Below are 57,671 nucleotides of genomic sequence, written 5' to 3' on the forward strand. Positions count from 1 at the left end.
AACAACTGATGTTAAGGGAGTTTATGAGAAATATGCTGAACATTATGAAAATAGGTTGTTGTTGAAAAATGAATTATTTATGAATCATCATCACAAATATTATGGTAATAACTTTACTTATCAGGATTTTGCGCCTATGTTTAAGGCAGAATATTTTAATCCCGATAAATGGGCTGATCTGATTCAAAGATCTGGAGCAAAATATGTGGTATTAACATCAAAGCATCATGATGGTTTTTGCCTTTGGCCAAGTAAAGAGAGTCCAAAGTGGAATAGTGTAGACATAGGCCCGCACCGTGATATCATAGCTGAACTCAGTACTTCGGTACGGAATAAGGGATTACGTATGGGATTATACTATTCTTTATTGGAATGGAACAACCCACTTTATAGTCCGGCTACCATGAATAAATGGGTGGATGAGCATATGATTCCGCAAATGAAAGATTTAGTAACCAACTATAAACCAGAGGTGATTTTTGCTGATGGGGAATGGGACTATACAAGTGGTCAATTTAAAAGTGAGCAATTTCTTGCCTGGTTGTATAATGAATCTCCTGTAAAACAAACTGTCGTTGTAAATGATAGATGGGGCAAAGAAACCAGAAGTAAACACGGAGGGTATTATACAACGGAATATGATGTGGTAAATAATGGAAAGGGAATAGGTGAAAAGAGTACACACCCTTGGGAAGAAAGCCGCGGTATCGGGATGTCTTATGGATATAATAAATTTGAAACCGCTGATGATTATTCCAGCTCAAAAAAAATAATTGATTTACTCATCAATAAAGTTGGAAACGGCGGTAATCTACTGTTGAATATTGGTCCTGATGCCAATGGTCTTATTCCGGTAGTAATGCAGGATAGGCTTATAGCTATTGGCAAGTGGTTAAAAATTAATGGAGAGGCTATTTATGGTAGCTCTGCATGGGAAAAACGGCCTCAATTAAGTGATAAGTCTGTGTTTTTTACGATGAATAAAAATCAACTCTACGTAATCTGTACAAAATGGCCTGATAAACCAATAACAATTAGCGGTATAAAGAAGGTAGGGAAGGTAAGTATGATTGGCGTTAATAACAATATAAAAAAATCCTTTAAAGGAAATAGCCTCACTATTATACCACCGGTTTTAAATCCCGGAAAATTGCCGAGTGAACATGCCTGGGTATTTAAAGTGGAAGATTTTGTGTCAATGCAATAACATAGGTTGCCAAAACCTACGGATATCGCCGGTAGACGGAATTAATTATATTTCTAATTATGTGGGATCACCTCAGCATTAAACCATTTTTGATAAAAAAATTTACCTTTGTTTTGATTCGAAAAACTCGAATGTACTAGGCACGAAATGCAAAGCGTAAAATCTCCAAGGATAGACTTTCTCGACATTACATACCTCAAGTTTGGGAACAAAAAGCAACAAGAGGTTTACCAACTTTTAGTCGAAAATAAGATTATGGAAAAGCTATCGACTTATACTCCTATTTTTGTTGGCACTATTCCGCTCAATATAGATATAGAAACCAGCGACATAGATATTATCTGTTATGCAAGAGATAAAAATCAGTTCATTGAATCCTTGGTTAATTATTTCCAAAATATGAAGGGATTCAAAATCATTAGAAATACTGCGTTTAATTCTGTAAAAGCCAACTTCTATATTGAAGATTTTGAATTTGAAATTTTCGGACAAGATTTAGAAAGCATGCAGCAAGATGCTTATCAGCATATGATAATTGAGCATAGCGTATTAATAGAGAAGGGTGAGAAGTTCAGACAAGAGATTATCAAATTAAAAAAAAATGGATTAAAAACAGAACCTGCATTTGCAAAGTTGTTAGGTTTGGATGGTAATCCGTACAAAGAGCTTTTGAAATTGAGATTCGATTAAGCATTAAAATCATTCTTAATTCTAGACCACCCAATCTCTCGTGCTCTGATAGCTGAGTACAATTGGTTGGCAATGGAGATTACTATCTATTACTATTCCTCTTAATTTGGTAAACTGCAAAAATGTCTCTAAAGAATTGACCATTAGTTAAGAATAATAATCTATTAGAATTACCTATTTTTGTGGTTCAACCCCCAAGTTAATTAGTGTTCTCAGTCAATTCATTTTCCAATTGTTTCTGTCCCCAACTGTGCAAATGGTCTAAAAAGGGAATTAATTCCAAACCTGTGTCACTTAATGAATACTCCACTTTGGGTGGCACTTGGTGATAGACCTTTCTGATAATTAATTGATCATCCTCCAGTTCGCGTAATGTTTGAGTTAGCATCTTAGTCGTAATATCTGGCAATGTCCGGCTCAATTCCCCATAACGCAATATCGTCTTTAAACTCAAGTGCCACAAAATGCGTCCTTTATATTTCCCTCCTATTCGCTTAAATGCATATTCAACGCCACATCTTTGGATACACTCAGGAACTTCTGCCTTGTTTTTCATTTCTTTTTGTTTATAATACTCTGATAATCAATAATACATACTTTAAGGTAAGTAACATACTAATAAGTACATACTTGACAAAAGTAATGAAACAGGATAACTTGCCCCAGATGAAATTTAAAAATGCAAGCATGGAACAAGTAAAAGATATATCGAATAACAACGAAAGCACTACAACTATGAAAGCAATTCGACAGTATGAATTCGGTGGCCCGGAGGTATTACTTTATGAAGATGCTCCAATGCCCAAAGTAAGTCAGGGTGAAGTCCGTGTACGCGTTCACGCAGTTGGCCTCAATCCGCCCGATTGGTACTTAAGAGACGGATATAGGGCACTCCCTCCTGAATGGCAGCCGAAAGTAAATTTTCCTATGATCCTGGGGACAGATATTTCGGGCGTAGTGGATGCAGTTGCAGATGATGTTACGGCTTTCCATATCGGCGATGAAGTGTATTCAATGGTCCGCTTTCCCACCGGAATGATGGGAGATAGTAAAGCCTATGCTGAATATGTTTCTGTCCCTGTGTCGGAATTAGCACTTAAGCCTGCAGGCATTGATCATGTACATGCGGCTGGGGCACCAATGTCCTTACTCACTGCATGGCAGTTCCTGATCGAATTGGGACACGATGAACCGAATCCCCTTCAGCCTAACCCACACCTCCAGGTTCCACTGGAAGGCAAAAAAGTCGTTGTAAATGGCGCAGGCGGTGGTGTTGGACACTTTGCAGTACAGCTTGCCAAATGGAAGGGCGCACATGTTACTGCAGTGGCATCAGGGAAGCATGAAGCATTCTTGCGTGATCTTGGTGTAGATGAATTTATTGACTATACTAAGACTGCTGTTGAAGATGTTGTTCGCGATGTTGATCTGGTCATCGATGGAGTTGGAGGCCCAACAAGTGATCGCTTTTTACGCACGATTAAACACGGAGGAGCCTTATTTCCTATTTTCCCCTTGGGCTTTTCAGGTGCTGAGGAAGCTGAAAGACTGGGTATAACCGTTTCTGCAACGCAGGTACGCTCGAGCGGTGCACAACTTGCGGAGTTAGCCCACTTACTGAATGATGGAACGATTCGAGTTATCATCGACAGTACCTTTCCGCTTGTAGATGCTCGTAAATCACATGAGCGCGCAGCTAAAGGAAGCATTCAGGGTAAGATTATTCTTACTGTTGCTTAAGAACAATAAAGCTAATACAAGACTATCTTATCATTAAGATAGCCTTTCTAAAATCACGGTCTATTTAAGCAGCCGCATTAGCAAATAGGTAAAAGTAAAGTTGTCGCAACGGTACTTATGAAACTATATTATTTAATAAATATTTATTGATTATCAATAAATATTTATTAAACTTGTTCAATCAATTAAAGCATTATTATGGACAAGGCAAAATTAAAGCTAACTAGGGTATCATATTTTATCAATGCATTCTGGTATTTAGAAATTTTAGGATTTATCACATTTATAGGAATGTTCCTGATTTCTGCAATGATAAGAAAACAGTTTGTAGTGATGCTTCCGGTTGACTTTTCACAATTGAATGTGCGGCAAATAAAATCGTTGAATGATACTTTTGAGAATGCCAGGCTAGATAGTTATTCTGGTGTAATGGCTTTTCATGTCCAATCAAGTTTACAGAACGTATCGTTTATGGCTTTCATATACATACTACTCTTCAGTGTTATACTTGCGGTTACTTACCAGTTGAAAGGAATTTTTGAAAACTTTAAACACAATCAACATTTTACTAAAATCAATATCAAACGCCTGAGAGTAATTGCAATCATCATTATAGTAGCTCCTATTATTCGATACATTTTGTCTCTGATCGTTAATCAGGTACTTTTCAGTAACTTGAAGCTAGGTCCATTCCTTCAGCTTTCACCTTCGTTGAGTATTGGTTTTCTAATTACAGGTATATTCCTACTTTTGATTATCGAGATTTTTAAAATAGGGGTGGATTTAGAAGAAGAGAACAAGCTAACCGTATGAGCATTATAATAAATCTAGACGTCATGATGGCGAAAAGAAAGATGTCTTTAAACAGGCTTTCTGAATTAACGAATATAACTTTATCCAATTTATCAATTTTTAAGCAAGGTAAGATCAAAGCGGTTCGTTTAAGTACGTTAGAAGCTATTTGTAAAGCTTTAGATTGCCAGCCCGGCGATATTTTTGAATATCAACATGGTAATCATAACGACTAACGTTTTTTAGAAAGGGCAGCTAATCTATCGATAACTTCACCTGCTTTTTTTTAAAACATTATTCCATTGCTGCACCTTAATTATTAATAATCCCTTGTTTTTGGAATCATCTAAGAATAACAGTCTCTGATAATAAAGAATAATGGTACCTGGGAATGTCGGTTGGAGGGTGTAACATATTGGCATTTAGAATATCTTAGTAGCATAAATTAAAATATGTCTCAACCCAACTTCATGAAATCATTTTACTGTGCTCTTGTCTTACTTCTTTTCTCTTTTTATGTTCAAGCACAAGATAACAACGGCTTCACCACTGGATTTTCAGAAACAATATCTTCAAAAATATTAGGAGAAGATCGCAAAATCCTAATACATATTCCTAATAGTAATGGAGGAAGCAAAATAAAAGACCGGGGAAACTATCCTGTGATTTACTTGTTGGATGGTGATGAAAACTTTAACAGTGTTGTAAGTATTACCGAGCATATGGAAGAAACAAGCCTTTGCCCTCCAATGATTGTAGTAGGAATTGTGCATTCAAATAGGTTGAGTGAATTAACAACCGGCTCTGATAAAGAATTTAAGGGGTTTGTAGGTAATGGGGAAAAGTTCATGTCTTTTGTTGAAAAAGAACTTATTCCTCATATTGATTCAACTTATCCAACCACAACCTATAAAACGATTTTAGGTCATTCAGTGGGAGGTTTAACCGTAATTAACACATTACTTAGTAAACCGAATTTGTTCAATTCATATGTCTCTCTGGATGGCGCATTGTGGTGGAATGAATCGAAGGTTGTAGAAGAAGCGAAAACGAGGTTAGCCACTGAGAATTATAAAGGCAAGACGCTGTATATGGCTATGGCTAATCGTTTGGAAAGAGGGGTGGATACATTAAGTGTGCAGAATGATACAACCGGAAATACAAGTCTCATTCGGGCTAACTTAAAATTTATCAAAGAACTTCAAAAAGCTAATCAGAACCAGTTGCGTTACAGTTATAAGTTCTATGAAGATGACAACCATCCATCAATAAGGTTGATTGGAGAATATGATGCACTTCGATACATTTTTGATTTCTATAAACTTAGGATATACGACAGTGAAATGGCTAATCCAAATTTTAATCTGGATTCTCTGCTCGTTGCACATTACAACAACGTGTCTAAGCAAATGGGTTACCTTGTAAAGCCAAACGAAACCCTTGTTAATAGTTTGGGCTATCAAATGATCGCAAGTAAACAATTTAAAAAAGCAGAATCGCTATTTAAACTCAACATTGCCAATAATCCGACTAACGGTAACTGTTTCGACTCCATCGGTGATTTATATGTTGCCATGGGAAACAAAACGCAGGCTATTGCATCATTTAAAAAAGCTTTAACGTTAGCAGAAATTCCAGAGACTAAAGCAAAATTGGAAAAGCTATTGAATGAAAAGAAATAGTATCGTAGCAATATAGAATGCTATGCTATTATAACAGGCTTGTTTGGTTCTTGTGAAACGTATCATAAACAGTTGAATAAATGATTAATGAACGTTATGAATGTGAAATTTTAAGAAAAGAATTCATGGAGTCCTTCAAAATTGGCTCGTCTCCAGGTTCTTGGAAAATTTCTCCAGATGTTAATGAGGTGAAACATTTATTGATGACGTTTAAAAAATTCCATCCGTTTGCTGCAGAATCACCTAAATTGTATACTGCGGTTGTTATAATTTCATGACCATTTTTGCGCCAGCATATTAGTTAATAATGAGCCAAATTCCCAGCCTATTGCTCTTGCTGCCAGTGCAGTTAAACTATCTTGATCCATTCTATGTGGGCGACTGGCGCCAGTCATGTTAGGTTTCATATTCAGGTCAAATAAAAAGTATTTGCCCTGATCATCGGCTCTGCAGTCGATCCTGATCGGCGCTTTGGAGTTTATAATTGAACCTGCTTGTGCACATTCATGACTAACCAATAAAACCGCTGCTGAGTTTTCCTCGCTTTCCTCTAAAACTGCACTGTTGTTAACGATAGCGACTACTCCATTATAGGGCGCAATGCCATTTTCATGATTAAAACGTTTTACGGTAGGAAGGCTCCAGTGCTTGTCTTTGATTACCATCCGTTCATCAATGAAGTATGATCCGGGAGGCATAACAGTTAAAGTCACTTCCTGACCTTGTAGGTAAGGTTCAACATATACCGCAGTTCCATAAAGATCCGCATCAAACATTTCCTGTAAAATTTTATCCAAGGCAAGCTGATTATTGGCCAATGAAACGCCCTGACTTCCACGGCCCCTGATTGGTTTGGCTACCACTGGAAAGGAAAATTCCAATCTGTAGTTGTGTTTATTATCAGCATCGATCACAAAAGAATCCGGCACGGGCAGATTGTTTTTTCTAAGCAGGTTATTAGCAAATAGCTTATCGTCATATTTGTCTGTGTCACCGGGCCGCTGTCCTACTATTTCCACCTTTCCAATATAACTCTGGATGGGATGCCCTTCATAAAGTACGGTATTTAGCCAGAAAGTATTAGCGCCTTTTGCCAGGGCAGTTTCAATTCCATCAACATCATCAGGGAATACCCAATCATAATCTTGATCTACTGAGGGCTGTTCCACTGGTGTAATTATGCTTATATTTTTGTCTTGCAAAGAAAAAGCAATATCTGCACCGCTATCAGAATACCCTCCCGGTTTCATCGGTTTTAGGATTCCATCTTTTACAGGGGCCTGGCTTTTTTGATATAATACTGCAACCTTTGATTCACTCATTTTTGTCTTCTATTAATTGCTGCCTTAAACGTAGGTTGACCTCAATATAATTTATCAGTTCTTCGTTCAGATGATATACAAATAGAATAAATTAGAAATTAATAAAGTAGTTTTAATCGAATTTTAATCCAATGTTGACATTAGCTTTACCTGATCAGCGGGATGAGGAAATTTATTTGAATAGGTTTGCATCAATGATAATAGCCTCTATTTGGCCTACTCCTTAAATATCGATTCTTTACTTAAAGCACTATGCGAAACTGAAAAACAGTACCAACTCACTCCAACACCTGCTTTACGTGATCGTTATGATCATGAAAAACAGAAGATCTCGGAAAAAGTAAATCTTGAAAATATATGCGGTAGCAGGTATTGTGTCAGGTGCAGTATTAGGTATTGCCGCCAGCACAGCAGGTTTGAGCAGCGGCGATTCAAAGCTTCCTGATATTTTGGGACTGTCGGGGGGATTAGAGGTGATACACTTGGTGTTAAAGCATTGGCGGTAGAAAAAAGTAGAATTCCTGCACAATAGAAACCAGTTGCGTGATATATGGGAAGGTCGTGATACTGCACAGTTTTTCCCTCCTGCAATATGATTCTATCTTAATAATCCAAGAAATACAAAGGAGAAATCATCTTCACTCCGTCTGCAGTTGATTGAAAAATGGATGGCATTTGATCAGCTTTCAGATGCAAATTCCAAAGAGCGGCAAGAACGAATAGATTTTATATTTTGGAACAGGCGGTGAATATAATGCAGACGAATTAAATATGCGGGCAAGAATGCTCCAACAATTAGCGTCAACAATTATGTTAATTACACAAGATCTGAAAACCTTACTTTCTGAAACTTATAAATCAGATATATGAAATTCATGCTTTTAAAAAAATCACTATTTTTTTCTATAGTTGCGCTACTAGTTTTCTGCAGCTCTCAATCGCAGATTGCACGATCAATGTCGGAGAGTGATGATATCAAAGAAAAAGATGTTCTCGTTGCAGTGGTAAAGTCCGTAAAAGATAAATTCAATAATATTTATATCTACGATTGGGAATGGAGCAAAAAGGATAATTATTACCGGGCTAAATTTGTTTATAAGGGAGATGAATTTAAAGTTTATCTGACACCAGCAGGCGATGTATATAAAACTGATAAAAAAACTCAATTCGAAGCACTTTCCCAAATCATTCAGAACAGCTTTAAGCATACCGAATATGGTTCCTGGTTTACGCGTGAAATTAGGCAAGTAACTGATAAAGGGATTACGATCTATGAAATCCAGGTGAAAAATGATAAAAAACGTAAATTGCGGTTTGATGCATCAGGTACGCTGCTTGAAAATAAAAAGGATTAAGAACCAATTTAGCTTAACTCTCAGTGATTAATTGGGTTAGCGGAAAATGTAAGTAAGTGCTGTACACTTAAATCTTCAGTAATAAAGAGGTTAGTATTGCTCACTTTCATTTGGAAAGGTATTCGCCTTTACATCTAAAACATATGTTTGGGCGGCACCAAGCATAGTTTGATACATTTCTGCATATTGTCGAAGGAAACGGGGTTTAAAGCCAATATTGAGTCCAAGCATGTCATGAATAACAAGCACCTGTCCATCACAGTATTTTCCAGCCCCAATCCCAATCGTGGGAATCTGAAGCTTTTCCGATACTTTTTTACCCAAGGTAGCAGGAATCTTTTCAAGTAAGAGTGCAAAGCATCCAGCTTGCTGGAGTATCATGGCATCTTCCATTAATTTATTTGCCTCCTGTTCTTCCTTTGCTCTGATCTTATAGCCCCCCAATTTATTGATGGACTGGGGAGTAAGTCCAAGGTGCCCCATCACCGGGATACCTGCACTGATGATCGCTTCAACCGATGCTATAATTTCTTCACCGCCTTCAACCTTAACGCCATGGGCACCGCTTTCCTTCATGATACGTATTGCCGAGCGCAAAGCCTCATTAGCATCTCCCTGGTAAGTGCCAAATGGCAGGTCTACCAACACAAAAGCGCTCTTAACAGCTCTAACAACACATTGCGCATGGTAGATCATATGATCGAGAGTTATCGGAAGAGTAGTTTCAAAACCCGCCATTACGTTCGCTGCAGAATCACCCACAAGTATAATGTCCAGCCCCGCCTGATCCAGCACTGTAGCCATCGAAAAATCGTATGCGGTAAGCATTGCGATCTTTTCACCCTTTTCTTTCATACTTTGGATGCTATGGGTTGTGATTTTCTTAAATTCCTTTTTTTGAGGCATGAGTATCTTCTATTTTTGGGTTATTTTTTAATACATGAGAGATTCTATAGGCCTGAATAATTACAGCGATACTTCCCCCGATCATCATTGGCGTTGCTTGCAATAACGCTCCATAAACGATATATATGGAGTTAGCAATTAAAGAGCAAAAACGTAAATACAAAATTTCTTTCATACCCATTGAAACAAGGTTTAATGAAAGTGCAATATATCCAATGAGGTTTATCATGATTTTACTGTAATCATTGTAGCAGTCATCTTAGCAATCAGCATGTTTTCTGATGAATCATAGACGTAACCCTCACAAACTGATAGCGTTTTACCTGATTGAATTACCTTACCATTGGCAACAAGTTTGGAGGTTTTAGCGGGTTTAAGAAAGTTCACTTTAAACTCCACACTTAATACATCTGCATCATTGGCCATCATTGTAAGTGCTGCAAAGCCGCAAGCAGTATCCACTATACTGGTACTTACACCTGCATGGAAAAACCCATGTTGCTGAGTCAGCGTTTGATTGAAAGGAACGGAAATTTTCACCAATCCTTCTTCTACAACTACCAGCTCAGCACCTAATGTTTGCATTAAGCCCTGCTTGTCAAAACTTTTTTTTATTCTTTCAAACATACTTCTATTGTTAACTGATAGGCCATATTTTTTTAAAAGGTGAGATGTGATGGACTGTTCATCAGATCAAGTTCCATCTGAATATTGCAGCGCTCGTAGGGCGTTGACCTGCCTACTACCTTTTTGAACCCTAATTTATGGTAAAGATTAATTGCCTGTTCAAGCTGGGTATTACTTTCCAGATATAGCATTTTTCCCCCTCTTTCTTTGGCCCTATCTATAATAGCTTTTCCTAAAAGAAAGCCTATGCCTTTACCATGAGCTTTGGGAGATACAGCCATCTTCGCCAATTCAAAATCATAGGCAGTATCTTCCATCTTCATTAATGCACAAACGCCCATGGGTTCATCTTTAAAAAGCGCAACCACGATTTCGCCGCCTTTTTCAATAATAAATTCTCTTGGATTGTCGAGCGACTGATAGTCCTTCTTCTCCATTTGAAAGTAGGTGCTGATCCATTCGGCATTCAAAGTTTTGAAGGCTTCGCTAAACTTGTCTTCATAAGATACAATGCTTATATCCCTGCTTTCTCTCTGTTTTCTTTCTTCCTTCACCCGTCTAAAAAGAGATTTCTGCGTTAGCATAAACTCCCATTCTTCTATACCCAGCCATAGATTATGCCTTGTAGCATTAAGAATACCCTCGACAGCATTTTCAACATCTTCCAACTGGAACTTTAGTTTCTCCTGAATCTCTTTTCCATGTGCAGAAAGAGATAAAACGTTCCTTCGTCTATCATTGGCATCTTTACCTTCTACAACCAGGCCTTTTTTGACCATTTCTGACACTATTTTACTAACCGATGGATGAGAATGTCCAATATGCTGTGCAATTTCGGTAATCGTATAACTACGTTCCTGAAGCGTATAGAAAACCGGAAACCACTTAGGCTGCATATCTATGTCAAACATCTGATAGATACTTGTCGCATCTTCGTTGATCTTCTCTTGCAAAATTCTAAGCCTGCTTCCAATACCTGCTTTCCCTACGGAATTATAAAAACCTTGTACCATATTACAAATTACGTAATTAGTTACGTAAAATAAAAATTTATTTTAAAGACAGTGTTTTCTTGCAAGTGAAGCTAATAACTTTACCCGTAAGGAAGGATCTGATTGACCAGATCTTCGAAAGCAAGCATTCTCATTGTTCCCTCATTTTTTGACAATAAAGTCTTGCCCTTGAAGTAATGCGATTGAACATATTAAATCTATCCTTATTAGCAACGTTATTCTATAATCTATTTTGCTGATTCTCATAAACTCATTCTATTAATCAAAGCCGGTTTTGCTATTTTTGATAATGAGTTTTGATAATAAAATTTAGTACGAAAATAGGCTACTCCACGGTGTAAATTTTACTTTTCAGCATAATACTTCGCCTCATCAATCCAGTTCTGCTCTGGTCTTAAAACTTTATCAGGCGTAATGCCGACGTTATCTATTGCTCTCCCTTCATCAATTCTTCTGCTTCTGGAAGTAGCCCAATAAAGCATGTAGGGCATACAGCTAAAATCTGCCCCTCTCATATTAGAATAATCTAAAACACCCGCAGTATGCTCGCCCATTAAAGTTACTTTACTACTTTGTTTAGCCAATAAGAGAAATTCTTCAGTAGTGCTTCCACAGTTTTTATTAATTAAAATTATTACTTTTTGAGGGTAGGGCGTAACGCTGTCTAAAGTGACATTGCGGTCATCAGAGAAGGAGACTAACTTTCCTTTACGTTGTTCCATCTTTCCAATAACATCACTAATAAATACCTTTTGATCAGGGGGAAGACCATCTGTTGTTGCTATTGCAGCCCAACCTGCTATGTTGTCATCTGTAGATAGTACATCTGCACCGATGTGTCTGATTGTGTTTGTGTAAAGATAGGGCGTGATCGGCCTATAGGAAAAATCCGCGCCACCACCATTATTTCTTAAGTCAAGAATCAAGTAGGGCATTTTACTTAAGTTAGATTGATTTGCTTTAAACAAGGAATCTATGTTCTTGGCATTACGCTGATTAAATGTGCTAATCTTTAGGTATAGTGTTTTTGTGGAAAGTACTTTACTGGCTATAGTGGCTTCATTAACAAGTTCTGTTGACGATTGCTTACTTCCTTCCCTTTTAAAAGTGCCTAAAGCATTTTCCTTAATCTGTAATGACACATTTGTAGGGATATAATATTTATCATACATGATTCCTTTAAGCGTATCCTTCCCGCTCTTAAGCTCTAACACGACTTGTCCAGGCGACCATTTACCTGTCTTCGAGGAAATTACTACCCCGGCATAATCTCGAAAGCCGGTTTTGTTTCTTATCACTGCGATTCGGGATGTGGAATCCTCATTCCAATATATGCCCGTAATTCTTTTTGTGTTTTTAAGGTTGATCAGCTCCTCGTTTGACAGGCTTATGTGTTCTATTGCTTGAATACGCTCTTGTAATTTAGCTTCTTCTTTTTCTTTCGAGATCCTATTTCTGCCTATTTGAATATGCCCGTCTTTGAAAAAAGTTAACCACTCATTAATTAAATAAACACAGTGAGCGGGTGTTGTTATTAACTTCGATTGTTTAAGTGCAACCTTTGTGCGTTTATGATATCTAGCTTCTGTCTTAGCATTCACCTTATCTTTAAAACCGGCATAATTTTTTTCAATTTTATCTTTTACATCATTAAATTCTTGGCTGCAATTACAAGGCTGTCCAAAAGAGTTAAAAGAAATGAAGCATAAAAGTAAAACACTGGTTAGGATGAATTTCATAGGATGACAGAACAAATTAAGTTTACTTGGCTACAAGTATAAAGAAAAATCTAAATCCTTGATTAGCTATTCATTCGCATGGTTATTAGAACTTTGCATCAAAAAGGGCGGAATTCTATATTAAACAGGTGCAAAATGATTTACATATTTTATATTAGCCAAAGTAGTTGTAAGCTCATCCAGCCGGATATAACTTACACTTTTAATATTACAGTTATTTAGTACTACATCTTGTAAAATGATTTTTCGAGTACAACACCTTTTACTCTCCCTCACCTTGCTTTTGCCATTTGAAGCAGTACATGCCCAATCCAAAAAAGAAAGTTCAACTCTTCAGATTTATGAAAATGCAAAGAAAGCGTTTTTATCTTTCGAGCGGAAGCATGGTGCGTTTGTACAAACTAGAAATGTTAACATGCACTATTTAAGTTGGGGAAATCCTGGCAACCCTTGTCTAATTTGGGCCCATGGGAGCTTGAATAACGGCTACGAGCTTTTGGATATAGCTGATAGCCTTGTCAAGGCTGGATATCATGTAATCGCCATTGATTATTATGGACACGGTCAAACCGCGATGCCTGATTATGAGGTATCTATTTACCATATAGCTGATGATATCAAATTTCTAATGGATAAACTTTCCATTGAAAAAGCTTTCATTGGTGGTTTCTCCAGGGGAGGGTATGTTGCCACAGCATTTTATGATTCCTATCCTGAAAATGTATTGGGTTTGATATTGGAGGATGGAGGCTCAGTTGCCACTAATACATACTATCATAAGTTAGACACCCATAAACTAGAACAGATAGCAAAGAAGTTTGATTTAAAACAAGCTGCTCCATGGGATAAAACTTATCCCACACAACTTGAGGCCTTCAACTCCTTGTACGATTCGACCGAAGTAAGTAATCAATTTCCAATTTTTGCCTTATTAAAAGAGAACAAGACTGGAGATTGGGGAATCATTTATTCAGACATGATGAAACTCTTTAATCTTGAAAACAGCGGGCAATTTACTGATTTGGTATTACGTACATCAAAAGTGCCGCTTTTTGCCAGGTCTATGGTAACCATGGAACCCCGGATCATTTTCAGGAATCTTCGCATACCGGTTTTGATTCTTGATGCTGTTAATCAAGGTGATCCGATGCCGTTCGAAAAAGAGAATGAAGCATTGAGAAATGTACATCCGCAATACATAACCTATAAAGTTTATCCTAATACTGAACACAATATTCATTATGCGCATCCTGAGCGGTTTACGAAGGACCTGTTAGAATTTTTGAATAACGCTTTATAGTTCATGTTAAATGTCGTACTTTTTTTAATATTCCTTTAAAGCGTTTTCAGCCCATTAATTAACCCTAATACAACCCTGGGTCTCATACCCCTGAGACTAACCCATACCCGCTTGATTTCTTCTATTTGTATGCTGCTGTTATTCATGGACTAACCATAGCACAGCAAGCCTAAACGAATAGACAAAAATTTAAGAACATGGGAATTATTAATCGTGGGATCCTCGGAGGATTTCAAAATAAGACAGGGGCTGTAGTTGGTGTGCGCTGGCGTGGCCTGGATGTGATGCGTGGTATGCCACGTCGAGTTACAAAGCTATCCAGCCAGGCACAACTGGACCACCAAAAGAAGTTCAAGCTGCTCAGTCAATTATTGACTAAGGTAGCGTCAGTAATTGAGGTTGGCTTTAAAGATCCGTATGCCAGACCTACGGCTTTGAACCGGGCCATGGGTGATAACCTTAAACATGCCCTGATTGGGGTGGCACCTAACTTTCACCTGGACTATTCGAAACTCAGTTTTAGCCGTGGATCCCGGGCTTTGCCAAAGGAGGCCGCGGTACATGGCATGCCACAAGCACAGCTGTCTTTCAACTGGTCTTACGCCGGTGACCAGGATAAAAATGAAAATGCCTTTGACCTGGTTACCGTTTTGGTTTACAATCCGGCTAATGATGTTGTGATCAAGCAAATTCGTACCGTAACCCGTTCAGACCAAGGTTTCATCTTACAGCTTTCTCTTGGGTTTAGTGGCGATACCGTCCATGCTTACCTGATTATCGAGTCAGCTTATTCCTTGGGATCGGTGTCAAATACCTTGTACCTGGGCGCAATCTTGGTGCTGCCCTAATATCACGTGAATAGCTTTTAATCAATCCATCATATCAATCAATTAACTTTTTATACATCCAAATTTAAATGAACATGAAAATATTCAAATTTAACAACAGCGAGCAGGCTGAACAAAGGCTGCCTTATATAGGCCCGCTCATCTTCGGAATTTTAATGGCCTTATGGCTGGTGATTCCTAAAATGATTAGGTTTTATGACCAAACAGCCGGTATCGTGGATCCGGGAATCTGGATCCTCATTCTACTCTCTTTAATCTCCTTTATGTTAATAGCCGCTTTAAGCTGGTGGTTATTGAACAGGTTTTGGGTGTCATTGGGTTTACCAGCCCTGGGCACCATGGTTTTACAATTTAATACACTAACGTTATGGCAACAATTAGGATTTTACTGGCTTTCATTTGCTTTGCTTCTATTGGCAGCAGTGTTATGCCTGATCGGCATTTGTTAAGCGCTCCTTCGGTGCTTGCGGCACACGTTGTTGCACCGCTTCGAGGGGTAGCCCAGTCGCCACTCTTGCCAATCCTGCCGCTTGCATTGGCTGAGCTGGGGGTAAGGGAACTGAGCGGCAATAATGATGGCCCCCGGGTGGAAACTTACCTTGCTGCAGTCGGATTGAAAAAGGGGCAACCCTGGTGTGCTGCTTTTGTAAGTTGGGTGTACCAACAGGCAGGTTATCCGAAACCCCGAACGGGCTGGTCACCGGCCTTATTTCCTGCTTCCCAATTGGTGAAAAAAAGTAAACCGGGGGTGGTCTTTGGCATCTATTACCCGGAGTTGAAAAGGATTGGCCATTGCGGGTTTGTGGTCAGCTTAACGCCCAATTGGCTGCTTACTGTGGAGGGCAATACTAACGGTGGGGGCAGCAGGGATGGTGATGGGGTTTATCGTAAACGCAGGCATGTGAAAGCGGTGCATGCTTATGCTGACTGGAGGACTAAAACCGATGATTAGGGCAGGGCTCTTAGTCTTTTTGTGTCTCTTGATGCATGGATGTGCTTTAATGACTGGTTTGAAAAAGGAGCAGCAGACAGCGAAGTTGTCGTCTGAAACGGAACTTGACCTGAAGGTGTCAAATAACCTACAGGAAAACCGCTTGTTGCTGAACTTGGTGAACCGAAAGGATTCTACGGTGACTAATGCGCAGCTGGAAATTTGGCCGAAAGGCAGGTTCAGCTTTTCGCCGGAACATGGTTTTGTGGGGGAGGCTGAGCGGCTAAAATGGCATGGGCAGGAAACAAGTGCCGCTACCCAGCAACAACAATTCACATTGACTTCGGCGCTGGAAAAAGTAGAGGTTTTGGATGTGGATTTGAAACAACAGCAGAAAGTGCAGGCGCAGGTAAAGACCAGTCGCAGTTCATGGCAAGGATGGCTATTGCTCTTGTTGCTGGTGGTGCCTGGCCTGTATATCGCCCTCCGCCATTGGAGGAAGTATTGAATGTTTAAGGCGCTATACTATCTGTTTTTACTGCTCCATCACGTTTATAATTGGCCATGATGACACCGGAATCGGTAACCAGGCTTTCTACCAGCGTAAATGTTGCTGGAAAGGCACCGTCGTTAAACAGCTTTTTGCCCTTGCCAAGTATAATGGGATGTATGTTGAGCCAGAACTCATCTACCAGGTCATGTTTAAGCAACAGTTGAACAAGCTTACTGCTGCCCCAAATTTTTAGGTCAGCATCCCCTGAGTTTTTGAGTTTTTCGATATCTGCTAAACTTTCCAGGATGACTGAGTTTTTCCAGTCTGTACTTTTTAGCGTCTTTGATAAAACGTATTTTGTGACCTCCTGGAAATCTGGCCAATAGTCTGCATGTGATGGCCAGTAGCCCTCAAACATTTCAAAAGTTTTTCGACCCAATAGTAAATCTGTAGGTTCCAGCTGTTTTTCCATCGTCTCACCCGAATCCTCATAATCATAAGAAGAAGACCAACCACCATATTGGAAACCACCCGATGGATCTTCCTCCGGTCTTCCTGGCGACTGCATCACACCATCTAACGTGATAAATGATAAAACGATTATTTTTCTCAACTTATATCTATTTTATACTCTATAAATATCGCAAAAATGTGGTAGTCTAAAAGACGAAAAGACGAAAACTTGAGGGGCTAAATACAAAATCGTTGATTTGAACATGTAGCAGCAGGTAAAACGCATTGCGGAGGATTATGTCTTTTTATCAAACTATCGATCTCCGTTTTCTGTTTGAACGTTATGAAGAAAGCTGATAAGGATCTTTCCGGCTTTGTCCGGGTACGTGGCGCGCGGGAGCATAATCTGAAGAATGTAAACCTGGATATCCCCCGCGATGCATTAGTGGTTTTTACTGGTATTTCTGGTTCAGGGAAATCTTCTCTAGCCTTCGGGACTTTATATGCTGAAGCGCAGCGACGTTACCTGGAGTCGGTATCGCCTTATGCCCGAAGGTTATTTAACCAAATGGCGATCCCCGAGGTAGATGAGATCCAGGGCCTGCCACCGGCGGTAGCTTTACAACAGCAGCGTGGCGCAGTGAGTACACGCTCGTCTGTGGGCAGCGTTACAACTTTGTCCAACTTACTACGCATGCTGTATTCCCGTGCCGGCGATTACCCGCCGGGGCAACCGATCATCTATGCCGAAGCCTTTTCTCCGAATACGCCCGAGGGTGCTTGTACAGAATGCCATGGCTTAGGACGCGTTTATGAGATCACGGAAAAAACCATGGTTCCGGATGATACCCTTACCATCCGCGAGAAAGCGATAGCCGCCTGGCCCTCGGCCTGGCAGGGACAGAACCTGCGGGATATCCTGATCACGATGGGTTATGATATCGATATTCCCTGGAAAGATCTCCCCAAAAAAGACAGGGACTGGATATTGTTTACCGAGGAGAAGCCGGTTGTTCCTGTCTATTCCGGTTATAGTCATGAAGAGATTCTGCGCTTCATCAAGAATAAACGCCAGCCAGATTATATGGGTACTTTTACTGGCGTGCGCAGCTATGTACGCCACACTTTTGCAAATAGCCAGAGTGCCCTTATGAAAAAACGGGTTGCACAATATATGCTGAGCAGCGAATGTCCGCTTTGCAAGGGCAAGCGTCTTCGCCAGGAATCATTAGCGGTGAAGTTCGCCGGTTTCGATATTGCCGAACTGTCACGTCTGGCCCTGGATAGACTAGCCATGATTTTTGCGCCTTATGCCACTGGGGATGCTAGCGTATTAAAACGACTGCAAAAAAATCATCCGGAAAAAGTGGTGGTGGCAAAACGTATCGCGGAAGATTTTCTTTCCCGCTTGCAAGTGATGCTGGATCTGGGTTTGGGTTACCTGACCGTTGAACGAAGCACGCCGACCTTGTCTCCTGGTGAGCTCCAGCGCCTGAGGTTAGCCACACAGGTACACTCCAACCTGTTTGGCGTAGTCTACGTGTTGGATGAGCCATCAGCAGGCTTGCATCCGGCAGATACAGAGGCCCTGTTAACAGCCTTAGATAAGTTGAAAGCTTCTGGTAATTCTTTATTTGTTGTGGAGCATGAGATTAATGTAATCAGGCATGCTGACTGGATTGTGGATGTGGGGCCTGAAGCCGGCGAGCGGGGAGGTCAGGTTTTGTATAGCGGCCTACCGGAAGGTTTGCGTGAAGTAAAGGAATCTTTGACCAGGCATTACCTTTTTGAGGACGCTGTTAGGGTGACCAGCGAATTGAGAATTCCGAAGGCCTGGCTAAGTCTGGAAGGCGTTACCCGGAACAACCTTTCGAACCTAAAAGTTGCTTTCCCCTTAGGGGTGTTATGCAGCGTGACCGGGGTTTCAGGTTCCGGCAAAAGTAGTCTGGTCAGCCAGGTGCTGGTGGAATTGGTTGCCGAACAATTGGGCCTGCAGTTGGATATGACCGGTGATAAGGAAACAGACCCACTGATGGAGCAAACCGAAATGCTTCCAGTTGGTGGCAGAATAGTCGATGGAATGACAGGAATCAAAAGACTGGTAGTGGTAGATCAAAAACCTATAGGTCGCACACCGAGGTCCAATCTCGCTACTTATACAGGCCTCTTCGATCATGTGCGCAAATTATTTGCCGCCACTCCTGCAGCTAAAACGAGGAAGTTTGATGCTGGACGCTTTTCTTTTAATGTGGTGAAGGGCCGCTGCCCACATTGTGAGGGAGAAGGTATGGTAATGGTGGAGCTGTTATTCCTGCCGAGTGTCTATACACCCTGTCCCACCTGCGGTGGAACTCGTTATAATTCCAAAACGTTGGAGGTGTGTTACAAGGATAAAAATATCGCCGAAGTGCTCCATCTGACTGTGGACGAAGCTGCTGACTTCTTTAAGGAAGAACCGTCAATTAGCCGGGCACTGGAGGTAGTGCGTGAGGTTGGCCTGGGTTATCTGCGTTTGGGACAGCCTGCTACTGAGTTATCTGGCGGCGAGGCTCAGCGCATTAAATTGGCAACGGAATTGCAGCGTGTTCAACACGGACAGACGCTTTATGTGCTTGATGAACCCACTACAGGCCTGCACCCTTCGGATGTGGAACGTTTGCTCCTACAATTGAACCGCCTGGTAGACGCTGGGAATACGGTAATTCTGGTTGAGCACGATATGGAAGTGATCGCCGCCAGTGACTGGGTGATTGACATCGGGCCGGCAGCAGGCGAGGCAGGCGGGCGGATCGTAGCACAAGGCACTCCTGAAGTCATTGTAAAAAATAAAGTTAGCCGTACCGGACCATACCTGGCAAAGTATTTACGTGGAATTGCGGTATAAGTGAAAAGGCTATGATACTGCTACCGGGGCTTGCTTACTTTCATGGATTGGGTATAGCCCTTGAAATTTCTATAGAAACTGCTGGAACTTTTGACCTGGATGCGGAGCTGAAAATCTGGGTATCCAGTGAAACGGTTCCAAGCATCCGCAAGAAATTTAACAAATCAGTGAATATTTTTGAAGTTCAAAAGGTACTGTCCCATCATGTGCTCCGGTAGCATCTGCTCAAAACCGTGGGTAAACTATCAACTAGACTAAAACGGGAGATATAAACACGGGCAAATTTAAAGACGCATCGATTACTTATACTTCCGCAGAACAGATCAACATTGATGATTTAGCGCGCTGGTTAGAGAAGGCGAAGCATATATAGTGGGATTATAAAAACCTGGTGAAGAGAAAAGGCGTTTTAGAACGCCTAAAATAGCGCCTATTTTGTTTCGCTAGCGCTTGTAATTTCGTCAACAACTAAAGCAATTGCGCCATCACCTGTTACATTACATGCAGTACCAAAACTATCCATTGCGATGTAGAGTGCGATCATTAATCCTATCATCTCTTCGTTAAAACCCAGCATAGATTGTAATATTCCCACAGCTGCCATAATTGCGCCACCAGGAACACCAGGTGCTGCAACCATTGCAATTCCCAGCATAAATATAAAACCTGTGAAAAGTGTGAAATCAAAAGGCATTCCATTTAAAATCATTAATGCAATTGCACAAGCCGTAATTTTCATAATACTTCCAGACAGATGGATCGTAGCACATAAAGGAATTACAAATCCAGCAATTCTTTCTGAAACCCCATTTTTTAAAGTCTGCTCCAGCGTAACAGGAATAGTAGCTGCCGAAGACTGAGTACCCAATGCTGTAAAATATGCTGGCATCATGGTTAGCAATAGTTTAAAAGGATTCTTCTTTGTAACAGCTGCTGCAATAAGGTATTGTATTAATAATAATAAAATGTGTAGGGCAAAAATTACTCCAATAATGCTTATAAATACAGAGAGGATGGGAACAACTTTTCCGCTATAAGACATACTTGTGAATATCCCCAATATGAATAATGGTAATAATGGAACAATTACGTTTTCTATGAGTTGCATGATGATCTTCTGGAAGTCATTCACCACTAATTTTAAGGTTGATTTCTCTTGATAGGAAACCCCCAAGCCAATAACAAAAGCTAGAAACAGAGAAGTCATAACATCTAAAGCAGGGGGAATGCTAATACTAAAATAAGGTGTTAGTTCACGACTGGAACCTCCTACCTGAGCGATATCATTTGCATGAGTAGCCAAAAGTTTTGGAAATATTCCTGCTGTGACAAAATAAGTGCTAAAACCGGAAAATAAAGTCGAGCCATAGGCGATAGCAACAGTAAGCAATAATAATTTGCCAGCGCTTTTGCCTAAATCAGAAATAGCAGCCATAATTAATCCTATGATGATCAATGGAATGGCAAAATTTAAAAACTGTCCAAATAAATCATTAAAGGTTGTAAATATCCTGTTTACAGATTCGGGCAAATAGCGTCCGAAAACAATACCTAGAACTATGGCAAGAAAAATTTTAAATAATAGGTTCGAAAATAAACGCTTTAACATAGGTGTTGAATGGTAAAAGACTACAAAAGTCTTGATATAGATTGTTTTTTAATTCGCAAATATACTGGTTTGTGAAGATTTCCTTAAAGGTCTAACCACCTATTATGCCTTATACTGCCCTTTATGCCTTACAATGAAGGATATACTTACACTGTAAATAAATGCAGTAAGGAAAATTACGCCATGTAAGTGGGCGAAAGAGCAGATATTGTTGTGTTCGTGTCTCGCTGACAATAAAATTTAACGAACAAGTAAGCAGTTAAAAAAGAGAATTTAAAACATTTTGGCAATCTTACTGCTTAAAACAGTAATAAAAAGCAAGCTGAATAATTAAAGTATGAAGATTTTTCAAATAACAATTTCACTAAGAGCAAGAAAGAGGGGGTTTCACCTCATCACTGAGGAAGTATTTAGCGCTTTACCAGAAATTAAAAAAATAAAAGTTGGGGTTTGTCAGGTCTTTATCCAACATACTTCGGCTGCGCTCACCATCAATGAAAATGCAGATCCAACTGTGAGAAAGGATTTTGAAATGTTTTTTAACAAAGCTGTGCAAGAAAACGATCCTGATTATGAACATGATTATGAGGGAGCTGATGATATGCCTGCACACCTGAAGTCTTCACTTCTGGGCAGTTCAGTAAGTTTGCCGGTTAGTAATGGAAAGCTCGCATTAGGCATATGGCAGGGGATTTACCTTTGTGAACATCGTGATGAAGGCGGTAAAAGAAATATAGTGATAACTGTCTGGGGTGATGACTTCCACTAAAAACCAGCATATGTGTTCTATTGTAACACCGTTTTCCATCTTGTGTAATTTGATTAAGCAAATGTCCAGCAATTGGTCAACAAGGGTGTAGCCGATTTAGGCTAATGTGTAGTCGATATAGGCTACTGGTTCACAATAAAGTTAAACCATTGTTGTCATCATAGAAAAAGCCTTAAATCGAAAGATTTAAGGCTTCTTTTTTTAAATATAACAGTGAATACTATCGGGTACTTATCACCTTACAAACTAATGCTTGCAATAGCATTTTCTAAAGCATGTTCCCCCAAGCTCGGGATTTTAATACCTTCTGCACGGATAATTTTCACATCTGTCATTCCAATAAGGCCGAACACGTGTTTCAGGTAGGGCCCATTAAAGTCATATGCTTGAGCTGGCCCATCAGAATACACGCCACCCGATGCCATAGCGATATAAACTTTCTTTCCTTTGACCAGGCCTTCAGGACCATTTTCTGTGTAGCGGAAAGTAACGCCAGCCCTCACAATATGATCGATCCAGGCTTTCAATGCAGAGTGGATGCTGAAGTTATAAAACGGAGATCCCACAACCAGGTAATCGGCATCCATCAACTGACTGATCGCCTTGTCAGAATATTTAATCGCTTCTTTGTCGTCCGCTGTAAGCTCTGCAGTAGGCGTTAAAAATGCCTGGAAATGTGGGGCATCCAGGTGAGGATAGTTTTCATCAATTAAATTGATTTCCTGTACAACTGCACCTGGATTTTCTTCAACAAGCCTGTCAACTATAGAGCGGCCAAGTTTAATGGAGTAAGAAGCGTCATCTCTAAAACTTGATATTAAATGAAGTATCTTTTTCATGTCTTTTATTTTTCTTCAAAGTTATTCTATAGCGATATAAAAAGGATACTACTTTCCTAAAGGATAGCGGTATCCTTTAGGAAAGTCCTTAGCTTTGTATGATGAAATTGATTTTTGATGAGAAGATACCTGCAAAGGAGGAATGTTTAGTAAACGTAAACGCGATACGTGATGCACTTTTTGTTTTAAATGGGAAATGGAAGCTCCTGCTCATCTTTACACTGTTGGAGAAATCAAGACGTTTCAATGAGATCCAGCAGGCTGTACAAGGTATTACACCAAAAATATTATCAAAAGAACTAAAAGACCTGGAAGAAAACGGTTTTGTGAAAAGATGCGTTTATCCTACCACGCCTGTTACTGTGATTTATGAAATCACGCCTTACAGCAGCACCCTAAAAAGCGTATTGAATGAGCTACAATTGTGGGGGACCCAACATCGGGATATGATCATCAAAAGTATGAAAAAGAAGAACGCGGTAACCCCGAACGATTAGCGCTAACCTTCACCATAAATAAATCCTAATCTTATTCCCTTTACTCAGCTTTAAGCATATATTAGTAAAAAATAAAACCATGGGATTATTCTCCGCCTTAATGGGCAATGCCGGTGCAGTCAACCAGGATGAGTTAAAGAAAAATTACGGATTACTGTTAACCGATACTGAAGAAATAGAGTTTGGCTTTAAACTCATCAGGGATACATTCATCTTCACCAACAAAAGGCTGATTATTGTTGATGTGCAAGGGTTAACCGGCAGCAAAACCGAGTTCCTTTCTGTTGCATATAAGTCCATATCCAGGTTTAGCGTAGAAACCGCAGGAACTTTTGATTTGGATGCAGAACTGAAAATCTGGGTATCCAGTGAAACTGTGCCTAGCATCCGCAAGAAATTCAATAAATCAGTGAATATCTTCGAAGTACAAAAGGTACTTGCCCATCACGTGCTTCGGTAACGACAGCTTATAGATGATACAACGATAGCTATGGAGGTTCTTGCCATAAAAAATAGCGATAAGGTAGCGTTTGAAAAAACCTACTTAAGCTGGCATGCCAAAATTTACGCCTATTTTATGCTGAAAACTAATTCCACCTACATGGCAGAAGAATTAGTGCAACTCACTTTTATCAAGCTCTGGAATTTCAGACACACCTTAAATACTAGCCTTCCAATTGAAGCGCAGCTTTTTACCATTGCCAGAACTACCATGCTCGACTTTTTGAAAAAGCAAGCAAACCAGCAGCGGTTAGTGGAAGAAGTTAGACCCGAAGTAATCAATCATATTGAACCCGTTTGGGAATTTGACGATAGAAACCAGCTTCACTACCTCATCGATACTCTTCCACCCATAAGAAAACAAGTGTTTTTACTAAACAGGTATGAAGGTTATTCTAACCATGAAATTGCTGTAAAACTAGCCATTTCTGTAAGAACGGTAGAAAAGCATATATCTCTTGCCATTAAACAGTTGAAATCTAAATTATTATTTTTCCTTATTTCTTTCCTCCATTACGTGTATTTCAATTTCTGATCGTATTGTAGGTTAGAGAATGTATGAACGTAACTGAAGATTTAATCCGACAATTTTTTCTGGGTAAATGCAATCAGGCAGAAACGACTGCCGTTTTAAAGTATTTGGAGGAAAATCCAGCTGCTTTAGCGCAGTATATGGGGAAATCTGAATGGGATGAAATCACAGCAAAAACGACTCAGCCGCTCCCTTTGGTGCAACGTGAAAGAATGTTTAATCACATCAATCAGGAAATTACTAAACGTTCAACATTTAATAAACTGCCTTACCAGTGGTCGATAGCGGCAACCATCCTTCTTTTTGTGTTTTTCGGTTTAGGGCTTTATTTTAATGATGGGGAGAAACAGCCGCTTCAGGCTAAACTACATCAAAATGAAAACACCTGGCAACAGATTAAAAACCCTGGCGCCAAACTCATTCACCTGACCCTAAAAGATGGTACCAAGGTTGAATTGTATCCAAATTCTCAAATTAGCTATCCAGCAACAGCTTCCACCAACAAAAGAGAAGTGCAATTAACCGGTAAAGCTTTTTTTGTGGTCGCAAAAGATAAAAAGCGGCCTTTCACAGTCATTTCCGACGAAGTTTCTACCACAGCACTGGGTACACAGTTTATAGTCGAAGCATTAAAAGAAAATGCAACGATTAGAGTTGCACTTTTTGAAGGGCGTGTGAGGATAAATTCACTAAACACGCTGCTTAAAAAAGCAAATGACCTCGTTTATTTAGCGCCTAATCAGGAGTTTATTTATGAAAAACGAACTGGGCTCACCCTATTACAAAACTTCAAGAAATCACCTGAGCAATTAAAAGAACAGATACTGATTAAAGAAAGTCTGGTGAAGCATAAAGATTTCAACATCTACTTTGTACGCGAACCTATTGAAAAAGTGTTTGCGGCAGTCGAACAAGCTTACCAAGTCCAGCTGATCTACCCTAAATCTGCATTACAGGACCATTATTTTAGTGGTTCCTTTAACATAAAGGATGATAGCCTGGGCCGCGTGTTACGCATCCTTTCTGAAACAAATAAACTACATATAATAAAAACAAAATCAGGCTATAAAATCACCAAAAAGCACTGATCCATTTCTAACCAATTAATAAATCCGTTTTATGAAAAAAATCCAACTTTTAATTCCCTTTAAAAGGTTGAGGCATGTTACATGTCTCCTTTTTATGTTATTAGGGTACAATTTCCTGGCCATAGCCCAGGATACTAACGCATCACTTTCCGGAATAGTGGAAAGCGACAAAGGCGGCACCTTACCTGGTGTATCTATTGATGCAAAAAATGATGTGACGGGCGAAAGGAAAATCGCTTTAACGAATGAAAATGGTTTGTTTAAAATTCAAAGTTTAAATAGCCAGCAAACTTATACGATTACTTTTTCCTATATCGGATTTGAATCTCATATCGTGAGAAATTACAAATTTAAAACTGGTGAGCAGGCTTCGCTGCTGGTTAAATTAAAGGAACAATCCAATACCCTGGAGCAGATTGTGGTTACGGGTTATTCTTCGCAACGTAAAAAAGATTTAACGGGTGCAGTTTCCATTATCAATGTAAATGAAGCCAAAACAGTTCCGGTGGCGGGATTAGACCAGGCATTACAAGGTAAAGCTGCTGGTGTTAATGTGGTTGGCGATGGTCAGCCAGGTGGCGGTGTTTCTGTGAGGATCCGTGGTTTTAGTACCATTGGTAACAACGATCCTTTATATGTTATTGATGGCGTACCTACCACTTCTGGCATCAGCATGATTAATTCGGCAGATATTGAATCGATCCAGGTTTTGAAAGATGCGTCTTCTGCTTCTATCTACGGATCGCGTGCAGCAAATGGTGTTGTCATTGTAACGACTAAAAAAGGTACTCGTGGTAAAACCCAAATTGCTTATGATGGAATGGTGGGCGTACAAAATGTAAGCAATACCCCCGATTTATTGAATAGTCAGCAATTTGGCGATGCTTATTTCCAGGCTTTAAAAAATGGTGGCATCACGCCAAATCACGTATTATACGGTAATGGCGCTAATGCAGTTGTTCCCGAATTTTTGAATGCGGCAAAAACCATCCGTTCTGGCGATACCAAATGGTTTGATGAGATTTACCGTGCTGCAATTGTACAATCACATAACGTGATGTTAACAAGCGGATCGGAAACAGCAAGACAGGCTTTCTCTGCTGGTTATTACAAACAAGATGGTATATTAAAACATACTGATTTTACCAGGTATTCTGTTCGTTTAAATTCAGATTATAACATTCTGGACCGCGTTAAAATTGGTGAAAACATTGGCGTTTCTTATGCTGAACGTACAGGTGCCAATTCAAACCTGGCCATTGGTGGGGTAACTGGTGATGCTTATAAAGCGCATCCGATGACTAATGTTTACGACATTAATGGCGCTTTTGCTGGCCCGGTAAGTGGATTAAATGATATCAGAAATCCATTGGCAGCACTTTTTTATAATAAAGACAATACAGGTAAAACCTTAAGAATTCTGGGTAATGTGTTTGCAGAGGTTAGTCTATTAAAAGGGTTAACTGCAAAAACCGACTTTGCCATGGATTACAACACGTTTAACCAAAGGTCTTATAGTTCTAAGTACAATGAAGGCCCTATTACCAGTCAGGCAATCAGTAATTTAAACCAGCAGAACATCGTTTCCAAAACCTGGACCTGGTCTAATACCTTAAATTATAATGCCACCATCGACAAACATGTATTTGATATATTAGCGGGTTCTGAAGCTATCCGTTATTACTCGGAATTCTTTACAGCATACCGTGATATTTTCCCTGTTGATATTTTAGATGGCCAATACCTCGATGCTGGTCAGGGCTTACCTAAAAACTCTGGCTCTGGTATAAAATCGACCCTTTTCTCTTTGTTTGCAAAAGCTAACTATACTTTTAACGATCGTTATTTGTTTTCTGCAACCGTACGTAGAGATGCTTCTTCTAAACTTGCTGATGGGTATAACACACAAGTATTCCCTGCGTTTTCTGCTGGTTGGAGATTATCTGAAGAGGATTTTATCAAAAATAGCCTGCCTTTTGTGAGCAATATGAAACTTCGTTTTGGTTGGGGACAAACAGGTAACCAAGAAATTGCGCCTTATGCAGCTTATTCTTCGTTTGGGTTAGACTTGTATAACACCACCTATGACATGAACGGGAGCAACACCAGTTTGGTTCCGGGTATTGCGCAAAAACGTTATGGAAATGACCAGTTAAAATGGGAGACCACTACGCAAACCAATTTTGGTATTGATTTAGGCTTATGGGATGAACGTGTGACCTTAACTGCTGATTACTTTAATAAGGATACCAAAGATCTATTGGTGCAACCTAAACAACCGGCTGTTTTCGGACAAGCTTCTGCGCCCTACATCAATGGTGGTTCCATGAACAATAAAGGTATTGAGATTGCCGTAAATTACTTAAGCGACAGAAATAAAGCTTTCAGGTATGAAATAGGCGGGAACATTGCTTTCATCAAAAATAAACTGACTTCTTTAACAGGCGATATCTCGTATATTTCTAGTCCGGCAAGTAATAACTTAAGTCGTGGGTTAGAATTACAACGTACCACTGTGGGTCAGCCAATTTCATCTTTTTACGGACACCAGGTTGTTGGGATCTTTAAAACTGCTGAAGAGGTTGCTGCTGCACCTTCGCAAACTGGTAAAGGTGTTGGGCGTATCCGTTATGCTGATTTGAATAACGACAATATCATTAATGCCAATGACCGTACTTTTCTGGGCAGTCCTATTCCAACAATGACTTATGGAATTAACCTGAAAGCAGATTATAAGGCTTTTGACATGAGTGTTTTCTTTCAGGGAGTTACCGGAAACAAGATTTATAACTTCATGAAGTACCACAATGATTTTTTCTTCGATCAGTTTAACAAAAGCACCAATATCTTAAATGCATGGACGCCTGACAATTCAGGTTCAATGGTACCTGCTTTAAGCACTGTAGATGCAAATAATGAGCTGAGACCTAGTACGTATTTCATTGAAAGTGGTGCTTATTTAAGATTGAAAAATGTACAGATAGGTTATACGCTACCTGGCGCAATTGCTGAAAAAATTCACGTAGCCAAACTAAGGGTATTTATACAAGGCCAGAACTTACTGACTTTTACCAACTACACGGGTTTAGATCCTGAGGTGGGTATGCAAAACTACAGTTCTGATAACAGGAACTTAGATATGGGTGTTGACCGTGGTCTCTATCCTAATTCACGCACCTACACATTTGGTTTAGGCTTGACATTTTAATTGATAAAGAATAATACTATGAAATTTAAGATAATTACCTGCATAGCAATGACCCTGGTTCTTTCGAACATGGCTTGCAAAAAAAGTTTTTTAAATTCTCCACCGCTAGGCGAACTTTCTAAAGATCAGCTGGCTGAAAAAGGAGGGGTAGAAACCGTTATCGTTGGGGCATACAGTGTGCTTAACGGACAAATAGATCAGGCTTCCAATGCGTTTAACTCGCCAGCTTCCAATTGGTCTTTTGGTGATGTTACTTCTGATGATGCCTATAAAGGCGGCGGGGGTACTGGAGATCAGAATAACATCCATAAAATGGAAACCTTTACGGTTGATGCAACATCTCTTGATGCACAAAGAAAATGGATGGCTTGTTTTGAAGGAATCAACAGAGCGAATGAAGCGATCAAATTAATTAAAGCAGCAACAGGCTACGATGATGTATTGCGTGCACAGCGTATTGCTGAAATGCGTTTCTTAAGGGGCCATTTCTATTTCGATTTAAAGAAGATTTATAACAATGTTCCTTATATTGATGAAAATACCGCCAAAAACGATGATTATTATGTGGCTAACGATTTAAGTTCTGCAGAACTTTGGGCTAAAATTGAGGATGATTTTAAAGCGGGTACTACGGTACTTCCTTTGACGCAAGCGCAGCCTGCCCGACCTACACAATTCTCGGCATGGGCTTACTTAGCAAAAGCATATATCTTTCAAAAGAAATGGGCCGATGCGATTACAGCGACAAATGAGGTGATTACCAAAGGAAATTATACGTTAATGCCTAATTTCTCTGATACCTTTACACCTGAAAATGATAATGGAAGGGAAATTATTTTTGCCGTTCAGCACTCCATCAATGATGGTTCTCCAAACAGCTATAATGGTTCTATTGGTGACCGATTATTCCCAATAGGTGGTCCATACTGGCCAGGTGCTCAATATGGTTTCTTGCGTCCATCGCAAAACCTGGTGAACAGTTATAAAACAACGGCTACTGGTTTACCTGTAGGAGATAATGTTGATTTAACGGCTACCGATAATGTGGATCCTAGAATTGACCATACGCTTGCCCGTCAGGGAATTCCTTTTTTAGATTTACCTGAAACTTACAATACGGCATGGATTAGAGATTTAGCCACTTATGGTCCATATAGTTTGAAAAAACGTTTGGTTTCTCCTTTATCTTCACACTGGTTGCGTGTAAATCCTTACACAAATGATTTAAATTACTATGTGATCAGGTACGCTGATGTGTTGCTTTGGAGAGCTGAAGCTGCTATTGAAACAGGAGACCTGGAAACTGGTCGCCAGTTTATTAACCAGGTTCGCCGCAGGGCAAGAGATGGTAGAAAAGTTCAGAAATTAACTGGTGGTGATGCGGCTAGTTATGTAATTAGCGAATACACTGCGCCTTTTGCTAACCAAACTGCAGCTGTGAATGCCTTAAAAATGGAAAGAAGATTGGAGTTTGCTTTAGAAGGCCACCGCTTTTTTGATTTAGTAAGATGGGGTGAAGCAGCAACCGTTATTAATAATTACCTGGCTGTTGAAAAAACAAAAAGAAGCTATTTAACGGTAGCCGCTTTTGTTCCAGGTAAAAATGAATACCAGCCTATTCCACAAAATGAAATAGATTTAAGTAAAGGGGCTTTGAAACAAAATCCTAGCTACTAAGCATTAAAAACAGTTAAAAGGGCCGCCGCAAGCGGCCCTTTTTTTATGATAATGACTTTTAAAACCAAAGCTTTCAGCTTAAGAAACTCTATATTAAGTATATTGTTACCTAATCGTAGATTCTATATTGTAAAAGCATATACTGATGCGATTCACAATGGATGTAAAGCTAAACTAAAAACCGATGTTATGAATAAGGAGATCCAAGCTTATAATGATTCGCAATCACTTGCAGACCGGGAAGTTTGCAATAGGTTATCTGTTGAAATCAACAATTACCTTGACGCAGGGGAGAGTAAAATCTGGCATGCTCACCCGGTTTGGTTTATTAATGGAAATCCAATTGTTGGTTACAGTAAACTTAAAGCAGGTGTCCGTTTGATGTTCTGGAGCGGCGCTGATTTTGATGAACCCGATCTAAAGATAAACACTGGCAAATTTAAAGACGCGTCAATAACGTACACTTCTGCTGAGCAGATCAACGTTGATGATGTAACCCGATGGTTGGTGAAGTCTAAGGAAATTCAGTGGGATTACAAAAACCTGGTGAAGAGAAAAGGCGTTTTAATCCGCCTGGATCATGATGAGGAATAATTTTCTGCGATTAGGCTTCACATGCAAGGACGCTTTATTTTCATGATATGGACATTAGTAAATAGGTATATGATTGTCTATAATTTGTAATTAATCTAAATAAGAATATATTTGCAGCAAATCACTCAAAAGCGATACATGCCGCATCTTATACATAATTTACCAGTTGATCTGAACATCAGATCCTTACGTGGACAACTTCTAACTTCCTTATTCTTTTCTTTAGTTTTTATTTTCTGTCAGTCAGCTGTTGTTAGGGGTCAAGAGCGCAGTAGTGCCGGGCTTTCTATCGTTGGAACAGTTACGGATGTAGATGGCCGTTTACTTAGCAACGTAACCCTCACCGTAAACAGTGGTAAAAGTAGCCAGACCGACGATCAGGGTAAATTTAGCATTAATGGCCTATCTGAAGGCGCCCAGCGTGTCACAGCTAGTCTTGTAGGTTATCAAACTGAAACAAGAGAGGTACAGGTTACCACAGACCGCAATACAAAAATCTCTTTTGTGCTCCAAACAGGAAATGATTTATCAGAAGTGATCATTACCGCAGGTAGAAAACCAGAAAGTCTGAAAGACGTTCCTTCATCTGTCAGCATTCTTACCGCACGCGATATCAAGGAACAACTCAACGTTAATCCATCAATAGCGGCCATCCTTGGAAACACCATCCCCGGACTGGGAACGTCTAATAATAAAGCTACAAATTCAGGTCAGACACTTCGCGGAAGACAAGTATTGGTCTTAATAGACGGTATCCCGCAGTCAACACCCTTGATGAACGGCAGCCGTGATATCCGTACACTTGACCCTGCTGTCATAGAACGGGTGGAAGTGATTAAGGGGGCAACCTCTATCTACGGAAACGGCTCTGCAGGCGGCATTATTAACTTTATCACGAAAAAACCTGTTGCAGACCGCGCATTTAGTGGCACAACCAGCATGGGTTTCAACGGAAATCTGGCACACCCATCAAATACGTTAGGTTACCGCATTTCTCAGGGTTTCTCAGGAACGGTGAACAAGTTTTCTTATGTAGTCAACGGTACATATAATTATACCGGCGTTTTAAAGGATGCCAAAGGAAATGTAAACTCGCAACCTGATGGGCTTGGTGAAAACTCACTTTATAACGCTTTTGCAAAACTGGCTTACAAACCAAATGAGCATAGTGAAATTGTGGCTTCGTACAACCTTTTTAGAAGCGTGCAGCAAACCGATTACATCAATGTACCTGGCAAGTACGGCATGTCGCCATCGATAGGTGTAAAAGGAGAGGATCCAGGTGAGGCGGCAGGAACACCGTATAATCATAATGCTTTAATTTCCTACCGTAATAATAACTTACCCTTAGCCAGCTCACTTGATGTTTCGGCATACCTGAACAGCTTCGTTTCCATGAACCGCTATGTAGAGAAAGGAACAGCCTGGTTTGGACCGGGGCAAACTAAAATCCAGTCATACAAAAAAGGGCTACGACTAACATTAAACACGCCATGGAAACTTGGTGATTTTGGGCAGGGAGAACTAACCTACGGGCTCGATTTACTAAACGACCGCACGAACCAGGTACTTACCGACGGTCGCGTTTACATTCCTGATATGGACATGATAAATCTGGCGCCCTACGCACAGTTAAATGTTGACCTGATGACTAACTTCGTTTTGAAAGCAGGCATACGTTATGAGAATGCAAAGGTTAAAGTAAAGGATTTTAATACCATCGCTACTGGTGACAATGGTGCTGGCAGCACTGCTGTAACAGGGGGTGAGATACCCTATAATGCCACCACCTTTAATGCGGGTTTACGCTATAACAAATATGATATTTTCAATCCCTTCCTAAGTTTCTCTCAGGGATTTGCGATCAATGAACTTGGCCGTATCCTTCGCAGAGCAACAAGCAGTACCTTGGAAAGTATTGCAACAGATCCGATCATCACTAATAACTATGAGGCAGGTTTCAGCAGCAGGCTTGGCATTGTCAATTTAACTGCTGCTTACTACATTAGTACCTCTAACCTGGGTGCCAACCTGGTGGATGTGGGCGGTTTCCTGGTAGCACAGCGCGAACCTGAACGTATTCAGGGTTATGAAATTACTGCAGATGTTTATTTCAACAACAAATGGACATTAGGCGCCAGCTACTCTTATGTGGAGGGCAAAGCTGAACAGGAAGATGGTGCTAAAGTGTACATGAACGGCTTGCGCATTGCTCCTCCAAAAGCCACCGCTTACCTCGGCTACCGTCCGTTGACTTCGCTTGATCTAAAGTTGCTTTGGGTAAACACTGGCAGCCGCGACCGCTTTGATGTGCGTGCAAATAATTTATATGCAAATAGCGAAGGCCCCGTTAAGCAGATTAACTTATTCAATTTTTCGGCAGCTTACCGCCTGAATACCCAGTGGTCTGCCGGTTTGGGTGTAGAAAACTTGTTAAACAATGATTATTATCCGGTGGTAAGTCAGTACCGTGCCATCGATGCGGAATATGTGCGTGGCAATGGTACGACCATGAGCCTGAATCTTAGCTACAACTTTTAGGCATGGCCAGAAAGGTATTCTTTTGGGTTCATAAATGGCTGGGGTTAATCACTGGTTTAATTGTATTGATCATCAGTGTAACCGGTTGTATCAATGTATTTTCTGATGAGCTTAAAGAATACTTTTATCAGGACCGCATGTATGTAGCGGTCCCTGAACAGGGTAAATTTCAAAGTTTCACAAAACTTAGAGATCGTGCACAGCAGGCCATTGGTTCGGAACACAAGATTACGCGCAGTGAGCTATATCCCTCTGGTGGACGCACCTGGATTTTCCGTGCTACCCTGACCGACAAAAAAGGTATAGGCTACTGGAATTACAACAAATACTACTACCGGGTCTATATGAATCCCTATACTGGAGAAGTAGTCCATATAGAAGACACCTTAAATGAGTTTTTCCAGCTGATGCTGAGTTTGCATAGAAACTTGCTCTTGGGCGATACCGTAGGGGGGATCATTACTGGAACCTCTGCTTTGTGTTTCTTTGTATTGCTGATCAGTGGCCTGGTGCTCTGGTTTCCACGTAAGTGGAAGAAAAAGGCTTTTAATCGAGGACTTGCCTTAAAGTTGAGCGTAGGCAAGAAACGCCTGATCTATGACCTGCATAATGTTTTTGGCTTTTACATGCTGATTCCGGCTGCGCTTATTGCGGTAACAGGTCTGGTATTTGTTTTCGATTGGGCAGACAATTCTGTTCAGTATGTGGCCAATGGTGGACAGGCAGCCAAAAAACTCGAGATCCCATTATCTACTCCTCATCCTGATTATAACTTGAGCGCCGCTGATCGTGCCATCGCTGATCTTTTGCAACGACACCGCACTGCCGACGTTTTTTCTGTCCGCTTCCGTGATAAAGAAACAGATCCTCTTGACGTGCAGGTAAGGCTCGCCAAAAACCGTACCCACCTGTTTGAATGGTATTATTTTGACCGTAACACCGGTAAATTGCTACTGAATTATGGTGATCAGGATGTTAAAGGCGGACAAAAATTTCGCACGATGAATTATGACCTACATACCGGAGCTTATGCCGGAATGCCTACCAAAATGTTTGCTTTTTTGATTTCACTGATCTGTGCGGGTATGCCTGTTACGGGCTATATCATGTGGTACAACAAGTTCAGGAAGTCTAAATAGATTTTCGTTATATTTGAAATATGATTGATGTCAATGATTTCAAACAATCCATAAATGATGCACGCTTACCTGCCGGATTGCCTTTGCATGTAATGGCCTTGTGGTATGATGCATCTGGTGATTGGAAAACTGCACACGATTTAATTGATCAATTAACAGACCAGCGCTCGGCCCATATCCATGCTTACCTGCACCGTAAGGAAGGTGATAACTGGAATGCAGATTATTGGTATAAAAGGGCAGGCAAGACCAGGCCAAAGGTTTCATTAGCAGAAGAATGGGACATGCTGGTGCAAGAATATTCGCGGTAAATAATAGTAATTATCTGATTTTCGCATTGCCTAAACTTGTATAATAAGTTTATTGTAATAAAACTTGTTACAATTAGGATTTTCTTTATCTTTGTACCCAACATGAACAATACAAGGTTTGCTACGGTCATCCATATCTTAACCATTTTGGCTAAATACCCAACAGAATGGTTGAATTCTGATTGGATAGCAGAGAGCATCAACATTAACCCAGTAATCGTTCGTAAAGAATTAGGTGCCTTGCAGGAACAAGGCTGGATAACCAGCAGGAAAGGTAAAGATGGGGGAACGATGCTGAATGTTAAGAGTGATCAGATTACCCTGGCAGACATATACAGAACCGTAAAGAATTCTGATGTTCTGGGAAAGAAGAACCTTAATCCCAATCCGAAATGCCCCGTAGGAAAGGATATTAATGAAAAACTGGCAACTTTGTCTGTCGAAACAGATCAACTGGTGATCACTTCACTCCAGGGTAAAACCTTAAAAGATTTTGTTGAGCAATTTTAGCTCGTTTTTTTGACTCTAAATGTAACAACTTTTATTACAATTATAATATATGAAAATAGGAATCACAGGAGCTAACGGACAACTTGGTCGTCTGGTAGTAGAAAAATTAAAACAGCGTGTTCATGCAGACAGTTTAGTGGCCTTGGTACGGACACCAGAAAAAGTTACTGACCTGGGAATTGAAGCACGGGCCTTTGATTATGCACAATCAGCATCCTTGGCTGATGCTTTAAAGGACATTGATCACTTGATGCTCATTTCAGGAAATGAAATCGGTCAACGTAAGGTTCAACATGAAAACGTGATTAATGCAGCCAGGGAAGCGGGGGTGAAGTGGATAGTTTACACGAGTTTGCTTCGTGCAGATACTTCTTCATTGAGTCTGGCCGCAGAACACGTGGCAACGGAAGAGATGTTGAAAGCTTCAGGGATCCCTCACACCATTTTAAGAAATGGTTGGTATACAGAAAACTACACGGCATCTATACCGGGTGCTTTAGCTGCAGGTGCTTTTGTGGGCAGCGCAGGAGAAGGAAAGATTTCTTCCGCTTCGCGTGAAGATTATGCGGAAGCTGCTGCGGTTGTGTTGACCAGTGAAAGACAGGATGGTATAGTTTATGAATTGGCAGGTGATGAAACTTATACGCTGAAGGACCTCGCTGCTGAATTATCCAGCCAGACTGGGAAGGACATTCCTTACAAAAACTTACCGGAGGAAGAATACGCAGGTCTGTTAAAATCATTCGGTTTACCTGAAGGCATAGCGCAGGCGATTGCGGGTTGGGACATGGGGATATCTAAGGGCGATGTGTTCGATGATGGCAAAGTTCTATCTAAGTTAATTGGCCGTCCAACCACATCTTTGACTGAAGTGGTGAAAAAAACAGTGGCGTCTTAAAATTATAAAAAAGGCAGGCCTGTCGTAATCATCTTGATTACCAGGCCTGCCTTTTTTAGCTATTATTTAATAATTTTTGATGTAACTAGTTGTATGTGCAGGTCTCATGGCCATGAAATTATCCAATAACTCGCTTACAGATAACTGCCAAATCGTTCAAAATGACAAGTATAACCATTGGGTTGCTTCACCAGGTAATCCTGATGTTCTTCTTCCGCTGGCCAGAATTTGGTGAAAGGCTCTAGTGTGGTGACCACTGGACCGGGCCATCTGCCTGAATCATTAACTAGCTGAATAACTTCTTCGGCCACTTCATTTTCCACATCATCCTGAATAAATATAGTCGACCGATAACTTGATCCTCTGTCATTTCCCTGCCTATCCACTGTGGTGGGATCATGTATGGTGAAAAAGTAATCCAACAGCGCTTTATACGAAGTCTGGTTGGCATCGTAAGTGATTTCTATTCCTTCTGCATGTCCTGGGTGGTTGCGGTAGGTTGGGTTTTCGTTCTCTCCTCCCAAATAACCTACCTCGGTGTCAATGACGCCTGGGCGTACACGGAAGAGGTCTTCCATTCCCCAAAAGCAGCCGCCTGCTATGTATATTTTTTTTAAATTTTCCATATCTAATTTAAAAGATGAAATTTTGCTTGATTGTTTTTAATTCTGTTGGTATTTCATTAACAAACATACGCTTATTTAGCCTTCAGAATTATCAAATAGGAGTCAAAACGGATAAAGGCGATGTTCAAATTACAACAACGTTAACCAACAATTCTCTGTAAATGCTGTTAACAATTTATGAAAGATCTTATTTTCAAGAATTGGGAAAGCCTTTGGCATGTAGGTGTATGCGCAATACTCGCTTACTTTATTTTATTTTTATTTATCCGGATCTCTGGAAAAAGAACACTTGCCAAGCTCACTGCATTTGATTTTGTGGTTACCATTACCCTCGGTTCTACGCTATCCTCCATGATTCTTGGAAAAGTAACATTAACGGAAGGCGCTGTTGCATTAGCCATCATTATATGCTTGCAATACCTGCTTGCTTGGACGGCACGTGAATCTAAAACCATGGAGAAAGTGATCAATTCATCGCCAACCATCGTATTTTTCCGCGGAGAATTTCTTGAGGATGCCATGAAAAAAGAGGTGCTTACACGTGAAGAGATTTATGCCGAAATCAGGAAATTCAGAATGCTGGACGTAGATCAGGTAGAAGCGGTGGTCATGGAATTAAATGGAGAACTTACTGTCATCAAAAAATCTCAAGGCGTAAGCCATACTTCCTTAAAAGACCTGGAAAACGGCTAACTTAAACTGTGTTAATCTTTGCTATTTTTTCCTTGATGAAGTTTAGGTCTGTTATATTTTTTGGTGGCTTCCATCTCCTCAATAGAAAGGTTACCATAATCAGCATTTTCACGAATGAGCAACAAGAATTGTTTCATAATTTTCTTTTTAAGTTAATAAATTCTATTTGATATACTCATAAGACAATCGAGATTCAAAATCGGGACAAACAATGCTTAAAATATAACCCATCAGAAATGTTACATCATATCAAACGCTTGCGTAAATATGGTAATTCAATAATCGTTGACCCTTATTAACTTATTGGCTACTTTAGGGAGATGAAACAATTATGTATTGTCTTGCTAACGCTTTTCTCTTTTCATGCCCTTGGGCAAGATGTAAGTTTAGCCCTTCAGAAAAAGCCTGTAATAAATGCGCAGATCCTGGCCAAAGCTTGGGGTGCTGTGTCTGATGGATTAAACACCAGCTTTGCTTCATCCAATGTCAGGTTTCCAAAAGAGTTGCCTCCACAAGGAAAACAACAGTCAGACTGGGAAACAAAAGCCTGGAAAGGGGAGAAAGTACATGCGCAAGTGCTCATTTGGACAAACAAAAACGTCGAAAACATAAGTTTGCAGGTGGGTGATTTAAAAGACAGCCAGGGCCATATAATCCCTAAAAGTAATATCTCTGCTGGATTTTTGAAATATGTGATGACCGATGAATACTCAGCCGGTTGTGGACATCGGAAACCGCAGGATTTTGATTCCTCCCTGGTGGCAGATGTCATTGATACGAAGACAGCAGCACTCCGCATTGCTAAAAATAACACTCAACCGGTTTGGCTAAGTGTAATGGTGCCGGCTAATACCAGCCCCGGAAACTACCAGGGTACCCTTAACATCAATGCTGATCGGGATTACAGCATGCCATTCACCATCCAGGTAATTAATAAAATGCTTCCGCCAGCCAATGAATGGGCCTATGATTTAGACCTTTGGCAACATCCTGCAGCGATAGCCCGTGTACACAATGTGCCACTATGGAGCCCGGAACATTTCGCATCCATGAAAAAATATTACCAGATGTTGGCCAGCGCTGGCCAGAAAACCATTACCGCAAGCATTGTTAACGAGCCCTGGGGCCATCAGACTTACGATGATTACCCAAGTTTAGTTAAATGGACCAAGAAAAAAGATGGCAACTGGGCTTATGATTACAGCTTATTTGATAAATATATAACATTTGTAATGGAGTGCGGTATTACAGAACGGATCAACTGTTACAGTATGGTTCCCTGGAAAATTGCTTTCACCTATTACGATGAACAATTGCAAAAAGAAGTGGTTTTTAAAGATGCCATTGGAACACCAGCCTATAATGTGTTCTGGAAAACCATGCTGGTTGATTTCACCAAACACCTGAAACAGAAAGGGTGGTTTGACAAAACTTATATCGCCATGGATGAACGTCCGATGAAAGCCATGCAAGCCGTCATCAAACTCTTAAAAGAGACTGATAAAGACTGGAAAATTGCGCTGGCTGGCGATTATCATGAGGAGATAGAAAATGATATCGATACTTATTGCATTGCTTCTAGATTTCAATTCCCGGCAGCTACTTTAGCAAAACGCCAGAAAGCCGGTAAAATAAGCACCTGGTATACCTGCTGCACGGAGCCTTACCCAAATGGCTTTACTTTTTCACCTCCTGCTGAAGGGGTGTGGATAGGCTGGTATACAGCAAGTAAAAACATGGATGGTTATTTAAGGTGGGCTTATAACAGCTGGACAAAAAATCCTATGGAAGATAGTCGTTTTATTACCTGGCCAGCAGGGGATACCTATATGGTTTATCCTGGACCCTTGAGTTCAATCAGGTTTGAGAAACTACTGGAAGGGGCGCAAGACTTTGAAAAAATAAAACAGTTAAAAGCATCTTACCTAAAAAATAAACAGACGGTGCAGTTAAATGAACTTAATAAGGCTTTGGCAGGTTTTGAAATCAAAGTATTGGCTGAAACTACCGCCGATGAAATGCTTCAAAAAGTGAAACCATTGCTGAATAAATAGGGTTTAGACTGGGCAATTATGCCATAGTACCTGTCGTAACTTCGCCGGCACGTACGTAGTTTGCCATTATAACACCGCTGGTTGTAACCACATGTTCTGATAAAGTGAAAGCTGCAGGAAAGGCTCCATTATTATATAACTTCTTTCCTTTGCCTAACATCACGGGATAAATTTTTAGCCATAGTTCGTCTATAAGGTCATGCATAAGTAGTAATTGAACAAGCTCACTACTGCCCCAAACAACAAGGTTGGTGCCTTCTGTTTTCTTGAGCTTTTCGATATCTTCCACATGCTTTAAAAATAAGCTATTCTCCCAATCTGAACTAGTCTTGGTAGTTGAAATGACGTATTTAGTGACTTCATTGATGCCAGGCCATTGATCTGCATGCGATGGCCAATAGGAGGCAAAAATATCAAAGGTTTTTCTACCTAATAGCAGATCTGCAGGTTCCATCTGTTTCTCCATAAATTGATGAGCAACTTCGTCATCATAAGGTGCAGACCAGCCGCCATATTGGAAGCCACCGGATGGATCTTCCTCAGGTGAACCTGGTGCTTGTATGACGCCATCTAACGTCATAAATTCGGACACAATTATCTTTCTCATAGGATTTGAGTTTATGCCCTATAAATTTCGAGAAAATAATTTTGCCATCACGGTGTGAATGCGGCAATCTCCAATTAATTTGTATTAATCAACATACCCAATCGGAGGATCCAGCCATTTTTTAAAAACAGCCACGATGTCATTCTCGATTATTGGTTTAGCCACAAAATCATTCATACCAGCAGCCAGACATTTCTCTCTTTCTCCCGTAATGTTGGCGGCGGTAAGTGCAACGATAGGAACATGATTAGCATTGCTTAATTTCCTAATTGCGGCAGCCGCTTCATATCCATTCATTTCGGGCATTTGCACATCCATAAGAATAAGATCCGGCAATTGTTTTTTACAAAAATCAACGGCTTCAGCACCATTTACAACTTCCACGATTCTTGCCTGAGGTCTGATTCTCTTCACAATGGTGCGTGCGAGTAACATGTTAATTGCATTATCTTCGGCAATGAGAATGAGAGAGGCTACCTGAGATGGCACTTCCGCTACCATGGTGGCTTGTTCAACCTGGACATCTTTCTGATTGAGGCGCGACAATACACGATAAAGATCGTCCATCTTGATCGGTTTTACAATTCGGTAAGCAATTTCCAGCTCACTACATTCTCTAATCATTTTACCATCTTCTGATGAGCTATGCAGCAAAATGACCGATTGTTTAATGCCGGTCTGACTAAAATTATCCCTTATCTTTCTGGTGGTTTCCAGGCCATCCATATATGGCATGCGATAATCCATAATAATGGTATCATACTGATGGCCTTGTGCAAGTAGCTGTAATGCTTCGAGGCCGTTGGATGCTTTTGTAGTCTGTATATTTTTGAGCAACAACATCGCAGTTACGATTTGGCGGTTATTCTCATTGTCGTCAACAACAAGCACATTTTTTATGTCATCGATGTTTGCCCATTCCAATGCTTCGCCCTGTTCAGATTTAAAAGTGACCTCAAAATAAAAGGTACTTCCTATACCAGGTGTGCTACGCAATTCAAGTTTGCTGCCCATCATGCCCAGCAGCTTGTTTGAAATGGTTAAACCCAGGCCTGTACCACCGTATTTCTTGGTGGTCGAGCTATCTTCCTGTGAAAAAGCTTCAAAAATTTTGTGCTGCTTATCGGGCTGTATACCAACACCTGTGTCCCGGACCGAAAAACGTAACGTTGTCTGATCTGCTATACTCTCTATTTTTTCAATCTTGAGTTCAATCTCGCCCTTTTCTGTAAACTTGGTGGCATTGCCCAAAAGGTTAACCAACACTTGTTTAATCCTAACGGAATCGCCATAGATGAAGCGAGGAAGATCAGGTTCGATATTTAAAAGCATTTCCAAGCCTTTCGTATGGATCTGATAAGTAATGATGTTAGTAGCTTCGCTGCTTAGTTCGTAAAGGTCACATTTCTCCACATCCAACTCTAATTTACCAGCCTCTATCTTTGAAAAGTCAAGTATATCATTGATAATGCTGAGCAGTGCATTTGCAGATTGATTTACAATGGTAAGATATTGGTTTTGAGTCTCTGTTAGTGCAGTTTTCATAACCAGATCAGTAAATCCAATAACCCCATTTAATGGCGTTCTTATCTCATGACTCATATTGGCCAGAAACTCTGACTTTGACCTGTTTGCTTGTTCTGCCTGCATCTTAGCCGTTTGAAGCTCTTCACGCTGCTTGATAATGGGGGTAATGTTTTGGGTAAATAGCATGATTCCACCTACGGTACCGTCAAACTGATACCAAGGCCTCATTTCCCAGGTTACATATTGGTCTTCAGTATCATTTGCAAGCCGGTATATATCTTCTTCTTTCCGCTCTACAGCACCATTTAGTATACGACGATGGCGCGCCCTGCGTTCTTCGTCTAAATCACCTAAGACCTCATAATAAGACATGCCAATAATTTCTTGGCCTTTTAAACGATAATCTTCTTTCCAACGATTACTTGCCGTGATAAACTTCATTTCATTATCAAGCATGGCGACAGCCGCAGGCGTATGTTCGACAAAGGAAGACAATCTTGCTTTTTCAACAAACAAGGCTTGTTCGATGATTCTCTGCTCCGTAATATCTTTTGCAATGCCCAGGTATCCATTGATCTCATTATTGATATCATGAATAGGCGTAACAATGAGGGAAACTATTTTCTCTGAACCGTCTTTTTTGAAATATGTCCATTCCCGCTGTTCCATGCCCTTTATTTCAGCCAGGTGCGCAAACACACGAAAGCCCTCAATTGGAAATCCGTATTCTTTACTCAGTTCTTTGGCCCGGTCGCTCACTTCCTCTGGTGAATGAAGGCTTGCCGAACTTTTTCCGATCATCTCCACGGCCGTGTAACCAAGTAACTTTTCTGCACCTGCATTAAACACCGTAATCAATCCCTGTTTATCTGTGGCAATGATACTAATCTCTGAGGCGGCCTGCAGTACATCATTCAGCAATTTGCGTGAACTGCTCACCTGGAGTTCGGTAATTTTTCTTTCATTGACATCCTGGAAGGTTCCGTATATACGCTTACATACGCCATCTACAAAATCGGCATTGCCTAAACTTCTCACCCAGATCTCCTTACCATGCTGGGTTACAAGCAGTAATTCCAGATCCCATGGTTTACCCTCATTAATGGCTTCCTGAATAGCCTTATTAATAATATCCTGGCTGTTTCCTTCCTTGTAAAAGTTGATAGCTTCGCTGAGTACAGGCTCAAAATCTTGAGAAACACCATGAATTTCTTTGGTGACCGATGTCCAGCTTATCTTTTGACTTTGCAGATCCAATTCCCATCCTCCAACACGTGCTACACGGTTAGTTTGTTCAAGTGTTTCTTTAGTTTTACGCAGGTTCTCTTCTAATTGATGTCGTTCTGTAATGTCAATCGCATTTCCAATAACATAGGCTTCTCCATCAAAGCTTGTTTCTACCACGTTATTATACATCCAGATGTGGTACGATCCGCTTCTATCACGGGTAATCATTTGCCCTGTAGAATGCCCATTAGTAGCAATCTCTTTAAGATAGGTATTTAAAAAGTCGTGGCGTGATGCAGGAATGATGTCGAATAAGCTGAATTCCAGAATCTCTGCTACGCTATATCCTAACATGCTTGCACCCGCCATATTTACAGACTTGAATTTTCCATTCAAATCATGCGTACACATAAATCCTTGTGAATTTTCAAAGAAAGCCCTTGCCCGTGCCTCACTGCGTACCAGTTGTCGTTCTTTAAATTTTTCAGTGGATACATCCCTGGCTATAGCAAATAGATTTCCTGTTTCGGGCTCTGGTGTAGCTACCCACTGCAGAATCTTGTAGTCGCCACCAATGGTTTTAAACCGATGGGTGAAATTTATGGAACTTGCACCTCCGGCTAAACGCTGGACTTCCTGTTGGGTATGACCAAGATCATCAGGATGCACCAGGTCAAAAAAGGAAGTGGTCAATAGAGTTTTAATGTCCCATCCTAATACTTTATGAAAGGCAGGATTGACTTTTTTGAAAAATCCATCGATTCCCGCAATACAAATCAGGTCGTTATAGCACTCAAATAAATTTTCGAAACTCTGTACGTTTGCCTTTTGTCGTCGCTCCAGAATGAGTGCCATCGCTTCTTCAGCCAGCAGCTTAAGCGCCCTTTTTTGCTTGTCATTAAGTACTTTTGTTTTTCCATCAATTACACATAACGTCCCCAGCGGATAGCCGTTTGGGTCTATTAATGGCTGCCCGGCATAAAAACGAACATTCGGGTCGCCCGTAACAAATGCATTATTTTTAAACCTATCATCTTTGGTGGCATCTTCTACTTCAAGTATATGGGTGTCAAGTATAGCATAGTTGCAAAAGGCAAGATCGCGGGCAGTTTCTGCTATATCGATACCAACTTTTGATTTAAACCACTGCCGGTCTTCATCTAATAAAGAAATCAATGCAATAGGGGTGTCGCAAATCAGTGAAGCAAGTTCTGTGATGCGGTCAAAGGCTTCTTCGCCAAGGGAATCCAGAATTCCATAATTTTTGAGCGCTTGAATCCGCTCTTTTTCTTGTTGGCTTACGGGGTGTTTTTTCATTAGTAAGGGATAATACTAATATGCAAAAATGGAAAGTTGCAAAAGTGGTGTTACAAATTTAATGATTAAAACAATAGCGAGCCGTTATTCAAAGGTGTAATATAGCATTCCCATGGTAAAACGCAAATTGTAAAAGATAATGTGATCATGATGGAAGGTAAAATGTAATCTAATTCCTATTTTGCGGCCTAAACGATTATTACATGGCTTCTGGTTTTTTTGCAATTTTAGATGATATCGCTGCGTTGATGGATGATGTGGCCGTGGCGGCGAAAGTGGCGACGAAAAAAACTGCAGGTATTCTGGGCGACGACCTGGCGGTAAATGCGGAAAAGGCAACGGGTTTTCTTTCTTCACGGGAAATTCCTGTCTTATGGGCGATCACCAAAGGTTCTTTTCTGAACAAGCTGATCATTGTACCCATTGCCCTGGCGCTTAACATTTTTTGGCCCATTTCCATCAAAGTGATCCTAGTTTTGGGTGGCTTGTACCTGGCTTATGAAGGAATGGAAAAGATTGTTGAATTTATCTTCCACCGTAAAAAGCCTGTTCGCCAAGCCGCTGAAGAGGTCCTTAAAGAAGATCCTGCTGCAGAAAAATTAAAAGTTAAGTCGGCGATCATGACCGATTTTATCCTGTCTGTCGAAATCGTGATCATCGCCCTTGGTTCTGCCGCGGAAAGCAGTATGACGATTCAGATCCTAACGGTATCGGTAGTAGCGCTCCTGGCAACAGTTGGTGTTTATGGTATTGTTGCCCTGATTGTTCGTATGGATGACCTTGGCTATAAGCTAATCAAGCGTAGTGGTGAAAAAGGGTTCATGAATGCCCTGGGCATGGCTCTGGTTAAAGCACTTCCGGTAATCATCAAAATACTTGCAGTAGTAGGAACGATTGCACTGATCATGGTTGCAGGTGGTATTTTTGCTCATAATATTCCTTTTCTGCATGGACTATATCCAGCAGTTCCCGTAATCCTGACTGAGATGGCCATGGGTGCTATAGCTGGTGTGGTAGTAGTTGCTGTGGTGACTGCTATCAAGAAGATTATTTAGTGTGATGGGTTAATAAGTTACATGTGGTTCCCCTGTGGTTATGGTAAAACCGGACATGCGAGCAACCTCGCACCGGTTTTGCTCGATACATGCTCGGGAATTTCTGATCTTTGATGGTGCCAGTCCATAGCCATGTTGGAGGTGTGTGTAACTTTACCTGCAAGCAGACTATGACCACACTGCTAACATTTTCACCTTTGATTTGTTACACTAACTATCAATCACACGATTATTAAACTATGATTTGGAAGGTATCAGCGCAATCGCCGGAATCCACTAAAAAACTGCTTCCCATGATTCTGGCTACTGCCATTTTTATGCAGATGCTTGATTCCACGATCCTGAATACTTCATTGCCTGCCATTGCAAAGGATTTGAACGAATCGCCATTGAACATGCAAAATGCCATTATCAGTTATGTGCTTACCCTGGCTGTTTTTATGCCAGTGAGTGGATTTCTTGCCGATAAGTTTGGTACCAAGCGGGTCTTTATTTTTGCATTGTTTTTATTTGGTTTGGGTTCACTTTTTTGTTCGCTTTCTCAGAATTTAACACAACTGGTGATTTCGAGAATGATTCAAGGGGTAGGTGGAAGTTTAATGACCCCGGTTGGGAAATTAGCGTTGATCAGAACTTTCCAAAAAAAGGAATTGCTAAAAGCGATGAACTTCGCTATCATCCCTGCCTTGATTGGTCCTGTACTAGGGCCGCTGGTAGGAGGGTATATGGTGGATTATTTTTCCTGGCACTGGATTTTTCTAATCAATATCCCCATTGGTTTGCTTGGGATTGTGTTGAGTATTCGCTATATGCCGGATTATAAATCGCCAATTATTGATTTCGACTTGAAAGGTTTCCTGATCTTTGCTGCGGCTTCCTTACTGCTTTCTATTTCTCTGGAGTTATTTGGCAATACCATCCACATCACACCGGTTTTACTGTTGTTATTAGCAGGTTTTTTAATGTTATACTTTTATTATCGTCATGCCACAACAGATGATAACCCAATATTCCCTTTAAACTTGTTTAAGGTAAGAACGTTTAGGGTGGGTATTATTGGGAATATGGTGACGCGACTGGGCATAAGTGCTATACCGCTATTGCTGCCTATGATGATCCAGATCGCTTATGGCCGCTCGGCTGTAACCTCGGGTTGGATTGTGGCGCCTATGGCCATTACCGCCATGTTCGGCAAATCTGCAGTAATTGGCGTATTAAATAGGTTTGGCTATCGGGCTACACTAATGACCAATACCATGATTATTGGATTTTTAATTTGCTGTATGGCCATACCTGCAGTTAACGCCTCCATTTACTGGTATATTCCCCTCATCGCCATCCTTGGATTTTTTAATTCCATCCAGTTTACGGCAATGAACACCATTTCTATTGCTGATTTAAGGCAGTATCATACCAGTAGCGGAAATTCATTGGTTTCAGTGAATCAGCAATTGGCTATTGGTTTTGGTATCGCCTTCGGTCTAATTGTATTAAAGGTTTTCCAGGGCGATGTAAAGCTTATTCACAACGAAATTCATAATGCTTTTCGCTATACTTTTTTAGTGGTGGGCTCCTTGACTATCCTGTCGGGATTCATATTTAGAAGGTTACATTTTAAAGATGGCGATAATATGAAGTCAGGCGAGTAGGGGGCTGTCCCGCATTATGTAGACATTATCAACAACTTTTAGAAATAACTGATCGCAATGGTTAAATGCTGTTGTTTCAGTTAAGTTGTTTAAAAACATAAGTTTAGTGGTTGAATTTGTTGAATCCACTAGTATATGACTTCTTACTGGCTTACTGCTTGTCATGTAAATGTTATGAAGAATTTCAACGTCAATGTTACGCAACAGTCAAAAGCGAGAATGCCTGAAACTACAATTACATTTCCAATAGGGCTTCGCAACAACATTAATTTATTAATCCTTGTACACTTTGTGTTTTTCACCTGGTACTTAATAAGCGGACCGAACGGTCTGATAGGGCAATACTGGTCAAATGGTACATTTAACCATTTTGTTAATTATAATGTTCCAGCAACTTACAGTTTACAACATATCCAATGGCAAACGTTCACGAGCATTTTTACTTATCAGTTTGTTCATTTAAATGCAAGCGAGTTTCTATTAAGTATTAGCATGTTATGGCTTTTTGGTAACTTGCTTATAACTAAGATTGGATCGGCTAAAACTATTTTACTTTATTTTTCTTTTGTTGCCTTGTCGGCAATCGTTTATAACCTCTCACATTTGTTGTTTCCCATATTTTCAGGCCCAAGAGGTTTACTTGATGGCGCGTTTAGTGGGGTTTTGGGTGTCATGACCACCACGGTATACTTTTATGGTACCTACCAGTTACGGGTGAGCGATAAAATCAAAATCGAGTTGTGGATAATTTATGTAGTGGCCATCTTGCTTAGCCTATTCTTTGTTTATGAGCATAACCTGGCCTATATCATCGTATATATTACTGGAATTTACCTGGGTGTTAAAGTTGCTGAAGTGATACAGCGATCAGATAAGCAAGCTTCAGCCGGATCATTTACATAAACCTTTTGGTTTTAAGTCCTTTAAATAATAGGATAATAGGTTGATGCCTCTAATTTTGTTCCTAGTAATCCGTTAATTGCAATAACCATAAATTTATTACATGCTTTCGGTGAATTCAAATTTTCCTGTTTTTTCTGTAATATTTATTTGGTAGACGATTAAATCAATTTTGCTCCCCAGGTCATTTTCATTAGCGGTAATTCCATGAGAGGGGTGGCCTGAAGGAGAGTTAACCAGTGGCATTAGCCTATGAATGATGCCTTGCATAGCTTGCTGTTTCTTGTCGGGATCGATAATTTCTTGATAGGTGCCCCAAAGTATAGCACTTTGCCAGCGGAATATATTGCTTATGTCGTCTATTTGGAAGCATACATTCGGGTTTTTCCGCATCATATCAATCTTTTTGCCCGGTGCTGAGTGCGCATAGATAGTGGAATTTTTATAAACATAATTGATTGGGACAATGTAGACCTTATCATTAGCTATACATCCTAGCCGGCCGGTGACCTGGCTGGAAACCAGGTTATCTATTTGAATATCTGTAAGTTTACCTAGCATATTAAATCTGATTTATGAATTAAAACATAAAATTAATAGGAATTACTTGTAAAATACTTGATGGCGGTCTGGTTTTATCATGATATTGGTCATGATAAGTTTCAAGGCAATTTTGTTGCTATTATTGAGCTTCAAATTGTAATGTTGATTTAGCATTTTTATTTCTTTAAGCAGCTCAATCTCCATGCCTGCAGATCATAAAGATTTTTATTTTGTCCTAAAAGGATAGGGGTCAAAGGCTTTGTTACCGAGCATGTCCAACTATTTTATGAAGTTTAATCAAAAATTCACGTTCTGAAAAGATATATCCATATATCTTTGCTTTTTCATAAGTCTTGTTTTCCCACTAAGTTCCTGTTAGATAAATATTTTCACATGACTGCCGTCATCAGCTGCTATGATATTGATCAGTACTATCGGTTCTTCTTAATAACTTTTCACGGATAACATCTGGTACAGGTATATAATAATTTGGTAGAGTGGTAGCAGAAATCATTATTTTTGACTATGTTAAGGCACCTAGGAATAAAACGAACTTACCGGCATAATGTGAAATTAGCTGCGTTGTTATGTCTTACTGCCGGATTTGTAAACGCAGCTGGTTTTCTGGCATTTTCTGTTTTAACAACAAATGTGACCGGCCATGCCGCCATATTTGCAGAAAATATTGCCAGGCAGGACTGGAAGACTGTACAGGTAGTAGCCTTCTGGATGTTCCTTTTTCTGACAGGCGCATTTGTTTCCAGTTTAATCGTTTCGCTCGTTGGCACTAGCAAAAGGTTTTCATATGTTATCCCTATTCTGATTGAATTGGTTATTTTATTGGTGGTAGCATTGACCGGTTACCGTTATAATGGCAGTCTTGCGGCAAGAGAGCTGTATGCTGGAAGTTTACTTTTTGTGATGGGTTTGCAAAACTCTCTTGTGTCTATGATTTCTGGTTCTGTGGTAAGAACAACACACTTGACCGGAACCTTTACTGATCTGGGCATAGATCTTGCCCAGGTCTTGCAAAAAGGTAATTGGCCTGACAATATTCTACGCTCCAGGATAAAACTGCGTCTTACCATTATATTATTCTTTCTCATTGGTGCCGTATTGGGCGCGTATCTCTATAATAGGTTTCATTTTCATGCTTTTTTGCTTCCGGTTTCTATTTTAATGTATGCTTTGCTTTACGATATATTTAGGATTGGTGTTACACGCTTATACAGGCAAATGAAGTTACCTAAAGTTGGACATCGCTAAGAAAAAACTATTTATTTTTCAGTTTTACTCTGTTTGACAAATAAGCGGCCAACAGAATGATCAAGATCCCGACAAACTGGCTCCAGGTAATGACCTCCTCAGCAACCAACACCCCAAGGATCACAGCAATAATTGGATTAACGTAAGCATAGGTACCTACAACCGCTGGCGGACGAACCGATAATAAATAATAGGAGGCCGTAAAGGCAATTACAGATCCTGCGATGGCCAGGTAAACAATTGCCCCCCAGGTTTTAAGCGATACTTGGTCAAAACTAAATGTGGCCAGTGGATCTGCAACCAGGCTAACTAATATACAGGCAATTGACCCGCCAATCAACTGCCAGGCTACATCATGGAACAACCTTTCTGGTGACGCACGGTTTTTATAATAGATAGAGCCTATTGCCCAGCTTAAACAGGAACTCAACACCACCAATGAAGCGATGATGGTTAATGGATCTTTACTGGCCCCCACAACTAATTGGTCCTTAAACAGTGCCAGTATGCCTATTAAACCAAGTAAAATACTTACTATAGTCAACTTGCTGTTAAAATAGCCTTTCCAGTTTTTTCTGTCTACCAAAATGTAGAAGATGGGTAGGGTGGACACCAATACAGCGGTGAGCCCTGAAGAAATATGCTGTTCTGCCCAGAAAAGTGTGCCCTGGCCAAGAGTAAGCATGAATCCGCCAAGTACCATGTTCTGCCATACCTCTTTATTTAATGGTTGTTTGTTTCTGATTAAACAAAGCCCGATCAATACCATGCCTCCAATAAAGTAACGGAATGAAGCCATCAGGAAGGGAGGCATCTCGGCAATACCGATTTTGATGGCCAGGTAAGTTGTACCCCAAATAATATATACAGCGCCAAAGGCCAGGATGACCTTAATGTTTAGCGATTTAATCCAATCTGTCATAGGTTAATTATTGCTGCATTATTTCGATAAATGGTGTTATTCGCATATGGAGAACTTTAATAAAAACGAAGGCCGAAGCTAATAAAATTTGCCATCATTCGATGAATCTGCATTAAACCTATTCAAGGAGTGTAATAACGACACCTTGTTAAAATTAGCCCGGATAATCGTATTTTATTTTTGAAATTAGAAATTTATTTTAATAAATTTATAGTGTTACTTGTTGATTTTCTGTGTGTTGTGTGATTTGATGGGGCGGATTTTTTAATACCACTGGTAAGTGTATGAGATGCAGATGTTGACTTACAAAGCAGCTTTATTTCCTTATACCACTGATCAACCGTCATTAAATTAATCTTCGCATGAAAGTTTTGAAAGTTATTTCCCTGCTGATTGGCATTTTTGCCTTACTGCTTATTGCTGGTGGAACCTATATTAAAGTGGCGCTGCCTGATACTGGTCCGCCACCTGACCTCAAGGTAAAACGGACACCTGAAAATATTGCCAACGGCCGTTACCTCGCCAACCACGTGACGGTATGTATGGACTGCCATAGCAAACGCGATTGGGAGTTATTTGCTGCGCCAATCGCTGACGCGAAACTTGGTGCAGGCGGAGAAGTTTTTAACCAGCAAATGGGCTTTCCAGGGACTTTCTATTCTTCTAACATCACGCCGGCAGCGCTAGGGAATTGGACTGATGGCGAAATCTTTAGGGCCGTAACTACTGGCGTATCTAAAAACGGCAAGGCGTTATTTCCGTTGATGGCTGCACATCGTTTTGGTAAAATGGATCAGGACGACATTCATGATATTATTTCCTATCTCAGGACACTGAAACCGGTAAACAGGGATGTGCCAGAATCGAAACTTGATTTCCCTGTAAATTTCTTGGTAAATACGATGCCTCAAAAGGCCAGTTTTGTAGAAAAACCTCAACCGACTGATACAGTTCGGTATGGGTCCTATTTAGTGAATGCAGCAGGCTGTGTTGACTGCCACAGTAAGGTAGATAAAGGTAGCGTGGTTAAGGGAACAGAATTTGGCGGCGGTATGGAATTTAAGTTTCCTGGAGGGGTATTGAGATCGCCTAACCTCACTGCAGATGCGGCTACAGGTTTGGGGTCCTGGACAAGGGACAGGTTTGTAACCCGTTTCAAAACATTCGCTTCGCCTAACTACACCGCTGCCCGAGTGGCCATCAATGAAATGAACACGCCTATGCCATGGGCGATGTATAGTGGTATGAAAGAAAGTGATCTGGAGGCTATTTATACTTACCTAAGGGAGTTGCCACCCATTAAAAATAAAGTAGTCCTATTTACGCCGGCAACACCTTAAGCATACCGGTTTTAAAGTTGATTATTTGCGTGTCGAACGGTGAGTTTCCATTTCCCGTTCAACTTCATCCAGATATTAGTATACCTGCGTTGCAGTGGTTTCCCAGCATTTGGTGCGCCGGTTGCAGGTACAATTTTTTCTCTGCCCATCACCACAACCATGTCTTTAAAGAATAGGAATTTCTCAGGATATCGCTCAAATATGGTATACCGAATTATACCTTGTCTGATCATTTTCAATAGCTCTTTTTTCTCCTCTACAATTTTATTGGTGGGATGGTTAACAGTGACCTCATCTGCCATTAAGCTGTCCAATCCAACCGAATCGCTCTTATAAATGGCCAGGGCGTGGGCGAGATCCAGCTTTTTGATCTTAGCTTCCAGGATCGAGTCAGGCACCGCGTGTTGTGCATAGGCCAATGTGGAAAGTACTAATGAAGCCATTAGCATGACAAGGTTTTTCATGATGCATTTTATTATAAATCAGAAACCTTTATTACAGTTAATGGTTTTTGATTCATCTAAGTTCGCTCCATATTTGTTTAATTAATCTTTAATAAAATGAAAACAATTAAAAAGAACTTGATGTCTCTGCTCTGCGGGATATTGATGATCCTTAGTGCACAAGGGAATGCACAGGACCCCATTAAAGCTGCTCCAAATTTATATAAAGTTATTCTAGACAATGATAAGGTAAGGGTGATGGAGCTTATCATAGCTCCTAATGATACGGTGCCTTGGCATAGCCATCCTTATCATTTAATTTATGCTATGGCAGACGGGAAGCTTGAAATTACAGACAAAGGCAAAGCTCCACAAACTGCCGAGTTTAAAGCAGGAGAAGTTATGGAGATGTCTGCGACAACACACATGGGTAAAAATACAGGGGGCACTACCATTAAATTGCTTGTTACTGAACTAAAAGTAAAAAATTAAGTGAAACTGTAGTAAAGTAAAGCCTTGTCAGTCGTGATAAGGCTTTTTTATTTAAGGTCAATCACCACCAAGATTATGCGAGTAAGAAAAATTAGTGTAATTGCGTTTTATACTTTGAAATGCAAAGTACTTTTAATTATCTTTATGTCATGCTTAGTAAAAAGCAAAGAATGCAAAACAAACCTATTTTACAAACACATTAAACCTACATGATCATGACAACGACAGAAAATTTTACAACACAGCCGACACATCCGGCTTCACTAGGCAAACGTATGCTACAGGGCGGTACCGTTGCATTAATCCTTATTTCCATATTTCTGATGGGCGCAGGAGAGCCGAATCCGGAATGGGGGAAATTGTGGATGATCAGACCATTGATTATTGTTCCGCTAGCAGGTGCTGTTGGTGGTGCCTTTTACTATGTTATGGATAGCCTGCGTTACCGTGGAGACCTGGCTAAAATTGCTGCAAATGTTTTAAGTTTAATCGTATACATCATTGGTTTATGGATGGGTACGGTCTTAGGTCTGGATGGAACCATGTGGAATTAATGTATCTTTGGGCAAATTTATTTGCCCAATTTTTACATCATATGAAAACATTATCCCACATTACCTTCATCTTATGCGTCTTTTCATTAAGCGCATGTAACATCTTTAAAAAAACTGAAACCCCCAAAACTGGTGAGGAAACTGCACAAAGTACGGTCATCACTGACCGCAAGTGGAAGTTGGTGGAGCTTGCAGGGAAACCTGTAGCCGATAAAATTAACGGTAAGGAACCATTTATTTTACTTCAATCTAAAGATAATCGTTATGCTGCAACTGCTGGCTGTAACGGATTAGGTGGTGAGTTTTCCTTGCAAGCATATGGAAGGATAAAATTCACGCTAGGCATGTCAACCATGATGGCTTGTGAGCACATGGAAATTGAAACGGAACTTAAACGCGTGTTGAATACCACAGATAATTATAGCTTAAGTGGTGATGATTTATCACTGAACAAAGCAAGAATGGCACCGCTAGCTCGTTTTAAAGCAGTAAAATAAAATTTAAAATACTAACATTTTAGTCATAAAGAGGCCTGCAGCATCACTGATACTGCAGGCCTCTTTTGTTATTAATTTTCTTTATTCCAGTCGATCTTAGTCGATAAGTACATCAACACGGCGACCGTTATAAATAAGCCCACGCTTCCGAAAAGTAAAGCCATGTCCTGCAGTTGAATGATAACAAAGATGAAACTGTAAAACACGCAGAGGATACTTCCAAATAGCAAAGCAGGTTTTTTGTTATTAAGTAAAGTGGCCAGGAAACCGCTCACCAGGACCACGGTGGCTATAGAGGCAATCAGGTAAGCACTGTTAAAACCAACCTGCTCACTAAAGGCCAGCAACAAGGCATAATAAATAACCATTGCCGCACCAATAAGCACATAATGCAACAAATGCACTTTCTTTTTATTCAGCAGTTCAGTGAAAAATAGCGATAGGAACGTTAAAAGCACAACTAGGACCGAATACTTGGCAGAACGCATGGTCTTCTGGTACTGATCTACAGGTAATTTGAAATTCACACCGAAATAAGCATCGTTGGTCTGTTGATCAGCGTTAATCACAGCAGATGCGGAGCTAGGTGCCGGGTCTTTTGTCTTATCCTGGATCACCGTGTTTAATGCCGTGTTTTCTGCTACCCACTGCTGCGGGTAAGGACGGTTAAAAAAGGGCATTTTCCAGGTTGCACTGAAACCCGTTTCAGATACCTGCCGATCCTCTGGCAAATAACGGCCCGTAAAACTTGGGTTATTCCATTCGCCTTCCACTTTCACAACGGTACTTTTCCCCAGGTGCAGAAAATTAAGCGCATCGCTTCCCCTGAGGTCGAGATCAAAACTAAAGGGTAAAGCAGTATTTCGATCTTTACTCAGGTCTGGTAAAATGATCAGGTTATGGCTAAAAAGTTTTAAGGAGGTGAAATCTGGCTCCACCTGGTATAGCTGGCCCGCTAAATTAATAACCGGGTTGTTTTTCAGTCCCTTAAGGTCACTAAGGCCGACGGCTACTTTAACTTTGTCCCATTGAACCTGATCAGGATTGATACCCGATTTCTGTAATTCCAAAACACTAAATTTACCATTCACTTTTACACTTGCATTATAGACAACGGCATCATAAATGCCCCGGTGTCGCACTTCAGGATTTGTTTTACTGCTGATGTTTAAGGTTTCGGGAAGGATATATATATTCGATATCACTTCCTCATAACTTAATTTACCTGCGCTATCTTTTTGTTGAATCAAGGTTTTATAGGGTAATACCATCACCGGTCCCTGTACTAGCTGGCTGCCAGACCACTTGTCTGCTATTTCCTTGATTACATCTTCCTGTCTGTTTTGACGTTCTTGAATGAGCTCTTGAACTAAAACAGAAGGGATGAGCAGCACCAGGGTTAAAAACCCGATGACACCTAATCGGAATAAAACGGATTCATTGATCCAGTTGATAATTCCATCGTTTTTTGTTGATTGATTTTCCATGATTATAGTTTGAAAGTACTTTGAAATACAAAGTGTATAGATAAAAAAAAAGTTATTTCTTTTGTTGTTTTATTAAATCTTCAAGGGCATAAAGGTGCTTTTTAAATGCTTCACGGCCATTTGCAGAAGCCGCATATTGGGTATTCGGTTTACGGCCTACAAAACTTTTGCTCACGGTAATGTATTGCTCTTTCTCCAGAGCCTTTAAATGGGAGGCAAGGTTGCCATCAGTTGCATTCAATAGCTCTTTCAGCGAATTAAAATCATAATACGCATTAGCAACCAGCACGCTCATGATTTGCAGGCGTAGTCGGTTTTCAAAAGCTTTATCGAATTGTTCAAGTGTTACCTTCACTGTTTGTATTTAAAATGCATAATGGAACCATATAAGATGTGAAGGATGCCAAAGCCAAAAGCCCAAAATAGTAGCCCATAACCCGGTATGGCGGCAGAAAGCAAACCTAACACAATTTCACAAATGCCTAGCCATTTGACATCAGAAAAGGTATATTGACTACCAGCTACCAATGAAAGACCATAGAACAATAAGCAGGCAGGGGCCAGTAGATGGTAATTTCCTTGAGCTAATAAAATGACGATAAAGATGCCTCCGGTTGTTAAGGGCAGTGTCATATGAGCAAATAAACGTTTGCTTACCGGGTTCCAAAATGGCTGGCCTTCTTTTTTTGCTTGTCTTGACGATAAAAATAGACCTGTAGTAACTGACAGGATCAAAACAGTTAAAGCAATGACCACCAGACTAGGCCAGATTGCTGGTGCATAGGCATCAAAATTACCTTCCGTTAGTGCAGCCGGATTTTTGTAAAGTATCCGATAAGCAAAATAACTGCCCACCAATGCATAAATACCCGCCATTACTCCCGACAGTCCGCTAAGGGATATGAATTTAGAGGAGCGCTCCATAAGGGACCTTATAGAAGCTAATTCCGAATAAACATCTGTTTCTTTCATGTAAAAGTACTTTGTGATACAAAGCAACAAATTATGTTTGAAAGCTGCAAGAACTATTTTAAATTAAATATGTGATAGTATTTACACATATCGTCGCTATTGTCCGATAGCTTGTGCACCTTTGCGCCATATTTCAAAAGGCCCACTCTATTTGGCATATTTTGAAAGTATTTTCAATTTAAAATTACTTATGAATCCTACCGCTAAAGGTGTTTTGCTCGTTCTTTCTGGTGCCATCAGTTATGGCATCCTAGCTACTATAGTTAAATATTCAAATAATTTAGGCATGCATACAGGTGTTATTGTATTCATGCAATACCTGGTGGGCGCAATTGTACTTAGTTTTCTGGCAGGTATTAATCAGAAGAGGGAAGGTAATGTTATGCCAAGTGCTTCAGCAAAACTGAAATTGGTGATGTATGGTACGTCTGTTGGGATTACCAGTTGTTTGTATTATGTTTCTATTCAATATGTTCCTGTATCAGTGGGTATAGTATTGCTCATGCAGTCTATTTGGATGGGGGTTGTTCTGGAATTTATACTCACGAGGAAACCGGTTTCTACTTTAAAAATTGTGGCGGCTTTGATCACTATTTTTGGAACCGTGTTGGCATCTGATGTATTGTTTCAGACAGGGGAAGTCAGCTGGACTGGAATTATGTGGGGGCTGGCCGCTGCTGCATCTTATACTTTGTCTTTATATGCTTCGAGCACAATAGAAAAAAATGTACATAGTTATGTAAGAAGCCAATACCTTGTCATTGGTGGATTGCTTGCTGTGATTGTTTTTTGGAATACAGATATC

Annotated in this window: 60 protein-coding genes (2 of these 60 cut by a window edge); 39 read left to right on the forward strand and 21 right to left on the reverse strand. The window is 40.3% G+C overall.

Annotated features, from left to right (window positions below; genetic code table 11):
• Both IWX76_RS00455 and IWX76_RS00460 read left to right on the forward strand, forming a co-directional pair.
• On the forward strand, positions 1-1,207 hold the 3' portion of the coding sequence (locus tag IWX76_RS00455; RefSeq protein ID WP_196857893.1) for an alpha-L-fucosidase. 179 nt of this gene lie to the left of the window's left edge; only the last 1,207 of its 1,386 coding nucleotides appear in the window; its start codon lies off the left edge, out of view; the stop codon is at positions 1,205-1,207.
• Positions 1,208-1,354: 147 nt separating this feature from the next.
• Entirely contained in the window at positions 1,355-1,897 is a 543-nt protein-coding gene (locus IWX76_RS00460; RefSeq protein ID WP_196857894.1) for a DUF4269 domain-containing protein, read from the forward strand.
• 199 nt (positions 1,898-2,096) lie between these two features.
• On the opposite strand, the gene IWX76_RS00465 is transcribed toward IWX76_RS00460, so the two are convergent.
• A complete protein-coding gene (locus tag IWX76_RS00465; protein ID WP_196857895.1) occupies positions 2,097-2,453 on the reverse strand; it encodes a winged helix-turn-helix transcriptional regulator in 357 nt (118 codons plus the stop codon).
• A gap of 131 nt (positions 2,454-2,584) precedes the next feature.
• Between IWX76_RS00465 and IWX76_RS00470 the strand changes: the two genes are divergently transcribed.
• From IWX76_RS00470 to IWX76_RS00485, 4 genes are all read left to right on the forward strand, one after another.
• A complete protein-coding gene (locus tag IWX76_RS00470; protein ID WP_196857896.1) occupies positions 2,585-3,637 on the forward strand; it encodes an NADP-dependent oxidoreductase in 1,053 nt (350 codons plus the stop codon).
• A gap of 198 nt (positions 3,638-3,835) precedes the next feature.
• Positions 3,836-4,450, forward strand: coding sequence for a DUF2975 domain-containing protein (locus IWX76_RS00475; RefSeq protein ID WP_196857897.1), 615 nt, complete (start codon positions 3,836-3,838; stop codon positions 4,448-4,450).
• Positions 4,447-4,665 carry a helix-turn-helix domain-containing protein gene (locus IWX76_RS00480; RefSeq protein WP_196857898.1) on the forward strand — a complete coding sequence of 73 codons (219 nt, stop codon included), beginning with the start codon at positions 4,447-4,449 and terminating at the stop codon, positions 4,663-4,665. The genes IWX76_RS00475 and IWX76_RS00480 overlap by 4 nt, the downstream gene beginning before the upstream one ends.
• A 234-nt stretch (positions 4,666-4,899) precedes the next feature.
• Positions 4,900-6,111, forward strand: a complete 1,212-nt coding sequence (locus tag IWX76_RS00485; protein WP_196857899.1) for an alpha/beta hydrolase-fold protein — start codon at positions 4,900-4,902, stop codon at positions 6,109-6,111.
• Positions 6,112-6,383: 272 nt separating this feature from the next.
• On the opposite strand, the gene IWX76_RS00490 is transcribed toward IWX76_RS00485, so the two are convergent.
• Positions 6,384-7,433, reverse strand: coding sequence for a hypothetical protein (locus tag IWX76_RS00490; protein ID WP_196857900.1), 1,050 nt, complete (start codon positions 7,431-7,433; stop codon positions 6,384-6,386).
• 347 nt (positions 7,434-7,780) lie between these two features.
• Here IWX76_RS00490 and IWX76_RS00495 point away from each other — a divergent pair, with 347 nt between their 5' ends.
• Together IWX76_RS00495 and IWX76_RS00500 are read left to right on the forward strand one after the other, a co-directional pair.
• A complete protein-coding gene (locus tag IWX76_RS00495; RefSeq protein ID WP_196857901.1) occupies positions 7,781-7,939 on the forward strand; it encodes a hypothetical protein in 159 nt (52 codons plus the stop codon).
• A 360-nt stretch (positions 7,940-8,299) separates the two neighbouring features.
• A complete protein-coding gene (locus IWX76_RS00500; protein ID WP_196857902.1) occupies positions 8,300-8,788 on the forward strand; it encodes a hypothetical protein in 489 nt (162 codons plus the stop codon).
• A gap of 90 nt (positions 8,789-8,878) precedes the next feature.
• Here the strand turns inward: IWX76_RS00500 and panB are convergent, their stop codons facing one another.
• The 5 genes from panB to IWX76_RS00525 form a co-directional block, all read right to left on the reverse strand.
• Positions 8,879-9,694, reverse strand: coding sequence for a 3-methyl-2-oxobutanoate hydroxymethyltransferase (gene panB / locus IWX76_RS00505; RefSeq protein WP_196857903.1), 816 nt, complete (start codon positions 9,692-9,694; stop codon positions 8,879-8,881).
• Positions 9,672-9,923 (reverse strand): hypothetical protein, encoded by a 252-nt coding sequence (locus IWX76_RS00510; protein ID WP_196857904.1) that lies wholly within the window; start codon positions 9,921-9,923, stop codon positions 9,672-9,674. The genes panB and IWX76_RS00510 overlap by 23 nt, the downstream gene beginning before the upstream one ends.
• The gene (locus tag IWX76_RS00515; protein WP_196857905.1) at positions 9,920-10,321 is read right to left on the reverse strand and encodes a PaaI family thioesterase; all 402 of its coding nucleotides are present in this window, start codon (positions 10,319-10,321) and stop codon (positions 9,920-9,922) included. The genes IWX76_RS00510 and IWX76_RS00515 overlap by 4 nt, the downstream gene beginning before the upstream one ends.
• Before the next feature lie 32 nt (positions 10,322-10,353).
• Positions 10,354-11,232 (reverse strand): bifunctional helix-turn-helix transcriptional regulator/GNAT family N-acetyltransferase, encoded by an 879-nt coding sequence (locus tag IWX76_RS00520; RefSeq protein ID WP_334640852.1) that lies wholly within the window; start codon positions 11,230-11,232, stop codon positions 10,354-10,356.
• Positions 11,233-11,678: 446 nt separating this feature from the next.
• Complete coding sequence (locus tag IWX76_RS00525; RefSeq protein ID WP_196857907.1) at positions 11,679-13,073, reverse strand: S41 family peptidase; 1,395 nt, start codon at positions 13,071-13,073, stop codon at positions 11,679-11,681.
• Positions 13,074-13,311: 238 nt separating this feature from the next.
• Between IWX76_RS00525 and IWX76_RS00530 the strand changes: the two genes are divergently transcribed.
• The 5 genes from IWX76_RS00530 (at position 13,312) to IWX76_RS00550 (ending at position 16,660) form a co-directional block, all read left to right on the forward strand.
• Positions 13,312-14,373 (forward strand): alpha/beta fold hydrolase, encoded by a 1,062-nt coding sequence (locus IWX76_RS00530; RefSeq protein WP_196857908.1) that lies wholly within the window; start codon positions 13,312-13,314, stop codon positions 14,371-14,373.
• Between the two features lie 197 nt (positions 14,374-14,570).
• Entirely contained in the window at positions 14,571-15,221 is a 651-nt protein-coding gene (locus IWX76_RS00535) for a DUF6266 family protein (protein ID WP_196857909.1), read from the forward strand.
• 74 nt (positions 15,222-15,295) lie between these two features.
• Entirely contained in the window at positions 15,296-15,670 is a 375-nt protein-coding gene (locus IWX76_RS00540) for a hypothetical protein (RefSeq protein ID WP_334640857.1), read from the forward strand.
• Entirely contained in the window at positions 15,589-16,173 is a 585-nt protein-coding gene (locus tag IWX76_RS00545) for a CHAP domain-containing protein (protein WP_196857911.1), read from the forward strand. The genes IWX76_RS00540 and IWX76_RS00545 overlap by 82 nt, the downstream gene beginning before the upstream one ends.
• A 58-nt stretch (positions 16,174-16,231) precedes the next feature.
• Entirely contained in the window at positions 16,232-16,660 is a 429-nt protein-coding gene (locus tag IWX76_RS00550; RefSeq protein WP_196857912.1) for a hypothetical protein, read from the forward strand.
• 4 nt (positions 16,661-16,664) lie between these two features.
• On the opposite strand, the gene IWX76_RS00555 is transcribed toward IWX76_RS00550, so the two are convergent.
• Both IWX76_RS00555 and IWX76_RS17995 read right to left on the reverse strand, forming a co-directional pair.
• Positions 16,665-17,258 (reverse strand): dihydrofolate reductase family protein, encoded by a 594-nt coding sequence (locus IWX76_RS00555; protein ID WP_196857913.1) that lies wholly within the window; start codon positions 17,256-17,258, stop codon positions 16,665-16,667.
• A 383-nt stretch (positions 17,259-17,641) separates the two neighbouring features.
• Complete coding sequence (locus IWX76_RS17995) at positions 17,642-17,794, reverse strand: hypothetical protein (RefSeq protein ID WP_334641344.1); 153 nt, start codon at positions 17,792-17,794, stop codon at positions 17,642-17,644.
• On the opposite strand from IWX76_RS17995, the gene uvrA reads away from it, so the two are divergent.
• Both uvrA and IWX76_RS00565 read left to right on the forward strand, forming a co-directional pair.
• Positions 17,793-19,982, forward strand: a complete 2,190-nt coding sequence (uvrA, locus tag IWX76_RS00560; protein ID WP_334641332.1) for an excinuclease ABC subunit UvrA — start codon at positions 17,793-17,795, stop codon at positions 19,980-19,982. The genes IWX76_RS17995 and uvrA overlap by 2 nt on opposite strands.
• A gap of 11 nt (positions 19,983-19,993) precedes the next feature.
• Positions 19,994-20,200 carry a PH domain-containing protein gene (locus IWX76_RS00565; RefSeq protein ID WP_196857915.1) on the forward strand — a complete coding sequence of 69 codons (207 nt, stop codon included), beginning with the start codon at positions 19,994-19,996 and terminating at the stop codon, positions 20,198-20,200.
• Positions 20,201-20,412: 212 nt separating this feature from the next.
• On the opposite strand, the gene IWX76_RS00570 is transcribed toward IWX76_RS00565, so the two are convergent.
• On the reverse strand, positions 20,413-21,591 hold the full coding sequence (locus IWX76_RS00570) for a dicarboxylate/amino acid:cation symporter (RefSeq protein ID WP_196857916.1): 1,179 nt from the start codon (positions 21,589-21,591) through the stop codon (positions 20,413-20,415).
• Between the two features lie 337 nt (positions 21,592-21,928).
• On the opposite strand from IWX76_RS00570, the gene IWX76_RS00575 reads away from it, so the two are divergent.
• Positions 21,929-22,360, forward strand: coding sequence for a secondary thiamine-phosphate synthase enzyme YjbQ (locus tag IWX76_RS00575; RefSeq protein WP_196857917.1), 432 nt, complete (start codon positions 21,929-21,931; stop codon positions 22,358-22,360).
• Between the two features lie 239 nt (positions 22,361-22,599).
• Here IWX76_RS00575 and IWX76_RS00580 read toward each other — a convergent pair whose 3' ends face one another.
• Positions 22,600-23,199, reverse strand: coding sequence for an FMN-dependent NADH-azoreductase (locus IWX76_RS00580; RefSeq protein WP_196857918.1), 600 nt, complete (start codon positions 23,197-23,199; stop codon positions 22,600-22,602).
• A 98-nt stretch (positions 23,200-23,297) separates the two neighbouring features.
• Between IWX76_RS00580 and IWX76_RS00585 the strand changes: the two genes are divergently transcribed.
• The 12 genes from IWX76_RS00585 (at position 23,298) to IWX76_RS00640 (ending at position 36,695) form a co-directional block, all read left to right on the forward strand.
• Entirely contained in the window at positions 23,298-23,696 is a 399-nt protein-coding gene (locus IWX76_RS00585; RefSeq protein ID WP_334640862.1) for a winged helix-turn-helix transcriptional regulator, read from the forward strand.
• 79 nt (positions 23,697-23,775) lie between these two features.
• Positions 23,776-24,156, forward strand: coding sequence for a PH domain-containing protein (locus tag IWX76_RS00590; protein WP_196857919.1), 381 nt, complete (start codon positions 23,776-23,778; stop codon positions 24,154-24,156).
• A 30-nt stretch (positions 24,157-24,186) separates the two neighbouring features.
• Positions 24,187-24,732 (forward strand): RNA polymerase sigma factor, encoded by a 546-nt coding sequence (locus IWX76_RS00595; RefSeq protein WP_196857920.1) that lies wholly within the window; start codon positions 24,187-24,189, stop codon positions 24,730-24,732.
• Positions 24,733-24,755: 23 nt separating this feature from the next.
• On the forward strand, positions 24,756-25,817 hold the full coding sequence (locus IWX76_RS00600) for a FecR family protein (RefSeq protein WP_196857921.1): 1,062 nt from the start codon (positions 24,756-24,758) through the stop codon (positions 25,815-25,817).
• A gap of 94 nt (positions 25,818-25,911) precedes the next feature.
• Positions 25,912-29,025 (forward strand): SusC/RagA family TonB-linked outer membrane protein, encoded by a 3,114-nt coding sequence (locus tag IWX76_RS00605; RefSeq protein ID WP_196857922.1) that lies wholly within the window; start codon positions 25,912-25,914, stop codon positions 29,023-29,025.
• Between the two features lie 18 nt (positions 29,026-29,043).
• Positions 29,044-30,702, forward strand: a complete 1,659-nt coding sequence (locus IWX76_RS00610) for a RagB/SusD family nutrient uptake outer membrane protein (RefSeq protein ID WP_196857923.1) — start codon at positions 29,044-29,046, stop codon at positions 30,700-30,702.
• A 189-nt stretch (positions 30,703-30,891) separates the two neighbouring features.
• Positions 30,892-31,296, forward strand: a complete 405-nt coding sequence (locus IWX76_RS00615; protein WP_196857924.1) for a DUF1801 domain-containing protein — start codon at positions 30,892-30,894, stop codon at positions 31,294-31,296.
• Positions 31,297-31,434: 138 nt separating this feature from the next.
• Positions 31,435-33,837: a TonB-dependent receptor gene (locus IWX76_RS00620; RefSeq protein WP_196857925.1), complete on the forward strand. Its 2,403-nt coding sequence runs from the start codon at positions 31,435-31,437 to the stop codon at positions 33,835-33,837.
• A gap of 2 nt (positions 33,838-33,839) precedes the next feature.
• Positions 33,840-34,976, forward strand: a complete 1,137-nt coding sequence (locus tag IWX76_RS00625) for a PepSY-associated TM helix domain-containing protein (protein WP_196857926.1) — start codon at positions 33,840-33,842, stop codon at positions 34,974-34,976.
• 20 nt (positions 34,977-34,996) lie between these two features.
• Entirely contained in the window at positions 34,997-35,287 is a 291-nt protein-coding gene (locus tag IWX76_RS00630) for a hypothetical protein (RefSeq protein ID WP_196857927.1), read from the forward strand.
• A 102-nt stretch (positions 35,288-35,389) separates the two neighbouring features.
• Positions 35,390-35,797: an Rrf2 family transcriptional regulator gene (locus IWX76_RS00635; RefSeq protein WP_196857928.1), complete on the forward strand. Its 408-nt coding sequence runs from the start codon at positions 35,390-35,392 to the stop codon at positions 35,795-35,797.
• Positions 35,798-35,846: 49 nt separating this feature from the next.
• Positions 35,847-36,695, forward strand: a complete 849-nt coding sequence (locus tag IWX76_RS00640; RefSeq protein ID WP_196857929.1) for an SDR family oxidoreductase — start codon at positions 35,847-35,849, stop codon at positions 36,693-36,695.
• A 134-nt stretch (positions 36,696-36,829) separates the two neighbouring features.
• Here IWX76_RS00640 and msrA read toward each other — a convergent pair whose 3' ends face one another.
• Complete coding sequence (gene msrA, locus IWX76_RS00645; RefSeq protein WP_196857930.1) at positions 36,830-37,321, reverse strand: peptide-methionine (S)-S-oxide reductase MsrA; 492 nt, start codon at positions 37,319-37,321, stop codon at positions 36,830-36,832.
• 177 nt (positions 37,322-37,498) lie between these two features.
• Here msrA and IWX76_RS00650 point away from each other — a divergent pair, with 177 nt between their 5' ends.
• A complete protein-coding gene (locus tag IWX76_RS00650; protein ID WP_196857931.1) occupies positions 37,499-38,014 on the forward strand; it encodes a DUF421 domain-containing protein in 516 nt (171 codons plus the stop codon).
• 11 nt (positions 38,015-38,025) lie between these two features.
• On the opposite strand, the gene IWX76_RS18000 is transcribed toward IWX76_RS00650, so the two are convergent.
• Positions 38,026-38,151 carry a hypothetical protein gene (locus tag IWX76_RS18000; protein ID WP_334640868.1) on the reverse strand — a complete coding sequence of 42 codons (126 nt, stop codon included), beginning with the start codon at positions 38,149-38,151 and terminating at the stop codon, positions 38,026-38,028.
• A gap of 183 nt (positions 38,152-38,334) precedes the next feature.
• On the opposite strand from IWX76_RS18000, the gene IWX76_RS00655 reads away from it, so the two are divergent.
• On the forward strand, positions 38,335-40,068 hold the full coding sequence (locus IWX76_RS00655) for a DUF4091 domain-containing protein (protein WP_196857932.1): 1,734 nt from the start codon (positions 38,335-38,337) through the stop codon (positions 40,066-40,068).
• Positions 40,069-40,084: 16 nt separating this feature from the next.
• Here the strand turns inward: IWX76_RS00655 and IWX76_RS00660 are convergent, their stop codons facing one another.
• Together IWX76_RS00660 and IWX76_RS00665 are read right to left on the reverse strand one after the other, a co-directional pair.
• Positions 40,085-40,675: a dihydrofolate reductase family protein gene (locus IWX76_RS00660; protein ID WP_196857933.1), complete on the reverse strand. Its 591-nt coding sequence runs from the start codon at positions 40,673-40,675 to the stop codon at positions 40,085-40,087.
• 84 nt (positions 40,676-40,759) lie between these two features.
• The gene (locus IWX76_RS00665) at positions 40,760-44,746 is read right to left on the reverse strand and encodes a PAS domain S-box protein (protein ID WP_196857934.1); all 3,987 of its coding nucleotides are present in this window, start codon (positions 44,744-44,746) and stop codon (positions 40,760-40,762) included.
• Between the two features lie 203 nt (positions 44,747-44,949).
• Between IWX76_RS00665 and IWX76_RS00670 the strand changes: the two genes are divergently transcribed.
• The 3 genes from IWX76_RS00670 to IWX76_RS00680 all read left to right on the forward strand — a co-directional run bounded on the left by IWX76_RS00670 (position 44,950) and on the right by IWX76_RS00680 (position 48,353).
• Positions 44,950-45,801: a DUF808 domain-containing protein gene (locus IWX76_RS00670; RefSeq protein ID WP_196857935.1), complete on the forward strand. Its 852-nt coding sequence runs from the start codon at positions 44,950-44,952 to the stop codon at positions 45,799-45,801.
• A 239-nt stretch (positions 45,802-46,040) separates the two neighbouring features.
• On the forward strand, positions 46,041-47,450 hold the full coding sequence (locus tag IWX76_RS00675; protein ID WP_196857936.1) for an MFS transporter: 1,410 nt from the start codon (positions 46,041-46,043) through the stop codon (positions 47,448-47,450).
• Between the two features lie 174 nt (positions 47,451-47,624).
• A complete protein-coding gene (locus IWX76_RS00680; protein ID WP_196857937.1) occupies positions 47,625-48,353 on the forward strand; it encodes a rhomboid family intramembrane serine protease in 729 nt (242 codons plus the stop codon).
• A gap of 96 nt (positions 48,354-48,449) precedes the next feature.
• Here the strand turns inward: IWX76_RS00680 and IWX76_RS00685 are convergent, their stop codons facing one another.
• Positions 48,450-48,911, reverse strand: a complete 462-nt coding sequence (locus IWX76_RS00685) for a pyridoxamine 5'-phosphate oxidase family protein (RefSeq protein WP_196857938.1) — start codon at positions 48,909-48,911, stop codon at positions 48,450-48,452.
• A 549-nt stretch (positions 48,912-49,460) separates the two neighbouring features.
• On the opposite strand from IWX76_RS00685, the gene IWX76_RS00690 reads away from it, so the two are divergent.
• A complete protein-coding gene (locus IWX76_RS00690) occupies positions 49,461-50,159 on the forward strand; it encodes a YoaK family protein (protein ID WP_334640871.1) in 699 nt (232 codons plus the stop codon).
• A 7-nt stretch (positions 50,160-50,166) separates the two neighbouring features.
• Here the strand turns inward: IWX76_RS00690 and IWX76_RS00695 are convergent, their stop codons facing one another.
• Entirely contained in the window at positions 50,167-51,081 is a 915-nt protein-coding gene (locus IWX76_RS00695; protein WP_196857940.1) for an EamA family transporter, read from the reverse strand.
• Between the two features lie 362 nt (positions 51,082-51,443).
• Here IWX76_RS00695 and IWX76_RS00700 point away from each other — a divergent pair, with 362 nt between their 5' ends.
• Positions 51,444-52,421, forward strand: coding sequence for a c-type cytochrome (locus tag IWX76_RS00700; RefSeq protein WP_196857941.1), 978 nt, complete (start codon positions 51,444-51,446; stop codon positions 52,419-52,421).
• 11 nt (positions 52,422-52,432) lie between these two features.
• Here the strand turns inward: IWX76_RS00700 and IWX76_RS00705 are convergent, their stop codons facing one another.
• Complete coding sequence (locus IWX76_RS00705; protein ID WP_196857942.1) at positions 52,433-52,885, reverse strand: nuclear transport factor 2 family protein; 453 nt, start codon at positions 52,883-52,885, stop codon at positions 52,433-52,435.
• A 96-nt stretch (positions 52,886-52,981) separates the two neighbouring features.
• On the opposite strand from IWX76_RS00705, the gene IWX76_RS00710 reads away from it, so the two are divergent.
• The 3 genes from IWX76_RS00710 (at position 52,982) to IWX76_RS00720 (ending at position 54,407) form a co-directional block, all read left to right on the forward strand.
• The gene (locus IWX76_RS00710) at positions 52,982-53,356 is read left to right on the forward strand and encodes a cupin domain-containing protein (protein WP_196857943.1); all 375 of its coding nucleotides are present in this window, start codon (positions 52,982-52,984) and stop codon (positions 53,354-53,356) included.
• 215 nt (positions 53,357-53,571) lie between these two features.
• Entirely contained in the window at positions 53,572-53,910 is a 339-nt protein-coding gene (locus tag IWX76_RS00715; RefSeq protein WP_196857944.1) for a hypothetical protein, read from the forward strand.
• 41 nt (positions 53,911-53,951) lie between these two features.
• Positions 53,952-54,407 (forward strand): META domain-containing protein, encoded by a 456-nt coding sequence (locus tag IWX76_RS00720; RefSeq protein WP_196857945.1) that lies wholly within the window; start codon positions 53,952-53,954, stop codon positions 54,405-54,407.
• A gap of 71 nt (positions 54,408-54,478) precedes the next feature.
• On the opposite strand, the gene creD is transcribed toward IWX76_RS00720, so the two are convergent.
• From creD to IWX76_RS00735, 3 genes are read right to left on the reverse strand one after another with little or no spacing between them, the layout of a single operon-like run.
• Complete coding sequence (gene creD / locus IWX76_RS00725; RefSeq protein WP_196857946.1) at positions 54,479-55,894, reverse strand: cell envelope integrity protein CreD; 1,416 nt, start codon at positions 55,892-55,894, stop codon at positions 54,479-54,481.
• Between the two features lie 52 nt (positions 55,895-55,946).
• The gene (locus IWX76_RS00730) at positions 55,947-56,249 is read right to left on the reverse strand and encodes a winged helix-turn-helix domain-containing protein (protein WP_196857947.1); all 303 of its coding nucleotides are present in this window, start codon (positions 56,247-56,249) and stop codon (positions 55,947-55,949) included.
• Positions 56,246-56,866: a hypothetical protein gene (locus IWX76_RS00735; RefSeq protein ID WP_196857948.1), complete on the reverse strand. Its 621-nt coding sequence runs from the start codon at positions 56,864-56,866 to the stop codon at positions 56,246-56,248. Before IWX76_RS00735 ends, IWX76_RS00730 begins: the two co-directional genes overlap by 4 nt.
• Before the next feature lie 190 nt (positions 56,867-57,056).
• Between IWX76_RS00735 and IWX76_RS00740 the strand changes: the two genes are divergently transcribed.
• Positions 57,057-57,671 carry the 5' portion of an EamA family transporter gene (locus IWX76_RS00740; RefSeq protein ID WP_196857949.1) on the forward strand. 288 nt of this gene lie beyond the right edge of the window, so 615 of the gene's 903 nt are visible here — the first part of the coding sequence; its start codon is at positions 57,057-57,059; its stop codon lies beyond the right edge, outside the window.

The sequence above is a fragment of the Pedobacter sp. CAN_A7 genome (genome assembly GCF_015752175.1).
Classification (GTDB): Bacteria; Bacteroidota; Bacteroidia; order Sphingobacteriales; family Sphingobacteriaceae; genus Pedobacter.

Bases quoted from the DNA above. Each gene is read 5' to 3' on its own strand.
- IWX76_RS00630 (WP_196857927.1), top strand. From the start codon at position 34,997: ATGATTGATGTCAATGATTTCAAACAATCCATAAATGATGCACGCTTA.
- IWX76_RS00460 (WP_196857894.1), top strand. From the start codon at position 1,355: ATGCAAAGCGTAAAATCTCCAAGGATAGACTTTCTCGACATTACATAC.
- IWX76_RS00530 (WP_196857908.1), top strand. From the start codon at position 13,312: ATGATTTTTCGAGTACAACACCTTTTACTCTCCCTCACCTTGCTTTTG.
- IWX76_RS00475 (WP_196857897.1), top strand. From the start codon at position 3,836: ATGGACAAGGCAAAATTAAAGCTAACTAGGGTATCATATTTTATCAAT.
- IWX76_RS00525 (WP_196857907.1), bottom strand. From the start codon at position 13,073: ATGAAATTCATCCTAACCAGTGTTTTACTTTTATGCTTCATTTCTTTT.
- IWX76_RS17995 (WP_334641344.1), bottom strand. From the start codon at position 17,794: ATGCGTAGTAAGTTGGACAAAGTTGTAACGCTGCCCACAGACGAGCGT.
- IWX76_RS18000 (WP_334640868.1), bottom strand. From the start codon at position 38,151: ATGAAACAATTCTTGTTGCTCATTCGTGAAAATGCTGATTATGGTAAC.
- creD (WP_196857946.1), bottom strand. From the start codon at position 55,894: ATGGAAAATCAATCAACAAAAAACGATGGAATTATCAACTGGATCAAT.
- IWX76_RS00480 (WP_196857898.1), top strand. From the start codon at position 4,447: ATGAGCATTATAATAAATCTAGACGTCATGATGGCGAAAAGAAAGATG.
- IWX76_RS00570 (WP_196857916.1), bottom strand. From the start codon at position 21,591: ATGTTAAAGCGTTTATTTTCGAACCTATTATTTAAAATTTTTCTTGCC.
- IWX76_RS00590 (WP_196857919.1), top strand. From the start codon at position 23,776: ATGGGATTATTCTCCGCCTTAATGGGCAATGCCGGTGCAGTCAACCAG.
- IWX76_RS00615 (WP_196857924.1), top strand. From the start codon at position 30,892: ATGAATAAGGAGATCCAAGCTTATAATGATTCGCAATCACTTGCAGAC.
- IWX76_RS00535 (WP_196857909.1), top strand. From the start codon at position 14,571: ATGGGAATTATTAATCGTGGGATCCTCGGAGGATTTCAAAATAAGACA.
- uvrA (WP_334641332.1), top strand. From the start codon at position 17,793: ATGCTGTATTCCCGTGCCGGCGATTACCCGCCGGGGCAACCGATCATC.
- IWX76_RS00735 (WP_196857948.1), bottom strand. From the start codon at position 56,866: ATGAAAGAAACAGATGTTTATTCGGAATTAGCTTCTATAAGGTCCCTT.
- IWX76_RS00665 (WP_196857934.1), bottom strand. From the start codon at position 44,746: ATGAAAAAACACCCCGTAAGCCAACAAGAAAAAGAGCGGATTCAAGCG.
- IWX76_RS00600 (WP_196857921.1), top strand. From the start codon at position 24,756: ATGAACGTAACTGAAGATTTAATCCGACAATTTTTTCTGGGTAAATGC.
- msrA (WP_196857930.1), bottom strand. From the start codon at position 37,321: ATGGAAAATTTAAAAAAAATATACATAGCAGGCGGCTGCTTTTGGGGA.
- IWX76_RS00675 (WP_196857936.1), top strand. From the start codon at position 46,041: ATGATTTGGAAGGTATCAGCGCAATCGCCGGAATCCACTAAAAAACTG.
- IWX76_RS00465 (WP_196857895.1), bottom strand. From the start codon at position 2,453: ATGAAAAACAAGGCAGAAGTTCCTGAGTGTATCCAAAGATGTGGCGTT.
- IWX76_RS00625 (WP_196857926.1), top strand. From the start codon at position 33,840: ATGGCCAGAAAGGTATTCTTTTGGGTTCATAAATGGCTGGGGTTAATC.
- IWX76_RS00500 (WP_196857902.1), top strand. From the start codon at position 8,300: ATGAAATTCATGCTTTTAAAAAAATCACTATTTTTTTCTATAGTTGCG.
- IWX76_RS00515 (WP_196857905.1), bottom strand. From the start codon at position 10,321: ATGTTTGAAAGAATAAAAAAAAGTTTTGACAAGCAGGGCTTAATGCAA.
- IWX76_RS00545 (WP_196857911.1), top strand. From the start codon at position 15,589: ATGGCAACAATTAGGATTTTACTGGCTTTCATTTGCTTTGCTTCTATT.
- IWX76_RS00720 (WP_196857945.1), top strand. From the start codon at position 53,952: ATGAAAACATTATCCCACATTACCTTCATCTTATGCGTCTTTTCATTA.
- panB (WP_196857903.1), bottom strand. From the start codon at position 9,694: ATGCCTCAAAAAAAGGAATTTAAGAAAATCACAACCCATAGCATCCAA.
- IWX76_RS00485 (WP_196857899.1), top strand. From the start codon at position 4,900: ATGAAATCATTTTACTGTGCTCTTGTCTTACTTCTTTTCTCTTTTTAT.
- IWX76_RS00660 (WP_196857933.1), bottom strand. From the start codon at position 40,675: ATGAGAAAGATAATTGTGTCCGAATTTATGACGTTAGATGGCGTCATA.
- IWX76_RS00705 (WP_196857942.1), bottom strand. From the start codon at position 52,885: ATGAAAAACCTTGTCATGCTAATGGCTTCATTAGTACTTTCCACATTG.
- IWX76_RS00520 (WP_334640852.1), bottom strand. From the start codon at position 11,232: ATGTTTGACATAGATATGCAGCCTAAGTGGTTTCCGGTTTTCTATACG.
- IWX76_RS00470 (WP_196857896.1), top strand. From the start codon at position 2,585: ATGGAACAAGTAAAAGATATATCGAATAACAACGAAAGCACTACAACT.
- IWX76_RS00605 (WP_196857922.1), top strand. From the start codon at position 25,912: ATGTTATTAGGGTACAATTTCCTGGCCATAGCCCAGGATACTAACGCA.
- IWX76_RS00575 (WP_196857917.1), top strand. From the start codon at position 21,929: ATGAAGATTTTTCAAATAACAATTTCACTAAGAGCAAGAAAGAGGGGG.
- IWX76_RS00700 (WP_196857941.1), top strand. From the start codon at position 51,444: ATGAAAGTTTTGAAAGTTATTTCCCTGCTGATTGGCATTTTTGCCTTA.
- IWX76_RS00710 (WP_196857943.1), top strand. From the start codon at position 52,982: ATGAAAACAATTAAAAAGAACTTGATGTCTCTGCTCTGCGGGATATTG.
- IWX76_RS00640 (WP_196857929.1), top strand. From the start codon at position 35,847: ATGAAAATAGGAATCACAGGAGCTAACGGACAACTTGGTCGTCTGGTA.
- IWX76_RS00610 (WP_196857923.1), top strand. From the start codon at position 29,044: ATGAAATTTAAGATAATTACCTGCATAGCAATGACCCTGGTTCTTTCG.
- IWX76_RS00490 (WP_196857900.1), bottom strand. From the start codon at position 7,433: ATGAGTGAATCAAAGGTTGCAGTATTATATCAAAAAAGCCAGGCCCCT.
- IWX76_RS00580 (WP_196857918.1), bottom strand. From the start codon at position 23,199: ATGAAAAAGATACTTCATTTAATATCAAGTTTTAGAGATGACGCTTCT.
- IWX76_RS00540 (WP_334640857.1), top strand. From the start codon at position 15,296: ATGAAAATATTCAAATTTAACAACAGCGAGCAGGCTGAACAAAGGCTG.
- IWX76_RS00650 (WP_196857931.1), top strand. From the start codon at position 37,499: ATGAAAGATCTTATTTTCAAGAATTGGGAAAGCCTTTGGCATGTAGGT.
- IWX76_RS00695 (WP_196857940.1), bottom strand. From the start codon at position 51,081: ATGACAGATTGGATTAAATCGCTAAACATTAAGGTCATCCTGGCCTTT.
- IWX76_RS00635 (WP_196857928.1), top strand. From the start codon at position 35,390: ATGAACAATACAAGGTTTGCTACGGTCATCCATATCTTAACCATTTTG.
- IWX76_RS00585 (WP_334640862.1), top strand. From the start codon at position 23,298: ATGATGAAATTGATTTTTGATGAGAAGATACCTGCAAAGGAGGAATGT.
- IWX76_RS00670 (WP_196857935.1), top strand. From the start codon at position 44,950: ATGGCTTCTGGTTTTTTTGCAATTTTAGATGATATCGCTGCGTTGATG.
- IWX76_RS00655 (WP_196857932.1), top strand. From the start codon at position 38,335: ATGAAACAATTATGTATTGTCTTGCTAACGCTTTTCTCTTTTCATGCC.
- IWX76_RS00620 (WP_196857925.1), top strand. From the start codon at position 31,435: ATGCCGCATCTTATACATAATTTACCAGTTGATCTGAACATCAGATCC.
- IWX76_RS00595 (WP_196857920.1), top strand. From the start codon at position 24,187: ATGGAGGTTCTTGCCATAAAAAATAGCGATAAGGTAGCGTTTGAAAAA.
- IWX76_RS00680 (WP_196857937.1), top strand. From the start codon at position 47,625: ATGAAGAATTTCAACGTCAATGTTACGCAACAGTCAAAAGCGAGAATG.
- IWX76_RS00510 (WP_196857904.1), bottom strand. From the start codon at position 9,923: ATGATAAACCTCATTGGATATATTGCACTTTCATTAAACCTTGTTTCA.
- IWX76_RS00715 (WP_196857944.1), top strand. From the start codon at position 53,572: ATGACAACGACAGAAAATTTTACAACACAGCCGACACATCCGGCTTCA.
- IWX76_RS00565 (WP_196857915.1), top strand. From the start codon at position 19,994: ATGATACTGCTACCGGGGCTTGCTTACTTTCATGGATTGGGTATAGCC.
- IWX76_RS00685 (WP_196857938.1), bottom strand. From the start codon at position 48,911: ATGCTAGGTAAACTTACAGATATTCAAATAGATAACCTGGTTTCCAGC.